Consider the following 55,705-nt stretch of genomic DNA (forward strand, 5'->3'; position numbering starts at 1 on the left):
ATGACCCATGGCGTTATCCCGCCGACTGGGTCGTCGAAGGCTTCGCGCCCGAGGGGCCGAAGATCACGCGGCGCGGCGGCTATTATTATATGATCACCGCTGTCGGCGGCACCGCGGGGCCGCCGACGGGGCATATGGTGATCGCGGCGCGGTCGAAATCGATCCATGGGCCGTGGGAAAATTGCCCCGCGAACCCGCTCGTCCATACCAAAACGGCCGCTGAAAAATGGTGGTCGCGCGGCCATGCGACGCTGGTCGAAGGGCCGGCGGGCGACTGGTGGAGCGTCTATCACGGGTTCGAGAACGGCTATTGGACGTTGGGGCGCCAGGCCTTGCTCGACCCGATCGAATGGACCGACGACGGCTGGTTCCGGATGAAGGGCGGCGATTTGTCGCAGCCGATCGCGAAACCCGCGGGCGGCACGGTCGCTGGGCCGCACGGCATGGCGCTATCGGACGATTTCAGCGCGCTCGCGCTGGGCGCGAAATGGAATTTCTTCAAGCCCGCCGCCGACGAACGCAGCCGCGCGCGGGTTGAAAATGGCGCGCTGGTGCTGGCTGCGCGCGGCAAGGCGCCGGTCGATTCATCGCCGCTGCTGCTCATCGCGGGCGATCAGGCGTACCGCTTCGAATGCGATATCGAGATCGCGCCGGGCGGAACCGCGGGGCTGATCCTCTTCTACGACGAGAAGCTTTACTGCGGGCTGGGTTTCGACGGCGAGCGCTTCGTCACCCACCAATATGGCATCGAACGCGCGCGCCCCGCCAATCCGCACGGGACACGCATGCGGATGCGTGTCACCAACGACCGTCATATCGTCACCTATGACACCAGCGGCGACGGGGGAAAGACGTGGGTGCGCTTCGATCGCGGCATGGAGGTCTCGGGTTACCACCATAATGTCCGCGGCGGCTTCCTCATGCTGCGGCCCGGCCTCTACTCGGCCGGGCAGGGCGAAGCGCGCTTCCGCAACTTCACCTTCCGCGCGCTGGATTAAAGCGTCACGCCCGATTTCCAGATCGCGATATCGCGTTCCTCGTTTTTCTCGGCGCGCGTCGCGGCGCCTGAGGCTGTCGCGGCGATCAGGCCGAGCAGCGCATCCGCCGCGCTGTCGAATCCCGCGTCGAGTACTGTCCCGGCATCGAAGTCGATCCAGCCTGCCTTGCGCTGTGCCAGTGCGCTGTTCGATGCGATCTTCAGCGTCGGCGCTGGAAAGCCGAGCGGCGTGCCGCGGCCGGTGGTGAAGAGGATGATCGTCGCGCCCGCCGCGGTCAGCGCGGTCGACGATACCGCGTCGTTGCCCGGCGCCTCCAGCAGCGTCAGTCCCGGCAGCGTTGCTTCGCCGCCATAACGCCGGACATCGACTACGGGTACCTTGCCGCCCTTCTGCACCGCGCCGAGCGACTTTTCCTCGAGCGTCGTGATCCCGCCCGCGATATTGCCGGGTGAGGGATTCTCGCTCACGGGTTCGCCGTTGCGAATGAAATAGTCCTTGAAATCCCGGACCAGCGCGACCGTCTCGTCAAAGATTTCCTGCGATACCGCGCGGTCCATCAGCAACTGCTCGGCGCCGAAAATCTCGGGGATCTCGGTCAGCACCACCTTGCCGCCCGCCCCGGCCACAGCATCGGCCATGCGCCCGACGAGCGGATTGGCGGTCAGGCCTGAGAGGCCGTCGGAACCGCCGCACTTGACGCCGAGCACCAGCTTCGACAGCGGCACATCGCTACGCGGTGTATCGGCGCAGCCATCGACGAGCGCGTCGATGGATTCGAGGCACGCCTCTTCATCATCCTCGACCGCCTGCGCCGACAGCGTGCGGATATGCGCGCGGCGTTCGGCCGGGATGAGGTCGAGCAGCGCGCCGAGCTGATTGCTCTCGCACCCGAGTCCGACGATCAGCACGCCACCTGCATTGGGATGCTGCGCAAGCGCGGCAAGCAGCGCGCGCGTGTGGCCAAGATCGTCGCCGAGCTGCGAACAGCCAAAGGGATGTTTGAACGCATGGACGCCGTCGACGCGTCCCGCATGGCGCTCGCCCGCGATCCGCGCAACGCGTGCGGCAAGGTTGCCGACGCAGCCGACCGTCGGCAATATCCATATCTCGTTGCGCGTTCCGACGCGTCCGTCGGGACGAACATAGCCGCGGAAGGTCGGCGCTGTCTTGCCGGGCTGTGCCGCTTCGCCGGCATCCGGCGCGTACAGATAATCGCCATCGCCGCTCAGCGCAGTCGCCAGATTGTGGCTGTGGACATGCTCGCCGGGGGCGATGTCGGTGGTCGCGGTGCCGATTGGAAAGCCATATTTGATCACCGCCGCGCCGCGCGCGATCGGCTCGATCGCGACCTTGTGCCCACGTCCCAGGTCGACCGAGGCTCGAACGGGGGAATCGGCGAATAGCCTCTCGCCGGCAGCGATATCGGCGATCGCGGTCGCGACATTGTCCGCATCATGGACGCGGATCGCACGGGTTGCGATGTTACCGGTCATCGCCGCTCAGCACCCGGCACGTTGGGAAATTTGTCATACATATGATATTTGCTTGCCTTTGACACCGGTGTCTCTTACACCGCTTCGCGGAAGAGGGAAATGAGAAAGATGCTGGCGACAAGCGATCAACAGAATGTAGCGCGTGCATTAATCGACGCGCGTGCGGGAAAGACACCGCTTACCGTCTATCCCGGCACGATGCCGCAGACGATGGCCGAGGCTTATGCGATCCAGGATAGCGCGATCGCGATCGATGGGCGCCGCGTCGGTGGATGGAAAGTCGGGCGGATCGCAGCAGAGCTCGTCGACCGCTACGGCCGCAACCGCCTGACCGGACCGATCTTCACCAACGAAATCTTCGATGGCGCCGCCAATCCGGTGATGCCGGTCTATGCCGACGGGTTCGCCGCGGCGGAGGCCGAGGTCCTTCTCTGCTTCGGCGACGTCGGTACGCGCGACTATGACATCGACACCGTGCGCGAATGTATTGCCGACGTCCGCACGGGTATCGAGATCGCGAGCTCGCCCTTTCCCGAAATCAATCGCCACGGCCCCGCGGTCACCGCGTCGGACTATGGCAATAACAAGGGGCTGATCCTCGGCCCGTCGATTGCCGATTGGCGCAACGTCGACCTCATCCGCATGCCGGTCGAAATGGCGATCGACGGCGAAACCGTCGGCGCGGCGACGATGGAGGCCATGCTCGACGGTCCGTTCGGATCGGCGCTGTTCCTGATCGACATATTGCGCACACGCGGCATCGCGATCCCGCCCGGCACCTGGGTGTCGGCGGGCGCGATTACCGGCATTCATGAAATCACGCCCGGCCAACGCGCCGAAGCGCTGTTCGACGGAAAAATCCGCGTCGGCTGCTCGATCAAAAGCTACTAAAGCAACATAACGGGAGAGGTTTATGGCACAGGCATTCGCGGACGGAGGTACGGCGGCGCCGGTGCCAAGGTCCGGCCGCTATCGCTGGCTGATCGTCGCGGTGCTGTTTGCCGCGACCACGGTCAATTATATCGACCGCACCATGCTCGGCCTGCTCGCCCCGACGCTCGGCACCGAGCTTGGGTGGAGCGAGAATGACTATGGCAACATCGTCACCGCATTTCAGGCTGCCTATGCGCTCGGCTTTTTGCTCATGGGCTGGCTGATCGACCGTTTCGGGCCCAAGATCGGGTACAGCATCGCCATTTCAATCTGGACGATCGGTCATATCGCGCATGGTTTTGCGGGGTCGGTCGCCTCTTTCATGGCGGCACGCGTCATTCTCGGCGTGGGCGAGGCGGGTCATTTTCCGTCGGTCGTCCGCGCGTCGAGCGAATGGTTTCCGCAAAAGGAACGCTCCTACGCGATCGGTTGGGTCAACAGCGCGACGACGATCGGCGTCATCCTGACCGCGCCGACAATCTGGCTTTTCATGGTCTGGATGGGCTTCGATTGGCGTCAGACCTTCATCTACACCGGCGCCTTCGGCATCATTCTGCTGCTGCTCTGGCTCTGGCTCTACAGCAACCCACGCGAAAGCGGGAAGGTCAGCGACGCCGAACTCGCGTGGATCGAGCACGATCCCCCCGAAAAGATCGAGCGCCTCGGCTGGGGCGCCATCGTCACCAAGCGCGAAGCCTGGGCCTATGCGACCGGCAAGTTCCTCACCGACCCGGTATGGTTCCTGATGCTCTTCTGGCTGCCCAAATATTTCAGCACCACCTATAATGTCGATCTGAAGGTCGTGCTGCTGCCGATGATCATCATGTATCTGCTCTCCGACGTCGGCAGCATCCTTGGCGGCTGGGTATCGTCGAAATTGATCCAGACGGGGCACAGCGTCAATTTCGCGCGCAAGGCGACGATGCTCGGCGCGGGTTGCTGCGTGCTGCCTTTGCTGTTCGTCTCCGGGCTCGACAATATGTGGCTCGCGGTCGTGCTGATCGGCATCGCGCTCGCGGGGCATCAGGCCTTTTCGTCGACGATCCTCTCGATCCCGCCCGACATGTTCCCGAAACGTGCGGTCGGCTCGGTGATCGGGCTCGGCGGCTTCGCGGGCGGTGTCGGCGGCATGATCATGGCGAAGTCGACCGGGCTCGTGCTCGACGCGACGGGGGGCAATTACACGCTCATCTTCGCGGCTTGTACCGTCGTCTATTTCCTTGCCGTGCTGGCGATCCACATCCTTAGCCCGCGCCTCGCGCCGGTCACCGTAGAAAGCAAAGCCTGATCCATGCCTCGTCCGCTGGTCCTCTCCCCCGACCGCCTCTTCCCGTCCGATCCGGCGCAGCGCGACATCGCGCGCCGACTCTATAGGGAAGTGGCGGGCCTGCCGATCATCAGCCCGCACGGACATACCGACCCAAGCTGGTTCGCGGGCAATGCCCATTTCGGCAACGCGGCGGAGCTTTTGCTCCACCCCGACCATTATGTGTTCCGGATGCTCTATTCGCAGGGCGTTTCGCTCGATGATCTGGGTATCCGGAACCGCGACGCCGACCCGCGCGAAAGCTGGCGGATCTTCGCGCAGAATTACCATCTATTCCGCGGCACCCCGTCGCGGATGTGGATGGACTGGGTGTTTGCCGAAGCGTTCGGCTTCGACGTGCAATTCTCGGCCGAGACTTCGGACCTCTATTACGACCGCATCACCGAAGCGCTCGCGACCGATGCCTTTCGCCCGCGCGCGCTGTTCGACCGTTTCGGGATCGAGGTGATCGCGACGACCGAGAGCCCGATCGATACGCTCGAGCACCACGGCGTGATCCGCGCCGCCAATGCCAGCGGCGAATGGGGCGGCCGCGTCATCACCGCCTACCGCCCCGATCCCGTCGTCGATCCCGAGTTCGAGGGCTTTCGCGATAATCTGAAACGTTTCTCCGATTTGTCGGGCGAGGATGCGTTCAGCTACGCCGGCTATCTCGCCGCGCACCGCAATCGTCGCGCCTTCTTCGCCGAAATGGGCGCGACCTCGACCGACCATGGTCATCCGACCGCCGCAACCGCCGACCTGTCGAATGCCGAGGCTGAAGCACTGTTCGCGCGTGTGACCGCTCCCGACGTCAGCGCCGCCGACGCCGAGTTGTTCCGCGCGCATATGCTGACCGTGATGGCGGGAATGAGCCTCGACGACGGGCTGGTGATGCAGATCCACCCCGGCGCATTCCGCAACCATAATCCCTGGTTGTTCGAGCATTATGGCCGCGACAAGGGCGCCGATATCCCCACGGGCACCGACTATGTCCATGCGCTGCGCCCGTTGCTCGGGCGTTATGGCAATGAAGCCGCGCTGACGATCATCCTCTTCACGTTGGACGAGACGAGCTATGCGCGCGAACTCGCGCCGCTCGCGGGTCACTATCCGGCGCTGAAGCTTGGCCCGGCCTGGTGGTTCCACGACAGCCCGGAGGGGATGCGTCGTTTCCGGAACCAGATGACCGAGACGGCGGGCTTCTACAATACAGTCGGCTTCAACGACGATACGCGTGCCTTCCTGTCGATCCCCGCGCGCCACGATGTCGCGCGGCGAATCGATTGCGGCTTCCTCGCGCAGCTTGTCGCCGAGCATCGGATGGAAGAGTGGGAGGCGGCGGAGCTCGCCACCGACCTCAGCTACAATCTCGCCAAGGCCGCGTACAAGCTGTGAGACTGTCAGCGCAAACGCCGCTCGCGGCGTCGGTCCAGGCGCCGGGCTATGACCGCGGCGCGCAGGCGCCCGGGATCGTCCATATCGGCATCGGCGCGTTCCACCGCGCGCATCAGGCGGTCTACACCGACGATGCGATGGCTGCGGGCGACCGCGACTGGGGCATCGTCGGGGTGTCGCTGCGATCGGGCGACGTCGCGGCGCAGCTTAACCCGCAGGACGGGCTATACACGGTCAGCACGCGCAGCACGGCAGGGGCCAGGTTGCGGCTGATCGGCGCGGTGCAGAAGGTGCTCGTTGCGGCCGACGATCCGCAGGCCGTCATCGACGCCATCGCGGCGCCGACGACGCATATCGTCAGCTTCACCGTGACCGAAAAGGGCTATCTGCGCCGTGCCGACGGGTCGCTCGACCTCGCTGCGGCGGTCGGCGGGGCGAGCCTCTACCGGTTCGTTGCCGCTGGTCTTGCTGCACGCAAGGCGGCCGGCCTCGGCGGCGTTACGTTGCTCAGTTGTGACAACCTCGCCGGCAATGGCGCGGTGCTGCGCCGGTTGATGCGCGAATATCTTGCCGCCTATCACCTCGATTTATCGGCATGGTTCGACGGCGAATGCACTTGTCCTGCGACGATGATCGATCGCATCGTCCCCGCGACGACCGACGCCGATCGCGCGGCGGTCGAAGCCGCGCTCGGCGTGCGCGACGAGGGTGCGGTCGTTACCGAAGGCTTCAGCCAATGGGTGATCGAGGATGACTTTGCCGGCCCGCGTCCGCGCTGGGAAAATGTCGGTGCCGAACTGGTTGCCGATGTCGCGCCCTATGAGACTGCAAAGTTGCGCATGCTCAACGGTGCGCATTCGGCGCTCGCCTATATCGGGATCGGGCAAGGCCATGAGTTCGTGCATCAGGCGATCGCCGATCCCGCGATCCGCCCCGTCATTGAACGGTTGATGCTGGACGAGGCCGCGCCGACGATCGACGCGGCGCCTGGGCAAGATCTGACCGCTTATGCCGGTGCGCTGATCGACCGTTTCGCCAATCCCGCGCTCCACCACCGGCTGATCCAGATCGCGATGGACGGCAGCCAGAAGATCCCGCAGCGCTGGCTCGAAACATTGGCGTGGCATCAGGCGCGCGGGCAGCGCTGCCCGTCGCTCGAAGCCGCGGTTGCGGCTTGGATCGCCTTCCTGCGCAGCGACCATCCGATCGACGATCCACTCGCGGACAAGCTGCGCGACGCGGCGGCGGGCCCCGATGCGATGGAGCGCCTGTTCGGCGACAGCGGCCTGCTCTCCTCCGACTGGCGCCCGATCTAGGTTGGCACCAGCAACCCCCGGCTCTCGCGCACCTCGGCATCGAGCCAGTCGATAAATGCCCGGATGCGCGGCTGCGGCGCAACGTCACGGTGGAGCGCGAGCCAGAAGGCGCGCGCGACCGTCTGCTCGGGCCGAACGCGCACCAATGCGGGATCGCCCGCGGCAAGGAAACAGGGCAGCACCCCGACACCTGCGCCGCCCGCGATCATCCGCCGCTGTGCGAGGATGGACGACGAGCGTACATTGGCGCGCAGCCCCGGTTCGATCTCGCCCAGATAATCGAGTTCGGGCGCGTAAAGTATGTCCGGCATATATCCGATGACAGGAATGCCCGCGCGTGAGAGCGGCGCGGCGACCACCGCCTCCTGCCAGTCGCGCCGGTCGGCGGGGGCATAAAGGCCCAGGCTATAGTCCGACAGCTTGCGCGTGATCAGCGGACCCTTGCGCGGCCGTGCGAGCAGCACCGCCATATCGGCCTCGCGCCGCGATGGATTGAGGAAGCCCGACGAGGCGACAAGGTCGATCTCAAGCTCGGGATGCGCGGCGACGAAGCCCCCGAGGCGCGGTGCGATGAAGCTGTTGCCGAAGCCTTCGGACACGCTCACGCGCAATTGCCCCGACAGCGTCGACCCGCCGTCCGGCGCCATATGGATGCGCGCCGCCGCTGCCGCCATCGCTTCGGCGTGCGGAACGAGCGCCCGGCCCGCCGCGGTCAGGACGAAACCCGTCGGCGCGCGTTCGAACAAAGTCTGTTGAAGCGCCGCTTCGAGCGCGCTGACCTGACGGCTGACCGTCGTCGCATCGACATGCAGCGCCGCGCCGGCCCGCGCGAGCGTGCCGTGGCGCGCGACGAACAGGAAATATTGCAGCTTGTCCCAGTCCATATGCTGCAAATATGCAGGATAATGCTGCAAGTCTATCCCTTGCAATCGTGCCGTAACTGGTCTGTGGCAGCGGCAAGATTTTACGGGAGATTCGAACATGCGACAGATCGACCATCACATCGTCGGCGGCGCCGGCGGCAGCAGCCGCTTCGCCGACGTCCTGGACCCCAACAACGGCGGCGTGCAGGCGCAGGTTGCGCTCGGCGACCGCGCCGTACTCGACCGCGCCGTTGCCGCCGCCAAAGCCGCCCAGCCCGCATGGGCCGCGACCAACCCGCAGCGCCGTGCGCGCGTGATGTTCGAATTCAAACGCCTCGTCGAAGCGAATATGAACCAGCTCGCCGAGATGCTGTCGAACGAACATGGCAAGGTCATCGCCGATTCGAAGGGCGACATTCAGCGTGGGCTTGAAGTCATCGAATTCTGTTGCGGCATACCGCATGTGCTCAAGGGCGAATATACGCAGGGCGCCGGTCCCGGCATCGACGTCTATTCGATGCGTCAGCCGATCGGTATCGGCGCGGGCATCACTCCGTTCAACTTCCCCGCGATGATCCCGCTGTGGATGGGCGGCGTCGCGACTGCGGTCGGCAACGCCTTCATCCTGAAGCCCAGCGAGCGCGATCCGTCAGTCCCCGTCCGCCTGTCGGAACTGTTCCTCGAGGCGGGCATGCCCGAAGGCATTTTCCAGACCGTTCATGGCGACAAGGAAATGGTCGACGCGATCCTCGACCATCCCGACATCGGCGCGGTCAGCTTCGTCGGCTCGTCGGACATCGCGCATTATGTCTACAACCGCGGTGTTTCGAACGGCAAGCGCGTGCAGGCGATGGGCGGCGCGAAGAACCACGGCATCGTCATGCCCGACGCCGACCTCGACCAGGTGGTGAACGACCTGACCGGCGCGGCCTTCGGTTCGGCGGGCGAACGCTGCATGGCGCTGCCCGTCGTGGTTCCCGTGGGCGAGGACACCGCGAACCGTCTGCGTGAGAAGCTGATTCCCGCGATCGAGGCGCTGCGCGTTGGCGTTTCGACCGATGCCGAGGCGCATTACGGCCCCGTGGTGACGCAGGCGCACAAGGAAAAGGTCGAGGGCTGGATCGCGAAATGCGCCGATGAAGGCGCCGAACTGGTCGTCGACGGCCGCGGCTTTACCTTGCAGGGTCACGAAAAGGGCTTCTTCGTCGGGCCGACGCTGTTCGACCATGTCACGACCGATATGGAATCGTACAAGGAAGAGATTTTCGGCCCGGTGCTGCAGATCGTCCGCGCGCCCGATTTCGAAACCGCGCTCGAACTCCCCAGCAAGCACCAGTATGGCAATGGCGTCGCCATCTTTACGCGCAACGGCCATGCCGCGCGCGAATTCGCCGCGCGCGTCAATGTCGGCATGGTTGGGATCAACGTACCGATCCCGGTGCCGGTCGCCTATCATACGTTCGGCGGCTGGAAACGCTCTGCGTTCGGCGACACCAACCAGCACGGCATGGAAGGCGTAAAGTTCTGGACCAAGGTCAAGACCGTAACGGCGCGCTGGCCCGACGGGTCGCCCGACGGCGGCAACGCCTTTGTCATCCCGACGATGGGCTGACGGGCGAACGCATGAAACCCGGCTCGGCCATCGGGCATTCTTCTCCTGACGGCGCCGACATATGGTCGGCGCCGCAAGGAGGTTGACGATGAGGCACCGGGTTATACTTGCTGCGACGCTTTTTCTTGGCGCGTGCAGCGGCGGCAAGGACGAGGAATCGGGCCCCGAGGCGACCGCGACGATCGGCCCGTTGCAAAAGGCCGAACGCTCGGCGCCCGCCGAACCCTCCGGCGCGGTGGTCGACGCGGACCTGCCCAAAGCTGCAGACGAAGCACCTGCCAAACCGGACGTTTCGATCAAGGCCGACGGCAAGACGATTCCGCCCGCGATCCGCGGCCGCTGGGCGCTCAAGGTGGCCGACTGCACGGCAAGAAAGGGCACCGATCTCACGGCGCTGACGATTGATGCGACGAACCTGCGCTTCTACGAATCGCACGGCGAACTGGCGCGTGTTCGCCAGAGCGACGCGGTCCGTATCGTCGCCGATTTTCGGTTCAGCGGCGAAGGTGTCGAATGGGATCGCAGGATGCTGCTCGACCTTGACGACGGCGGCAAGACGCTCGTCCGCCGCGACTCCGGCGAGGGTGCCGTGGCGGGCGCGATGCGCTATACGCGCTGCGCCGGATGACGGCTTTTTAGAAAGGGAGACATACGATGGACATTCGCTTGCTCGCAATTGCCGCCGTTCTGCCGCTTGCGGCTTGTACGCAGGAACGGACACCCGTCGAATCGACCCCACCGCCGCCCGAAGCCGAAATGACGTGCAAGGCCGACGCCGCGCAATCCTATGTCGGTCAGACCGCGACCCCCGATCTCGGCGGCGCGATCCTGAAAGCCGCGGGCGCCCGCACACTGCGCTGGGGCCCACCGCGCTCGGCGATGACGATGGATTATCGTGTCGATCGCGTGAACGTCATGTACGACGACGCCTATAAGATCACGCAGGTCACCTGTGGCTGATTCCAGCCGTCGCAACCATAGCTCGGCATCCCCGTTCGAACCCGTCTATGGCTACAGCCGCGCGGTTCGGGTGGGGAACCGCATCGACGTCGCGGGCTGCGCGCCGATCGAGCCCGATGGCAGCTCGACCCCCGGCGACGCCGGGGCACAGGCGGCGCGCTGCATCGCGATCATCGGCGAAGCGCTGGAAGCGCTCGGCGGCAGCTTCGCCGATGTCGTGCGCACGCGCATGTATATCACCGACGCCGCGGACGCCGACCTTGTCGGGCGCGCGCACGGATCGGCATTCAAAAATGTGCGTCCGGCATCGACGATGCTGGTTGTGCCCGCGCTGATCCGTCCCGAATGGAAAGTCGAAATCGAAGCCGAAGCTATTATCGAGAAGTGACCATGACCGACCAGTTCCAGCTTACCGACGACCAGCTTGCCATCCAGGATATGGCGCGCAAATTCACCGCCGACCGCATCACGCCCTTTGCCGCCGAATGGGACGAGAAAAGCCATTATCCCGTCGAGGTGTGGAAGGCCGCGGGCGAGCTCGGCTTCGGCGCCATTTACGTCGCGGAGGAATCGGGCGGCATCGGCCTTGGCCGGCTCGAGGCGGCGCTGATCATGGAGGCGATGGCCTATGGCTGTCCCGCGACCAGCGCCTATGTCTCGATCCACAATATGGCGACCTGGATGATCGACCGCTTCGGCGGGGCCGAGATCAAGGCGCGCTTCTTGCCCGAACTCGTCAGCATGGAAAAAATCGCGAGCTATTGCCTGACCGAACCGGGCTCGGGCTCGGATGCCGCCGCGCTCAAGACGACCGCCAAGAAGGACGGCGACCATTATGTCCTGAACGGCACCAAACAGTTCATCTCGGGCGCGGGCTATAACGACATTTATGTCTGCATGGTCCGTACCTCGGAAGAAAAGTCGAAGGGCATAAGCTGCCTCGTCATCGAAAAGGACACGCCGGGCCTCAGCTTCGGTGCGCCCGAGAAAAAGCTCGGCTGGAACGCTTCCCCCACGGCGCAGGTGATCTTCGAGGATTGCCGCGTGCCGGTGGAAAATCTGGTCGGTGCCGAGGGCGACGGCTTTCGCTTCGCGATGGCGGGGCTCGACGGAGGCCGCCTCAACATCGGCGCCTGCTCCCTGGGCGGCGCACAGCGCTGCCTCGACGAGGCGATCGCCTATAGCAAGGACCGGCAACAGTTCGGGCAGCCGATCGCCGATTTCCAGAACACGCAATTCACCCTCGCCGATATGGCGACCGATCTCGAAGCGTCGCGCGCCTTGCTGTATCTCGCGGCCGCAAAGGTCACCGCGAATGCGCCCGACAAGTCGCGCTTCTCGGCGATGGCGAAGCGGCTCGCGACCGACAATGGCAGCAAGATCGTCAACGACGCGCTCCAGTTGTTCGGCGGCTATGGCTATCTTCGCGACTATCCGATCGAACGTTTCTGGCGCGACCTGCGCGTCCATTCGATCCTCGAAGGCACCAATCAGGTGATGCGGATGATCGTCGGAAGGGACCTGCTGCGCCAATGACCACCAATATAACTGACGATGTCCTGATCTCGACCGACGTCCGCGTCGGCCGCTTGTCGCTCAATCGTCCGAAGGCGATCCATGCGCTGAACCTGCCGATGTGCGACGCGATGATCGACGCTCTCGTGAAATGGCGGGATGACGACGCGGTCGAGGCGGTGATCATCGACCATAGCGAGGGCCGCGGTTTCTGCGCCGGCGGCGACATCCGCATGCTCGCGGAAAGCGGGGCGAAGGACGGCAAGGAAGCGCGCCTGTTCTTCCACACCGAATATCGCCTCAACCATCTGCTCTTCACTTATCCCAAGCCCGTCGTCGCGTTCATGGACGGCATCACGATGGGCGGCGGAGTCGGCATTTCGCAGCCGGCGAAATATCGTGTCGCGACCGAGCACACACGTTTTGCGATGCCGGAAACGGGGATCGGCCTGTTCCCCGACGTCGGCGGCGGCTGGTATCTGCCGCGGCTGGAAGGGCGCGTCGGCGCCTATCTCGCACTCACCGGTGCGCGGCTCGACGGCGCCGAGTGCCTCGCGCTCGGCCTTGCGACCCATTATCTGCCCTCGGAAAAGCTCGCCGACGCGAAGGCGCGGATCGCGGTCGACCCGACCCGCATCGGCGGCATATTGGGTGAACTGTCGGTTACCGCGCCGCCTGCGGCGATCACCCAGCATATCGAACGGATCAACCGCCTGTTCGCGAGCGACACCTATGAGGATATCCTCGGCGCGCTCGAAGCCGATGGCGGCGAATGGGCGATCAAGGAACTCGCGACGCTGCACGGCAAATCGCCGCAGACGTGCAAGGTCGCGCTGCGCCAGCTCAAGGAAGGCGGCGAAATGCACGACTTCGCAGCGCAGATGACGCAGGAATATGCGATCGGCAGCCGCGTTGTCGCGATGCATGATTTCATCGAGGGCGTACGTGCGCTGATCGTCGACAAGGACAACAGCCCGAAGTGGAATCCCCCGACCGCCGAGGCGGTCACCGACGACTGGATCGATGCGATCTTTGCGCCGCTGCCCGAAGCCGAGAAATGGACGCCGCTTAGCTGACCCTTGCCCCCCAACCTTTGTCACCCCGGACCTGGTCCGGGCCCCCGCTTCTTCGACGTCGCAAAGCGGGATGCCGGATCAAGTCCGGCATGACGAAAATCCGGAGATTGCCGAATGACTTACGAAACCCTCCTCGTCGAAACGCGCGGGGCCGTCACCTTGGTGACGCTCAACCGCCCGCAGGCGCTCAATGCGCTGAACTCGGGCGTGCTTGACGATCTGATCGCAGCCTTTGCGGCGTTTGAAGCCGACCCCGGCCAGCGCTGCGCCGTCCTCACCGGTTCGGGCGACAAGGCCTTCGCGGCGGGCGCCGACATCAAGGAAATGGCCGATAAGCCGGCGTCCGATTTCTACCTCGAAGATTTCTTCTCGAAATGGACGAGCGATTTCGTGAAGAAGGTCCGCAAGCCGTGGATCGCCGCGGTGAACGGTTTCGCGCTGGGCGGCGGCTGCGAGCTGGCGATGATGGCCGACTTCATCATCGCGTCGGACAAGGCGAAGTTCGGCCAGCCCGAAATCAAGCTTGGCGTCGCGCCGGGCATGGGCGGGTCGCAGCGACTGACGCGCGCGATCGGCAAGGCGAAGGCAATGGAGATGTGCCTCACGGGCCGAATGATGGATGCCGCCGAGGCCGAGCGTTCGGGCCTCGTCGCCCGCGTCGTCGAACATGCGGCGCTGGTCGATGAAGCGGTGAAGACCGCGACGACGATTGCCGCAATGCCGCCGATGGCCGCGATGGTGAACAAGGACATGGTCAACGCCGCGTTCGAAACGACGCTTGACCAAGGGCTGATCTACGAACGCCGCCTGTTCCAGATTCTCGCCGCGACCGAAGACAAGGCAGAAGGAATGGCCGCCTTCATCGAAAAGCGCGAAGGCGTGTGGAAGGGTCGCTGACATGAAAATCGCATTTATCGGGCTCGGCAATATGGGCGGCGGCATGGCCGCAAATCTGGCGAAGGCGGGCCATGAGGTGCGCGCCTTCGACCTCAGCGGAGAAGCGCTCGCGCGCGCCGTCGAAGCTGGCTGTTCGCGTGCCGCGTCGACAGCCGAAGCCGTGACCGGCGCCGAGGCCGTGGTGACGATGCTCCCCGCGGGCAAGCATGTCGCGTCGGTCTATGAAAGCGACGTCTTTCCGAATGCCGGGCCGGGCACCTTGCTCCTCGACTGCTCGACGATCGACGTTGCGACCGCGCGCTCGAATATCGAAGCCGCGACTGCCAAGGGCCTGGTCGCGGTCGATGCGCCGGTGTCGGGCGGCATCGCGGCCGCCAATGCGGGCACGCTGACCTTCATGGTCGGCGGCACCGACGAAGGCTTTGCGCGCGCCGAACCGATCCTCGCCAAAATGGGCAAGGCGGTGATTCACGCCGGCGACGCGGGCGCGGGGCAGGGCGCGAAAATCTGCAACAATATGCTGCTCGGCGCATCGATGGTCGCAACGTGCGAGACGCTGGCGCTGGCGCAGAAGCTCGGGCTCGACCCGCAGAAATTCTTCGACATTGCGAGCGTGTCGTCGGGGCAGTGCTGGTCGCTGACCAGCTATGCGCCGCTGCCCGGCGTCGGTCCGACGACCCCCGCCGACAATGGTTACAAGGGTGGGTTCGCCGCGGCCTTGATGCTCAAGGATCTGCGCCTCGCGATGGAAGCGGCGGCGAGCGTCGATGCCGACGTGCCGATGGGGGCGAAAGCGCGCGAACTGTACGAAGCCTTTGTCGAAGCCGACAAGGACGGCCGCGACTTTTCGGCGATCATCCAGACGCTGCAAGCCTAACCGGGCGTAAAATTCCGTTCGAACTCAAGACTGTTCCCCGGCGAAAGCCGGGGCCCAGAAGGCACGGCGCGACCTCGCATGGGCCCCGGCTTTCGCCGGGGAACAGCATATTGCTTCGCAAAGGAATAGATTCCGATGCGAAAGCGGGCGCTTGATCAGTAAAAATCCGCCGTTTCGCCGCCATCGCGGCGTTCGGTGCGATGCACTTGCGTAGGGGCGCCACGCTGACCGGTGCGGACTTCGATCCGTCCATCGACGCGCCGTATCTCAGCAGGCGCCAAAATGCGTGCCCGTGCCACCGCAACAGCGGTGACCTGCGGTGCCACGGGCGCGGCGGCCGGAGCGGTGCCGGCAAGCAGAAGGACGGCGAGGGCGGACATGGCGTTCATGCTCTGCCCTAACGGCAGGTCTTGCCAGCGCTTTAACCCTGAATCGCAAGTTTCCGGTCGCACCTGCGATGGTGCGAAGGCAAAAGAAAGGCCGCCTGCCCCGCGTCGGGACAAGCGGCCATATCTTCGTAAGCGAAATTGGGTTTAGAAACCCGACTTCGCGTCTGCCTTTTCCTTCAGCAGCGGCGCGATGGTAAATCCATGCTTCTCGAGCGCCGCGACGATCTTGTCGGTGCCTTCAAGCCCCGCCCAGAACATCGGGCCGCCGCGATACACCGGCCAGCCATAGCCATAGATCCAGACGACATCGATGTCCGACGCGCGCTGCGCCTTGCCTTCGGCGAGGATCAGAGCGCCTTCGTTGACCATCGGATACAGCGTGCGCTCGATGATCTCCTGATCGGTGATCTCCCGCTTTTCGACTCCCGCCTTCTTGCGGAACTCTTCGATGATCTCGGCGACGCGCGGGCTTTCCGACGGATTGCGCTTGTCGTCATAGTCATAGAAGCCTGCCTGCTTCTTCTGGCCCCAGCGGCCCTCGGCGGCGAGCGCGTCGCGGATGCTTTCGATCCGGTTCGGGTCGCGGTGCCAGCCGATGTCGACCCCGGCAAGGTCGCTCATCTGGAACGGGCCCATCGGCATGCCGAATTCGACATGGACCTTGTCGACCTGTGCCGGCGTCGCGCCTTCGAGCAGCAGCTTCATCGCTTCGAACTGGCGCGGCTTCAGCATGCGGTTGCCGATAAAGCCGTCGCAAACGCCCGCGACCACGGCGACCTTGCCGATCTTCTTGCCGATCGCCATCGCGGTGGCCAGCGCGTCGGGTGCGGTCTTTTCACCGCGCACGACCTCGAGCAGTTTCATCACATTGGCGGGCGAGAAGAAGTGCATGCCGAGCACGTCGCCGGGGCGGCTCGTCGCGGTCGCGATTTCATCGACATCGAGATAGCTGGTGTTCGACGCAAGGATGGCGCCGGGCTTGGCGATCTTGTCGAGCTTGCCGAAGATGTCCTTCTTGACGTCCATATTCTCATAGACCGCCTCGATGATCAGGTCGCAATCGGCCAGATCGTCAAGGCTGAGGCTTGGCGTCAGCAGGCCCATCATCTGGTCGACCTGCTCAGGCTTGAAGCGGCCCTTCGCGGCCGAGGCGTCGTAATTCTTGCGGATCACGCCGACGCCGCGGTCGAGTGCGTCCTGTGCCATCTCGACGATCGTGACGGGGATGCCCTTCTGCAGGAAGTTCATCGAAATACCGCCGCCCATCGTGCCGGCGCCGATCACGCCGACTTTCTTGATGTCGCGCAGCTGCGTGTCCTTGGGCAGGCCGTCGATCTTTGCGGCCTGACGTTCGGCGAAGAAGATGTGGCGTTGGGCGGCCGACTGGCTGCCGAACATCAGCTTCATGAACTGCTCGCGCTCGAACGCCAGCCCTTCTTCGAAGGGCAGGCGCGTCGCGGCTTCGACGCAGGCGAGGTTGGCGTAAGGCGCCTCGAACCCGCGCCAGCGCTTGGCGTTAGCCGTCTTGAGCTGTTCGATCACCGCGACATCGCCGAACACCGGGCGTTCGCGCGTCGGACGCGGACCGTCGGCGATCTTCGCGCGCGCAAAGGCGATGGCGTCGGCGGCAAGGCTGTCTTCGCCCGCCAACTCGTCGACCAGGCCGAGTTCCTTCGCCTTCGCGGCGGGCAGCGGATCGCCGGTCGAGGTCATCGTCGCGGCGGCTTCGACCCCGACGACGCGCGGCAGGCGCTGCGTGCCGCCTGCACCGGGCAACAGGCCGAGCTTCACTTCGGGGACGCCGAGCTTCGCCGAGGGCACCGCGACGCGGTAATGGCAGACAAGAGCCGTCTCCAGCCCGCCGCCCAGTGCGGTGCCGTGAATCGCGGCGACCACCGGCTTCGATGCGGCTTCGATGCTGTTGAGCACGGCGTTGAAATCGGGGCCGCGCGGCGGCTTGCCGAATTCGCTGATGTCGGCGCCCGCGATGAAGGTGCCGCCGGCGCAGCGCAGCACGATCGCCTCGACGCTGTCATCGGCCAGCGCCGCGCCGAAATGATCTTCGAGGCCCTGGCGGACGTGCCAGCTCAGCGCGTTGACGGGCGGATTGTTGACGATGATGACGGCGACATTGCCGTCCTTTTCCAGCGTGACGCTGACGGGGGTTTCTTCGGACATGGGAGACTCCTTCAATCTTGAGCCCGTCCGCGCGCGGCGAACGGAAAACGGTGTTGCAATTTCAATCGTCGATCGCGGCGTGGACCAGGGTCTTGACCTCGCGCCGCACGGGATAGGTGGAGGAGGGCATGAGCTGGGTCATGAAGACCATGCAAATCTCTTCGACCGGATCGACAAAAAAGCCGGTCGAGAACATGCCGCCCCAATAATAATCGCCGGTCGAGCCCGGAATGCCGGCGGCGGCCGGGTCGAGGGTCACTGCGAATCCGAGCCCGAAACCCACTCCGGCATTCTCATCCTCGGAAAAGATGCCGACGCTGTGCTGTGTCAGGTCGCCGCCGCCGGGCAGATGGTTCGATGTCATCAGGTCGAGCGTTTTGCGGCTGATGATCCGCGTATCGCCAAGCTTGCCGCCGCCGAGCAGCATCAGACAGAAGCGGTGATAATCGTGGAGCGTCGAGGCGAGCCCGCCGCCGCCCGAATGAAAGCTGCGATCCTTCGCCCAGCGGCTCTTGGCCCCGCTGTCGAAATCCTGTTTCACCTCTTTGGGATGGAAGGCATAGGCATCGGCCAGTCGGTGTTGCTGGTCGGCGGGCACCTTGAAGCCGGTGTCGACCATGCCGAGCGGGCCAAAGATGCGCTCCTGCAACACCTGCGCGAACGGCTTGCCCTCGATGCGCTCGATCACCGCGCCGAGCACGTCGGTCGCCATCGAATAATTCCAGTGCGCGCCGGGGTCGAACTGCAACGGAATCTTCGCCAGATCGGCAATGAAGCTGTCCATCGTGTAATCGGCGTCGAAATCGTCGATCCGCGCCTTGCGATATGCCGCATCGACCGGGGTGCGTTCCTGAAAGCCATAGGTCAGCCCCGCGGTATGGCGCAGCAGGTCGACCATGCGGATCGGCTGCGTCGGCGGACGCGTCAGAAATGGGACATTGCCGCCGCCCGCGACGAAGACGCCGGTATCGTTGAACTCCGGGCAGAATTTCGCGAGCGGGGTCGACAGCGCGACCTTGCCTTCCTCGACCAGCATCATGAAGGCGACGCTGGTGATCGGCTTGGTCATGCTCGCGATGCGGAAGATCGCATCCTCTTTCAGCGCCTCGCCCGGCCGCGCTTCGCCGATGACCGACTGGTGCGCGATCTCGCCGCGGCGCGACACCAAAGTCGCGGCGTGCGGCAGGCGACCGGGACCCACATATTTGGCCTCGAGGAAGGCGGGGATGCGATCGAGCCGCGCCGTGTTGAACCCATGTGCTACCATATGATGACCTCTTTCAGGATCGCGTCGGCTTCGGCGAGCAAGGCCGGATCGATCGTCAGATCGCCCGCGACGACCGTTTCCTTAAGCTGCGCCGGGTTGCGCGCGCCGATGATCGCGCTGGTGATCCCTGGCTGGGCGAGCACCCACGCGATCGCGAACTGCGCCATGCTGCATCCCGCACGCGCCGCGACGGGTGCCAGCTTCTGCACCGCTTCGAGAACCGGATCGGTCAGGAAATGGCGCATATAATGCGCATCGTCGCTCGTCGCGCGGCTGTCGTTGGGCGGCGCGGCGCCGGGCTTATATTTGCCGCTGAGCACGCCCTGCGCCATCGGCGACCATACGATCTGACCGATGCCGTTTTCGATGCACAGCGGAAAGACGCTCGGTTCGTGCTTGCGATAGAGCATCGAATATTGCGGCTGGCTCGACGTGAATTTGACGTTCGGGGGGACGAGGTCGAGTGCGCCTTGTATCTGTTCGGCGGTCCATTCGGAAAAGCCGATCGCGCGCGCCTTGCCGCTGCGGACCACCTCCGACAACGCTTCCATCGTTTCCTCGATCGGCGTGTCATTGTCATAGCGGTGGCATTGATACAGGTCGACATAATCGGTGCGGAGCCGTTTCAGGCTCGCGTCGATCTGCTTCGCGACCTGCGGTGCCGACAGGCCACGGTCGGTTTCGGTCATCGGAAAGAACAGCTTGGTCGCGAGAACATAGGAATCGCGCGGACGATCCTTCAGCGCCCGTCCCAGAAATTCCTCGGCGGCACCGGTGCCATAGATATTCGCGGTATCGATGAAATTGATGCCCGAATCGAACGCCGCATCGACGCACGCGCGGCCTTCGCTATCATCGACGCCGACGCCATAGGTCAGCCAACTGCCAAGGCAGATCGCCGACACCTTGATTCCGCTGTCTCCGAGTTCCCGATATTGCAAGTTTCGTCTCCGTCAGTGCGATGTCTGCCCCAATAGCTGGCGCGTGACCGGATGCGAACTTGTCAGACCGCCGTCGACGGCAATAGCCTGTCCATTGATATAGCTTGCCTGGTCGCTCGCAAGGAACAGCGCGACATTGGCGAGTTCCTCGGGCTGCGCCGCACGGCGGAGCGGGTTGAGCTGGCCGAGCTTGTGCGTCACCTCTTTCGCCTTGGCATAATCGAAGGTCGGTTTGGTCATCCCGGTTTCGGTGAGGCCGGGGCACACCGCGTTGACGCGCACGCCGCTCGTCGACAATTGCTGTGCCGCGACCTTGGCGAGATTGATAACGCCCGCCTTCGACGCCGAGTAGGCGCCGGGGCCCGCGCCGGAGTTCAGGCCCGCGACGCTCGCGGTCAGCACGATCGCGCCGCCACGACCCTGATCGACCATCGCCTTGCCGGCGTGCTTCACCATCAGCGCGGGGCCGATCAGGTTGACGCGCAGCGTTTCGGCCCAGGCGGCGGGGTCGAAATCGAAGATTCCCCCCATGTCGCCGATGATCCCGGCATTGGCGAACGCAACGTCGAGCCCGCCGAAATTCTCTTTTGCGGCCGCGACGAGCGAAGCTACGTCTGCTTCGATCCCGGCGTCGATCTCCAGCGCTATCACCTCGCCGCCGGCATCCTTCACCAGCTTCGCCGTGTCGTGCACCGCTGCCGTCTTGTCGCCGATGACGAGTTTCGCGCCCTCGGCGGCGAAGCGCAGCGCGCTCGCGCGGCCGATGCCGCTGCCCGCACCGGTAATGATCGCAACCTTGCCGTCCAATGCGCCCATCATGCGCCTCCCGAAATCGTGGCTCCGCCATCGCACACGATGGTCTGGCCGGTGGTGAATGCTCCCGCCTTGCTGGCGAGGAAGACCGCAGCGCCCGCGATCTCGTGCGGTTCGCCGATCCGCTTTAGCGTCGAAGCGGCCGTCGATCGTTTGAGATTCTCCGGATTTTCCCACAATGCGCGCGCCATGTCGGTGCGGATCAGGCCGGGCGCGATGCAATTGACGCGCACCCCGCGCGGTCCGAACTCGACCGAGAAATTTCGCGCGACCTGCATGTCGGCGGCCTTCGAAATCCCATAGGCACCGATGATCGGCGATCCCTTGAGCCCACCGATCGAGCTGATGATAGTGATCGAACCCTCGCCACGTTCGAGCATTTCGGGCGCGACCATCGTGATCAGCCAGTGGTTGGACAGGATATTATTGTCCATGATCTTGCGAAACTGGTCGTCGCTGATCCCAAGGCCGGGGCCATAATAGGGGTTGGACGCGGCGTTGCAGACCAGCGCGGTGATCTTGCCAAAGGTTGCGCGCGCCTCGTCCACCAGATTCTGAAGATCGTCTTTCGAAGAGATGTTCGCGGCAATCGCGATCGCGGTGCCTTCGCCGAACTTCGCATTGATCTCGGCCGCCGCCTGGTCGCACGCATCCTGCTTGCGGCTCGAAATCACGACCTTCGCACCCTGTTCGGCCATGGCCTCGGCCGTCGCCCTGCCGATACCGCGCGACGATCCGGTGATCAAAGCCACCTGGCCGCTCATGTCGAACAGGCTCATGCGCCGGCTTTCTTCGCGAATTCCCACGCTTTCTCGGCGAGCGGACGGACGCGTTCGGACATATCCTTGGCGTGCTGCGACGAGGCGGTTCCCTCGATCACGCGCTTCTTGATGCCCTGGATGATGCCCGCGAGGCGGAAGAAATTATAGGCGAAATACCAGTTCATGTCGGGCACGCCATCGCGGCCGGTGGCGGCGCAATAACGTTCGACCATCTCGTCGAGCTCGGGGATGCCGAGCGCCTTGCGATCAAGGTCGGAAACGCCGGAGCGCCCGCCATTCTCGGTGACCCACGCCATGGCGACATAGGTGAAATCGGCGAGCGGATCGCCCAGCGTCGACAATTCCCAGTCGAGCACCGCGAGCACTTCGGGCCGGTCCTTGGCAAAGATCATATTGTCGATGCGATAATCGCCATGGACGACGCTGGTGCGCGTCTGTTCAGGCAAGGTGGCGGGCAGCCATTCGATCAGCCGCTCCATCTCGTCCATCGTTTCGGTTTCGGCGAGGCGATATTGCTTGGTCCAGCGATCGACTTGACGACCGAAATAATTGCCGGGCTTGCCGAAATCGGACAGCCCCGCCGCTTCGACATCGACCGCATGTAGCGCGGCGAGAGTGTCGATCATCGCCTCATAGGTCGCGCGGCGGTTTTCGGGGGTCGACCCCGGCATCGCGCCGTCCCAGATCGTATGGCCGTCGACCATCCCCATCACATAGAACCAGCTGCCGGTGACGCTGTCATCGGTGCAAAGCCCATATTGGCGCGCGACGGGGAAGCCCGCCTTATACAGTCCCGCCTGCACCTTATATTCGCGGTCGACCGCATGCGCCGAGGGAAGCAACTGGCCATAGGGTTTGCGCCGCAGGACATAATTGCCCGACGGCGCGCTGATCTTGTACGTCGGGTTCGACTGGCCGCCGGCGAATTTATGCTGGGTCAGCGGACCTTCGAAACCTTCTACATTGGCTTCCATCCACGCGGTCAGCTTCGCCTCGTCGAGCACATCGGCGCCCTCGGGCGCGACGGTGCCGCTGAACGCCTTTTGCGCGTCGAGCGTCATTGGTCGAATACGATCACCGACCGTGCGGCGTCGCCCTTCCTCATCTTGTCGAACCCTTCGTTGACCTTCGCGAGCGGGATCGTCTCGGCGACGATCGAGTCGAGGTCGAGCAGGCCGCGGAGATAAAAATCGACGAGGCGCGGAATGTCGACCGGGAAGCGGTTGCCCCCCATGATCGCGCCCTGCAATTTCTTGCCCGACAGCAGGTCCATCGCGCTCAGCCCGACCTTCTCGGACAGGGGCATCATGCCAAGGATCGTCGCGGTGCCGCCGCGGCGCAGCGAAGCGACCGCTAGGCTTGCCGACGCAGGCCGCCCGACGGCTTCGATCGCATGGTCGACGCCGCCCTTGGTCAGCTCCAGAATTTGCTTCGCGGCATCGTCGGCGAGTGCGTCGACGACGTCGGTCGCGCCGAGCTTGACCGCCAGCGCCCGCTTTTCGGGAACCGGGTCGGCGGCGATGATGCGCCCCGCGCCCGCGATCTTCGCGGCGTTGATCGTCGCGAGCCCCACGCCGCCGCAACCGACGACGGCGACGGTTTCACCCGGCGTCACCTTGCACGCGTTGAAGATCGTGCCCGCGCCCGTCGTCACTGCGCAGCCGATGACGGCGGCGCGGTCGAGCGGCATTTCGGGGTCGATCGCGACGCAGGCATGTTCGTGGACGAGCATCGTCTCCGAAAAGGCCGAAAGGTTGAGCATCTGGTTCACCGGCGACCCGTCGGGACGCGTGATCCGCGGTGCCGATCCGGCGGCCCGGCGCGTGTCGCCGCCCATGCACAATGACATCCGCCCGCTGACGCAAAACTCGCAATGCCCGCAGAATGCCGACAGGCAGGTGACGACCGCGTCGCCGACCTTGACCGTGCGAACTTCGCTGCCGACCGCCTCGACGATGCCCGCGGCTTCATGGCCGGGGATGGCGGGGAGGGGGTGCGGATAGGCGCCGTCGATGAAATGCAGGTCCGAATGGCAGAGCCCGCATGCGGCGGTGCGGATGCGCACCTCATGCGGACCGCAGTCGGCGACGACGACATCCTCGATCGACAGCGGCTTGCCCGGCTCGATCAGAATCGCGGCTTTGGTCACAATATCTCTCCGGTTCTGGTTTTAACGCGAAACGCCGATGTCGCCCGACGAGAAGCCGGGCTGGCTCGCTTCGCTATGCTTGGCGAATTCGATCCGGGCGATCGCGCGTTCATGCACTTCGTCGGGACCGTCGGCGAGCCGCAGCGTGCGCTGATGCGCATAGGCCTTGGCGAGCCCGAAATCTTCCGACACGCCCGCGCCGCCATGCGCCTGGATCGCATCGTCGATGATCTTCAGCGCCATGTTCGGCGCCTGCACCTTAATCATCGCAATCTCGGCGGCGGCGGTCTTGTTGCCGACCTTGTCCATCATGTCGGCGGCCTTCAGGCACAGCAACCGCGTCATCTCAATGTCGATGCGCGCGCGGGCCAGGCGATGTTCCCAGATGCTATATTCGGCGACCTTCTTGCCAAAGGCGACGCGCGACTGCAGCCGCTTCGCCATCTTCGCAATCGCTTCTTCCGCCACACCGATCGTGCGCATGCAATGGTGGATGCGGCCCGGCCCAAGGCGCCCCTGCGCGATCTCGAAGCCGCGGCCTTCGCCGAGCAGCATCGCTTCCTCGGCGTTGACGCGGACATCCTTCAGCTCGATTTCCATATGGCCGTGCGGCGCATCGTCATAACCGAATACGGGCAGGTGGCGCAGGATGTTCACGCCCGGCGCGTTGAGCGGCATCAGCACCATCGACTGCTGCGCGTGGCGCTTGGCGGCAAAGTCGGTCTTGCCCATCACGATCGCGATTTCGCAGCGCGGATCGCCGGCGCCCGACGACCACCATTTGGTGCCGTTGATCACATAATCGTCACCGTCGCGCTCGATGCGTGTTTCGATATTGGTCGCGTCGGACGATGCGACGCGCGGCTCGGTCATCAGAAAGGCCGAACGGATCTCGCCATTCATCAACCGGCCGAGATATTTTTCCTTCTGCGCGCGCGTTCCGTAGCGATGGAAGACTTCCATATTGCCGGTGTCGGGCGCCGAGCAGTTGAACACCTCGCTCGCAAAGCCAACGCGACCCATTTCCTCGGCGCACAGCGCATATTCGAGGTTGGAGAGGCCGGGCCCCTCGAACTCGAACGTCTCGTCGACATGATGGTGCGCAGCGGATTTGGGCGGCATGAACAGGTTCCAGATGCCGGCTTCTTTCGCCTCGGCCTTCAGATCCTCGACCACCTGAATGACTTTCCAGCGATCGCCAGCCTTGTCCTGCTCGTAATAGGTCGGGACCGCAGGGCGAACCTTGCGCTCGATGAAGTCGCGGACCCGGTCGCGCCAATAGACCTGCCGGTCGGTGAGATCGAAGTCCATCTGCGCTTCCTTTCCCTTTACGTTTACGTAAACCCTTGGACCGATTCGCCGGCCTTGCCAAGTCCTGCGGTCCGAAAATTACCTCATTTGGTCACAGCGCGCATTTTTCGCTTACGGGTGCGCTCCGCTCGCGTCGGGCTCTGCGCGCGCGGCATCGCCCAGCAGCGCGAGTCGCGCCTCGTGATCGGCGCGCGAGATCGGGAATTTGCGCATCACGATCAGCCCCAGCGTGCCGATGACGAGCACCGAGAGCGCATAGCCGAGCGCGAGATTGCCGAGCACGTCGCTGCCGACCTCGCCCGGCTTCGCATTCGCCGGAAAGGCCGCGAAGGACAGGATCAGCCCCGCGGCAAAAATGCCGATGCCGGTCGCGCATTTCTGCATGAAGAAAAAGCCGGCGAAGAACAGCCCCTCCGACCGGCGCCCCGTCTCGCTCTGCGACGCTTCGACCACATCGGCCATCATCGACGAGGACAGGATCATCAGCATGATCGAGAAGGTGTTGGATATGAACACGAGTGCGAACATCGCCGCGACGCTCGGCTTGCCGGGCAGGCCGGGGAAGACACCCTGGATCCACGCGAAATAGATGCCGCTGTTGACGAGCAGCGCGACCGCGCCCGCAAGGATCGCGCCGTCGCGCTTCCCGAGCTTTGCCGAGAGCGGCGCGACCAGCAAAAAGGCCGCGACCATCGTCCCGAAAAGCAGGAAGACATAGGCGATCATCTCACCCTGCGTGAACTGCCAGAAAAAGCCGAGCAGATAATTGTTCATCGAGAAGGTGATGCCTTGATTCACATATCCGAACAGCGCCGCGAAGACGAGCCAAAGGAAGGCGCGGTTCGACAGCGTGTCGCGCATGTCGCGCACGATATGACGCAGCGTCGTCGGCGGTTTCACATCGGCGAGGTTCGACACGGCGATCCTTTTGTGCTGCCCGGCGGCGGAGATCAGCACCGCGCCCGACATCATCAGCGCGCCGGCGAGCGCATAGGGGAAATAGCCGTCGGGATCGACGAGCCCCTTCGCGCCACCGAAAAAGACGCCATAGGCGAGCAGCAGGATGACGAGCCCGCCGCCCCAGCCGAACAGGAAGCGAAAGCGCATCACCGCGGTTCGCTCGTCATAGTCGGCGGTGAGTTCGGGCACGATCGCGACCGAGGGGACTTCGCACATCGACACCAGCGAGCGGACGACGATCGCAAGGCCGATCAGCCAGGCGACGGTCATCGTGTCGCTCATCTCGGGCGGGCTCCACAGCAGCATCCACGCGATCGCGAGCGGGATCGGCGCGCCGTAAAGCCAGGGCAGGCGGCGGCCCCAGCGGCTGCGCGTCCGGTCGGTGAGCTCGCCGATCACGGGATCGACGAAAGCGTCGGCGATCAGCGCGACCATGATCGCGGCGCCGACGATACCGGCGTCGAGCCCGATCACCTGATTGTAGAAGAGCAGCAGAAAGGTCGAAAAGCCGTTGTCCTTGACGCCGTAAGCGATGCTGCCGAGCCCGTGGGTGACCTTCAGCCAGACGGGCAGGCGCTCGGCTTTCGGCGCCGCGACGCTTGCAGCGCTCACGCGGCGGCCCCGGCCTTTGCCGCTTCCTCCATCGCGAGCAGAGCGTCGAACATGCCCGGCGTTTCCTTGTCCCAAGCATGGCGCTGGCCGATCGTGAGCCCGCCGTCGACGAGAAGATGCGTGCCGGTCATGAAGCTCGATTCCTCGCTCGCCAGATAGGCGACGGCGTTGGCGATATCCTCGGGCTGACCGCCGCGCGCGACGGGCTGCGCATTCGCGCTCATCTGCGCGATCACTTCATTCGCCTGCGTCTTGAGTTCGCCCGGCACTTCGAGCGAGGCGGTGAAGATGTTCGTATTGATGAATCCGGGGCAGATGGCGTTCACGCGGATACCATATTGCGCCAGATCAGTCGCCGCGACCTTGCTGAGATGCAGCACGCCCGCCTTGGCGACCGCATAGGCGATCGGCGAATAGCCCGCGCCGAGCGCCGCGACACTCGCCGTATTAACAATGCTCGCGCCCTTGCGGCCCTTCATATGCGGCGCGGCATAACGGATGCCCATCGCGACCGACTTCAGCACCAGGTCCATCGTCCGGTCCCAGCCTTCGGGGCTGATCTCGTCGATCGGCGCGCGGTCGCCGCCCGCGGCGGCATTGTTGAAGACGATATCGATGCCGCCGGCTTTCGCCGCCGCTTCGTTCATCAACGCCTCGATATCGCCGGGCTTGGTAACGTCGCAGCGGACGAAATCGATCTTGCCGTTCGACTGCTCGGCGAGTGCGCGACCGCCCGCTTCATCGATGTCGGCGGCAAAGACATGCGCGCCCTCGCTGGCCAGTTTCAAGACCGATGCTTTGCCGATGCCCGACGCTGCGCCGGTGACGACGGCTACCTTGCCTGCGAATCGCATGACCCATTCTCCCGTTTTCTTTTGCCACTTAGCTTAGGGGCCAAAGGACCCGCGTCAACGCTGGTCGAACCGACGCTACGGCGCCGTAACGGCAGGTGGGTCGACCCAAGTTGACGCTTGCGTAAAGCAGGCGACTGCTCCTAGATTTGGGTCAGGAAGAGGAGCCTGAAACATGAGCGATCTGGACGCTTTTCGCGCCGAAGTGCGCAGCTGGCTGGAGGCGAACTGCCCTGCCGAAATGCGCGAGCCCATCCGCGAAGAAGGCGATGTCTGCTGGGGCGGACGCAATTGGACCTTCAAGAATCAGGCCCAGAAGCAATGGCTCGAGGCCTGTGTGGCAAAGGGTTATACCGTGCCCGATTGGCCGAAGCCCTATGGCGGCGCCGGGCTGACTCCCGAGCAGACCAAGGTCCTCAAACAGGAAATGAAGCGCATCAACGCGCGCTCGCCGCTTGATAGCTTCGGCATCTGGATGCTCGGCCCCGCGCTGCTGCAATTCGGCACCGAGGAGCAGAAGGTTCAATATCTGAACCCGATCGCGCGCGGCGAAATCCGCTGGTGCCAGGGATATTCGGAGCCCGGATCGGGCAGCGATCTCGTCAGCTTGCAGACCTTCGGTGAGGACAAGGGCGATCATTGGGTCGTCAACGGGTCGAAGATCTGGACGAGCTATGCCGACAAGGCCGACTGGATTTTCTGCCTCGTCCGCACCGACAAGGCGAACAAATATCAGGGCATCACCTTCATGCTCTTCGACATGGCGAGCAAGGGCGTCACGACCAAGCCGATCCTGCTGATCAGCGGTAACAGCCCGTTCTGCGAAACCTTCTTCGACGATGTCGAAGTGCCGAAGACGCAATATATCGGCGAGATCAACCGCGGCTGGGACGTCGCCAAATATCTGCTGGGCCACGAACGCGAGATGATCTCGGGCGGCGGCGCTGGCGGCGACATGGTCAGCATCGGCGGCGCATTCGCCAAGGCGATCGGCAAGAATGCGGCGGGCGAACTCGACGATCCGATCCTGCGCGCAGAAATGGCGGCGTTCGACGTCGACGTATTTGCCTATCGCGCGATGGGCGAGCGTTTCATGGACATGTGGAAGACCGGCCGCGCGCATCCCGCCAGCTCGAACATGATGAAATATGTCGGCACCGAACTCAACAAGCGCCGCCATGAACTGGTGATGTCGGGCGGCGGCAGCGAGGCGCTCGAATGGGATAGCGAAGAGACGAAGGGCGGGGCGCGGGCGCGCGGCTGGCTGCGCACCAAGGCCAATTCGATCGAAGGCGGGACGAGCGAAGTCATGCTCAACGTTATCGCCAAGCGTATTCTCGACCTGCCCGGAGCCTGACCCATGCCTCTCTATCACAATGACGATCAGGCGATGCTCAAGGACAGCGTCGCACCCTTCGTGGCCGAACAGGCGCCGGTGTCGCACCTGCGTGGGCTCCGCGACAGCGCCGATGCCACAGGCTTTTCGCGCGACCTTTGGGCGCAGTTCACCGAAATGGGCCTGCCGGGCATGCTCGTTCCCGAGGAACATGGCGGGCTCGGCATGGGGCATATGGAGGCGGGCATCGTGCTCGAGGAAATTGGCCGCAACCTGACTCCGTCACCCTTCCTGTCGACCAGCGTCGGTGCGGTTGCGGCGCTTGCCAAGGCGGGTGGCACGCAGGCGGGCCGGTGGCTCCCCGCCATTGCCAGCGGAGAAGCGATTGTCGCGCTCGCGATCGATGAAGGCGCCAAGCATCGCCCTGACCGTATCGCGACGACCGCGACGCGTGCGGGCAACGGATTCCGGTTGGACGGCAAGAAAAGCTTCGTTCTCCACGGCCATGTTGCCGACGTCAGCATCGTCGCGGCAAAGACCGACGGCGGCATCACGCTGTTCGCGGTGCCGAAGGACGCGAAGGGCGTGACCGCCGATCCGCGGCGGCTCGTCGATTCGAGCCTCGCCAGCCATGTCACGCTCGATGGCGTCGAAGTCGATGCCGATGCAGTGATCGGCGAAGTCGATGCGGGTCAGCAGATCCTCGACGCGCTGCTCGCTGCAACGCGAACCGGTTCGGCCGCCGAGTTGGTCGGCGTCGGGCAGGGCGCGATGGACATGACGGTCAATTACCTCAAGGAACGCAAGCAGTTCGGCAAGCTGATCGGCGAGTTCCAGGGGCTCCAGCACCGCGCCGCGCATCTTTACGGCGAAATGGAAGTCGCGCGCGCCACGGTGATGAAGGCGCAGCAACTGCTCGATGAAGGCAGCGAAGGCGCGAAGCTGATGGTCTCGGTCGCGAAAGCCAAAGCCGGTCGCGCCGCCAACCTCGCGGTGCGCGAAGGCGTGCAGATGCACGGCGGCATCGGCATGACCGACGAATATGACATCGGCCTCTATATGAAACGCGACCGCGCGCTCGCCGAATTTATGGGCGATGTGCATTATCACATCGACCAGGTCGCGCGGATGAACGGCTATTGAGCCGGGGAGAAAGACAATGAATCTTCAGGACATGTTCGGCCTCGACGGCCGCATCGCACTCGTCACCGGCGGCTCGCGCGGGATCGGCAAGATGATCGTCGAGGGCTATCTCGCCGCGGGCGCTGCGCGCGTCTATATCTCGGCGCGCAAGACCGCGCAGATCGAGGAAGCCGTCGCCGATTTCGAAACGCGCTATCCGGGCAAGGTCATCGGCCTGCCGGTCGACCTGTCGACCGTCGAGGGATGCCGCGCGCTCGCCAAGGAGCTCGAAGCGCGCGAGGAACGGCTCGACATTCTCGTCAACAATGCGGGCGCGGCGTGGGGCGAACCGTTCGAGGGCTTCCCCGAGGCGGGCTGGGACAAGGTGATGGACATCAACGTCAAATCGCCCTTCTTCCTGACGCAGGCGCTGCACGGATTGTTGAAAGCGGGTGGCACCGCCGACCGTCCGGCAAAGGTCATCAACATCGGCTCGATCGACGGCCAGCGGCTGAACCCGTGGGAAACCTACAGCTATCACGCGTCGAAGGCGGCGATCCTCTATCTCACCAAGCGCCTCGCCGCGCGGCTCGTCACCGATCACATCCTCGTTACCGCGATCGCCCCCGGCGCCTTCCAGTCGGACATGAACAAGGCGGCGCGCGACCATGGCGATGCGGTCGCCAAGAGCATCCCGGTCAAGCGCATCGGCGTGCCCGAAGATATGGCGGGCGCCGCGATCTTCCTCGCATCGAAGGCGGGCGACTATGTCGTCGGTGACACGATCACCGTCGACGGCGGTCTGGTCCACGGCGATTTGCGCACCAGCATCGACGCGTAAATCTATTTCCTCGTCACCCCGGACTTGATCCGGGGTCCCGCTGTGAAACGTCGAAAAAGCGGGATGCCGGATCAAGTCCGGCATGACGAAAGCGGATAGATTGACTCGCTAATTCCCAAGGTGTATTATATAACTAACGCACCAAGGAGATAGTTCATGCGTCTCGCCTTCCTCATTCCGCCGATGATGCTCCTCGCCGCCTGCGGCTCGGAGGAGAAAAATTCCGAGAGCGGCACCCAGGTCTCGATCAACGCCGGCGACGAGCATGGCGGAGTCCAGATCAAGACCGGCAAGGACGGCGGCAATATCAAGATCGGGGGCGATGGCGCCGCGATCGACATCGATATTCCCGATTTCGTCGACCTCGATATCGAGAGCGATTTCGACATCGACGGCGTGAAACTCTATCCGGGCAGCAAGGTCACGACGGTCAACGTCGACGCCAACGACAAGAATGGCACCGACAAGGCGGTCGTCAAACTGGGCTTCACCTCGCCCGCCGCACCGACGAAGGCGGCCGACTGGATGGCGGGCGAGTTCGCCAAAAAGGACGTCAAGGTCACGCGCAGCGGCGACACGCTCGCGGGCAAGGACAAGGACGGCGCCGACTTCACGATCAAATTCGGCCCCGATGGCGCGAACGCCAAGGGCGAGGTTGTGATCACCAAGAGCTGAGGCGCCCCTCAAACCCCATCGTCATTGCGAGCGAAGCGAAGCAATCCAGAGCGGTTTACGCACACTCTGGATTGCTTCGCTTCGCTCGCAATGACGGGTTGAGTTGGTCTAGCCGCTATTCCGCAGCGCCGTCGCGATCGCGTTGATCGTCAGCTGGATACCCTCGGCGATGCGCGGATCGGTTTCCCCGGCGCGGTGGCGCTTCATCAGCTCGATCTGGAGCAGGTTCAGCGGCTCGATATAGGGCAGGCGCAGCCGGATCGACGCTTCGAGCGCGGGATTCTTGTCGAGCAGCCGCGTCTGGCCGGTGATGTCGAGCAAGCCGTCATGCGCGCGATTCCACCCGTCGCGGATGCGGCCGAAAATCGCATCATGCCCGTCGATATGCCCGGCAAGTTCGGCATAGCGCGCCGCAATCCCCATGTCGGATTTCGCGAGCACCATCTCCATATTGCCGAGCAGCGCGGCAAAGAAGGGCCAGCCCGCCGCCATGTCGGCGAGCAGCGCCTTGTCCTCGAACGCCGCAAAGCCTTCGCCGGTGCCGTACCAGCCCGGCAGCATCGCGCGCGACTGCGCCCAGCTGAACACCCAGGGAATGGCGCGCAGATCCTCGATCGCGCTCGATTTGGTGCGGCTCGACGGCCGCGACCCGATTTTCAGCGTCGCAATTTCCGCGATCGGCGTCATCGCGCGGAAGAAATCCTTGAAGGTCGGCGTGTCATAGACCAGCCCGCGATAGGCAGCGAAGGCGCCGTCCGACAGCTGGTCCATCGCCGCGGTAAAGCGGACCGCATCGGTATCGCTCAGCGCCTCGGGCTCGAGGCTCGCGAGCAGGCTGGCCGACACCATCGCCTCAAGGTTCGTCGCCGCGCTCGCCGCCGTGCCATATTTCGCCGCGATCACTTCGCCCTGTTCGGTGATGCGGATGCGTCCCTGCACCGTCCCCGCGGGCTGCGCGCGGATCGCGGCAAAGGCGCTGCCCCCGCCGCGCCCGACCGCGCCGCCGCGGCCATGGAACAATTGCATCGCGGTGTCGGCATCCTCGAACACCGGGGTCAGCGCCTGCGACGCTTGGTGCAATCCCCAGGTCGAGGTCAGATACCCGCCATCCTTGTTCGAATCCGAATAGCCGATCATCACTTCCTGATGCCCGCGCTGGCCGATCTGCGGGCCGATTTCGGGCATCGCGAAATAACGCGCCATGATTGCGGGCGCGCGATCGAGGTCGGCGATCGTCTCGAACAAGGGCACGACCATCAGGTTCGATTGTCCTGCCGCGTCGCCGCTCCGCCACAGCCCCGCTTCACGCGCGAGGATATGGACTTCGAGCAGGTCGGACAATTCCTGCGCCATGCTGATGATCCACTGGCAGATCGCGTCCTGCCCCAGCCGCGCGCGGACATCGGCGGCGGCGTGGACGATCGCGAGTTCGCCGGCAGTCTCGTCGCTCCACTGATGCCACGGCGCCGCGAGCGGCCGGTCGCTTTGCAGCTCCGCCGTCAGCAACGCGACGCGCTCTTCTTCGCCTAGCGCCAGATAATCGGCGCACACGCCCGATACCGACAGCAATTCGGCGAGGACGCGTTCGTGCACGGCGCTATTCTGCCGCATGTCAAGCGTCGCGAGATGGAATCCGAACACTTCGACCGCGCGGATCAGCCGCCCCAATGCCCCGATGCCGCCGAACTGGCCCTGGCTGTTCGCCGACAGGCCGTTGGCGATCGTGACGAGGTCGCGGCGGAAGTCGGCGGGGGTGGCGTAGGGCGCGCCGGTCAGCGCCGAGGGCCGCGGCGGTGCGCGGCCGACGATCTGCGCATAAGTCGCACAAAGCCGGGCATAAATACCTGACAAGGCGCGGCGATAGGGCTCGTCGCGGCGGCTCGGCGCGGCATCGCCGCTCGCTTCGGCCAGCGCTTCGACCGCTTCTGGAACCGCGGCGAGGCTTGCCGACACCGACAGCTCGGCGCCCAGCCCATGAACCGCGTCGATATAATGGCCGAGAACCGCAGCGGCGTTGCGCCCCGTCGCCATGTGCATCGTCTCGGCCGTGACGAAGGGATTGCCGTCGCGGTCGCCGCCGATCCAGCTGCCGACGCGCAGAAAGCTCGCGGGGCGCTGGCCCAGTTCGGCTTCCCAGCGCGCATAAAGCTTCGGCACGACGGGCAGGAAGACGTCGCGCAAATAGGTCAGCGCATTGTCGATTTCGTCGGCAACGAACAATTTCTCGGTGCGCAGCGGGCGCGTCTGCCACAGCAGCACGATCTGCCGCCGGATCGCATCCTCGACGACATCGCCCTCGGGCGTCTCTTCGGCGCCGGCATCGCGCAGCAGCATCAGTTCGGCGATGCGGTTCTTGTGATCGAGCACCGACTTGCGCCGCACCTCGGTCGGGTGCGCGGTCAGCACCGGCGCGACGAGCGAGGCGCTGAGAAGCGCCGTGATCGCATTGCCGTCGATCCCGTCCGCGCGCAGCTTTTCGATCGCCGCGGCGACCGTGGCCTCGGGCTCGGCGGCAACCCCCTGCCGGTCTTCGGCAAGGTTCGCGAGCATCGAGAAGAGCATGAACCCGCGCACGAACGCGATCGTGTCGTCGAGGCTCAGCGCATCGAGCCCCGGATCGATCGCCTCGGCACCCGCGATCCCGCGATGGCGGTCGACGCTCGACGAGCGGATATATTCGGTCTGGCGGAACAATTTGTCGCCGCCATAGGTGCGGATGACGTCGCCGAGGATCCGCCCCAAATAGCGGATGTCGGGATTTTGCGAGATCTGGATAGGCGGGCCCATGCGGCGGATTGCTGCACCTGCGAAGGCACAGCGTCAAGGCGCGCATAGCTATGCTTCTATAAGATCAGTTCGTCTCGACGACGTGGAGTGACCCCAAATCGATTGTCCGATGTACGTCGAACGTAACAGAGTTGCGCATGTTCCTTCACGCCAACTTTCGGCAATCACCCACTTCGCTCGGTTCGATGTCAGCGCGTCTCGACCAGCATCAACGTTCCCAGATCGATTGCGCGGCGGCCATCGAACGTAACGCTATTGCGCGTGTCGGTGATGAACATCAGCCTGCCCGACGCGTCGGTGATGCGCGCCGACACCGCATAGCTGTGGCGCGGATCGAGCTGGCGCTGGTCGACCGTCAGCGTGAAGGCGAAGGGCACCTGCCGTCCGTCGGCAGTGAATGACTGCTGCGCGATCGTCTTTGACGGTGCGTCCATCAGGCTGACGTCGGCGAGTGTCACTTCGACCTGCGCGGTCGGCGGCAGCGCCATGCGCTCGCGATAGGTGATGCTGCCGGTGACCGACACGGGTTGTTCGGCGGGCGGAATCGTCGCGCAAGCGGCGAGCAGCGGTGCGGCAACGATGCCGACGGCCAGCATACGGGTAATGCGAACCATGATGTTTCTCCTTTTTTCGATGGTTGGCGGGCGCCTAGTCCCATCGAGGTGAACCCATGCTGTCGTCGCCGTTGTGCGCCCTTCAGCCCTCCAGTTCAACATCCCAATAAAGCCAGTCGATCCAGCTCGTGTGCAGATAATTCGGCGGAAAGGCTCGGCCATTGTCCTGTAGCTGCCAACTCGTCGGGCGCCAGGGCTGGCGATAGAGCGGCATATGCGCCTGTTGCGGCGTCCGGCCGCCCTTCTTGAGGTTGCACGGGGCACAGGCGGTCGCGACATTCTCCCACGTCGTGCGCCCGCCCAGCCGGCGCGGGACGACATGATCGAAGGTCAGCTCCTTGCCCGACCCGCAATATTGGCACGCAAAGCGGTCGCGCAGGAACAGGTTGAAACGCGTAAAGGCCGGATGCTCCGACGGCTTCACATATTGGCGCAGCGCGATCACGCTCGGGATCGGCATCGTCCGCGTCGGCGAATGGATTTCGCGTTCGTAATTTTCGACGATGGTAACGCGGTCGAGGAACACCGCCTTCACTGCGGTCTGCCATGGCCAGAGGCTCAGTGGATAATAGCTCAGCGGCGTATAATCGGCGTTGAGAACGAGTGCCGGACAGCTATCGGGATGCCGGGCAAGATCGGGATGGAACATGGCTAGATAACGCTGCCCCCATTGCTTCACGGGATAGCGCGCCACTGCCTCCCGCGCGTGACACCATCATTACATGCCCTATCAGATTCTGACGTCAAGGGGGCTTCTGCCCGCAAGATATGGAATGATTCACTTTGACTCGGCACAGCATATGGATTCAGGAGGGCGCCAATGCTGACACGTTTTGCCCCGAGTCCGACCGGCGAGCTTCACCTTGGCCACGCGTACAGCGCAGTGCTTGCATACACGGCTGCGCGCGGCGCCGCTGGCCGCTTCCTGATCCGCATCGACGATATCGACGGCAGCCGCTCGCGGGAGGAATATGTCGCGGCCTCGCTCGCCGATCTCGACTGGCTCGGGGTCGGCCGGGACGGTGATCCGGTGCGCCAGTCGGCGCGGCTTGACGATTATGCCGCCACGCTTGCCGAACTCCGGTCGCGTGCGTTGGTCTATCCCTGCTTCTGCACCCGAGCCGATATCGCCGCGAGTCTGTCGGCGCCGCACGGACCATCCGGGGCGGTCTATCCCGGGACCTGCCGCAATCTGTCCGAAACCGAGCGGGCACGCCGCCTCGCCGATGAACCGCATTGCTGGCGCCTCGACATGGCGCGCGCGCTGGCCGAAACCGGTGCGCTTATATGGGAAGAGGTGGGGCAGGGGCTCCGCACCGCCGATCCTGCGGCCCACGGCGATATCGTCCTCGCGCGCAAGGATGCACCGGTGAGCTATCATCTCGCGAGCACGCTCGACGATGCCGATATGGGCGTGACGCACATCATCCGCGGCGCCGACCTCATCGCCTCGACCGACGTCCACCGGCTGCTCCAGGCGCTGCTCGGCCTGCCGACGCCGCTCTATCGTCACCACGCACTCGTTTGCAGCCCCGATGGCAAAAGGCTGGCGAAACGCGATGCCGCGGCCTCGCTCGCCTCGCTCCGCGCGGGGGGTATCGATGGACGGGCGCTCGCCGCCGATTTGGCGGCCGACCGGCTTCCCGCTGGCTATTCGCTGCAAAATCCCTAGAGTGGAAGCATGGAAATCCTGCTCATCATTGGCGTCGTAATTGCCGCCGGCTTCGTCCTCTTCTCGCTAGCGCGGGGGCTCTTCTATTTCTCGCAAGGCCACCGCGCCCAGGTGGACGGCACGGCGCACGAGAATCAGGTGATGCAGAACAAGATGATGATGTCGCGCGTGAAGTGGCAGGCGATCACGATCATCCTGCTCGTGCTGATCGGCCTCTTCGCCGCCGGGAAATAAGCGCATTGCGTATGCGGCACCGGTAGGCAGGCAATATGGTCAAGCTCAACAAGATCTACACGCGTACCGGCGACGACGGCACCACCGGGCTTGTCGACGGTTCGCGCGTTGCCAAATCGGACGCGCTGATGGCGGCGATTGGCGACGTCGATGAAGCGAACAGCGCGATCGGCATTGCCGTTGCGGCGCTCGACCCGGCAAGCGACGAAGCCGCGATGCTCGCGCGCATCCAGAACGAAATGTTCGACCTCGGCGCCGACCTTGCGACTCCGCCCGACATCCAGTTCGGTTTCGGCCCGCACGAAATGGCGCTGCGCATCGTGCCGAGCCAGATCGCGCGGCTCGAGGACGAGATCGACGGTATGAACGATGCGCTGGATGCGCTCAAAAGCTTCATTCTGCCCGGCGGCACCGAAGCCGCGGCGCGGCTGCACCTCGCCCGCGCGGTGACGCGCCGCGCCGAGCGTGCCGCGGTCGCCGCGGGTACGGCGCGCGACCTCAACCCGATCGCGCTCAATTATCTCAATCGCCTGTCGGATCATCTCTTCGTGCTTACGCGGCACCTCAACGCCGCGGCGGGCGGCGACATATTGTGGAAACCCGGCGCGACGCGCTGATCCCGTTCGACGGCCCGGACTTGATCCGGTTCACGACATCGGCGCCGCAGGGACGATGCGACCGGATCATATGGCGCCCCCTATACTTTGGTGTTCCCTTAATGTTCTAGACTTTCCATCGCGGCGTAACCATAATCGGGCAACCAGCGAAACCGAATCATACCCTGGGGGATTGTCTCACCATGGCCAGCCGAACCGATGCTTCGCCGACGACCGATATGCTGGATAGCCTGACGCAGCGCTTCGCCGCGACGCGGCGGCTGTCGCTCGATCTGACCGCGACACTCTCCGACGCCGACGCGAGCGCGCAGTCGATGCCCGACGCGTCGCCTGCCAAATGGCATCTTGCGCATACGACCTGGTTCTTCGAAACCTTCGTCCTGCGCGATCATGTTCCGGGCTACCGCCTCTTCGACGAGCGCTATCCTTTCCTCTTCAACAGCTATTATGAGTCAGAGGGGCCGCGCCACGCGCGCCCGCATCGCGGCCTGCTGACGCGCCCGTCGCTCGATGAGGTCTGCATCTGGCGCGCGCATGTCGATGCCGCCGTCCAGACCGCGTTGCCTGATCTTCCGGCCAGCGTATCGGCGCTCGTCGAACTCGGGATCCATCATGAGCAACAGCATCAGGAACTGCTGCTCACCGATCTCAAGCACCTCTTCGCGCAAAACCCGCTCGGACCCGCCGTATGGGAAACGCGAATCGCGAGTGAAGTTACGCAGTTTTCCGCGATGAAGTGGATCAGGGGCGGCGATGGCGTGGCCGCGCTCGGGCATGGCGGCGCCGGTTTCGCCTTCGACTGCGAAGGCCCTCGCCATGATGCGCTGCTGACCCCGCACGCGCTCGCCAACCGTCCGGTGAGCAATGGGGAGTGGCAGGAATTCATCGCCGACGGCGGCTATCACACCCCGTCGCTCTGGCTTAGCGACGGTTGGGCGTGGGTACAGGCCGGCGATATCGAGGCGCCCGCCTATTGGCAGGATGGGCAAAACTTCACCCTGTCGGGCTGGCAGGATATCGACCCCGTCGCGCCCGTCACGCACATCAGCTTTTTCGAGGCCGACGCCTTTGCGAGTTGGGCCGGCGCGCGCCTCCCGACCGAGCAGGAATGGGAAGCCGCGGCGGCCCTCTTCGATCCGCATGGCGGGCAGCAACTCGACGTCGCGGGGCCGGTTCAGCCAGCGGCGTCGGCCGATGACACCGGCTTGCAACAGATGTTCGGCAGCGTGTGGGAATGGACCGGCAGCGCTTATCGCCCCTATCCCGGCTTCCGCGCCGCGCCCGGCGCGGTCGGCGAATATAATGGCAAGTTCATGAGCGGTCAGTTCGTGCTGCGCGGCGGCAGTTGCGCGACCCCGCGCGGCCATCTGCGTCCCTCCTACCGCAATTTCTTCTACCCCCACCAGCGCTGGCAGTTCACCGGCGTGCGGCTCGCAAAGGATCTTTGACATGGGCGTTGTGCGCAACCTTCGTCAGGTTTCGGCCGATGACGCCGGCGTCGACATCGCCTTCCGCGCTGACGTCCACGCGGGCCTCGCGCAAAGGCAAAAAGCGATTCCGGCGCGCTGGTTTTACGACGCGACGGGCTCGGCATTGTTCGAGGATATCACCGCGCTCCCCGAATATTATCCGACGCGTAGCGAGACCGACCTGCTCACTCGCCACGCCGCCGACATCGCCGGGGCCATCGGTCCCGGCCGCGCGGTCGTCGAGCTCGGTTCGGGCAGCTCGACCAAGACGCCCTTGCTTCTCGATGCGATCGAACCCGCGGCCTATGTGCCGGTCGATATTTCGGGTGACTTCCTGCGCGACAGCGCAGAGGCTCTTGCGGCACGTTTTCCAGGCCTCGCAATCTATCCGGTAGAGGCCGATTTCACCCAGCGCGTGACCATGCCCGACGAAATCGCTGATCTGCCTAAGCTCGGCTTTTTTCCGGGCAGCACGATCGGCAACATGGTCGCGCGCACTGCGGTCGACCTGCTGCGTAACTGGCGCTGTGCGCTCGGCGAAGAATCGCTCCTCCTGATTGGGATCGACCGGATCAAGGATGTGGCGACTCTCGAACTCGCCTATGATGACCCCGCCGGCGTGACCGCGGCGTTCAACCTCAATCTGCTCGAACGGATCAATCGCGAGCTTGGCGGCGATATCCCGGTCGCGAATTTCAGCCATCGCGCGATATGGGATGACATCCATGCCCGCATCGAGATGCATCTCGTCGCGGCGTGCGACATGGAATTCACGATCGACGGCCGCCTTTATGCGATGGCGAAAGGCGAGACGATCCATAGCGAGAACAGCCACAAATACGGCCCGCGCGACGCCAATCTTCTCCTGCGTGCATCGGGCTGGACCCCGCTCGCGACATGGGACGATGCCGATCCCGCCTTCGCCCTGATCCTCGCCGAAGCGACGGAGTTCCGCTCCGCCCCCTGACGCGCGCTCTTGACGCACAAACCCCAAGCCGTAGGGGCACGGGCAGGTTTTCAGCGAAAGGGCAGCATATGATCGTCGGCGTTATCGGTGCGGGACAGATGGGCGCAGGTATCGCGCAGGTGTCGGCGGGCGCAGGGCATGACGTACTTCTCTCGGATATCGACCTCGCCCGCGCCGAAGCGGGCAAGGCGGGCATCGCCAAAGCGCTCGACCGGCTCGTCGCCAAGGAAAAGATAACGCAGGCCGACGCCGACGCGCTGCTTGGCCGCATCACCCCGGTCGGTGATCACAGCGCCTTCGCCCCCGCCGACCTGGTTATCGAGGCGGCGACCGAGCGCGAGGAGATCAAGCGCGCGATCTTCGCGAGCGTCGGCCAGCATCTGTCGCCGACCGCGATCCTCGCCAGCAACACCAGCTCGATCCCGATCACGCGCCTTGCACAGGCGACGCCCGATCCCGCGCGCTTCATCGGCGTCCATTTCTTTAACCCCGTCCCGGTGATGGGCCTGATCGAATTGATCCGCGGCCTTGCGACGAGCGACGACACGCTGACGAAGGTCGAGGCCTTTGGCCGCGGGTTAGGCAAGGAAATCGTCCATGCCAACGACGCGCCAGGCTTTATCGTCAATCGCGTGCTGATGCCGATGATCAACGAAGCGGTGTTCGCTTTGGGCGAAGGCGTTGCGACGATGCAGGACATCGATACGGGTTGCCGCCTCGGCCTCAACCACCCGATGGGCCCGATCACGCTCGCCGATTTCATCGGGCTCGACACCTGCCTGGAAATCATCCGTGTGCTCTACAGCGGCACCGGCGATCCGAAATTCCGTCCCGCGCCGTTGCTTGTTCAATATGTCGATGCCGGGTGGGTCGGAAAGAAGGCCGGCCGTGGTTTCTACGACTGGACTGGACCGGAGCCTGTTCCGACCCGGTGAGCCGAGCGCAGCGGCTGAAGGGGCAGACCGCCTTGCCTCATCCGCTATAAGGGTGGCGGATGGAGCCGAAAGGTGTCCTGTGCGTTGGGTATATGGAATGCAGGGGATGATATGATCATGCGTAACAAGACCTTATTCGCACTTGCCGCCTCGCTTCTTGCCGGAGCGATGCCCGTCCAGGCACAACAGGGCGCGCCCGAAGAATCGACGATCAAGGATACCGCCAATACGGTTGCCGAGCCATTCGACGGCAAGGAGGTTCCGCCCAAGCTCCTCGCAATTCAGGGTGCGCCCTATTCGCTCGCGGGGCTCGGAAAATGTGCGGCGATCATCAACGAACTGAACGAACTCAACGAAGTGCTGGGTCCCGACGTCAATGAACAGGTCGACAAGGATCGCGCGAAGAAGCGCGAGGAAACCGCCGGCCGCGTCGCCGGAACGGTGGCAGGAGGAATTATTCCTTTTCGGGGCCTGATTGGCGAAGTTACTGGCGCCAATGCCGAACGGCGGCGTTATGCGTTGGCGGTTTACGCCGGAACGGTGCGGCGCGGCTTCCTGAAGGGTGTCGGGCTCGAGCGCGGCTGCAAGGCGCCAGCGCGGCCCTGATATTATCGGCTTGAGAGGGGTGGGCAGATGCAGGTCGACAATATCCGGGCTTTCGCCGTCGAGGTGCCGCAAGCGGCGATTGACGATCTGAAGGATCGGCTGGCGCGAACGCGCTGGCCCGAGCGCGAAACGGTGGATGACTGGGATCAGGGCATCCCGCTTGCCTATGCACAGGAACTTGCGGCCTATTGGCGTGATAAATACGACTGGCGCGTGGCCGAAGCGCGGCTAGGCGCGCTCCCCAATTATCTCGCGACGATCGACGGGCTCGACATTCATTTCCTGCATGTCCGGTCGGCCAATCCCGATGCGCGCCCGCTTGTCCTGACGCACGGTTGGCCGGGGTCGGTGCTCGAATTCCTCGACGTGATCGAACCGCTGGCGGCCGATTATCACCTCGTGATCCCGTCACTTCCGGGTTACGGCTTTTCGGGCAAGCCAACCGAGGCAAAATGGAGCGTGGAGCATATCGGTGCGGCGTGGGACGCGCTGATGCGAGCGCTCGACTATGACCGCTATTTTGCGCAGGGCGGCGACTGGGGCAGCGCGGTCACCTGCGCGATCGGAATGAACCATGCCGATCATTGCGCGGGCATCCACGTCAACATGGTGGTCGGCGCACCGCCGCCCGACTTGATGACCGACCTCACCGACAGCGAAAAGCTCTATCTCGCACGCTTCGGCTGGTATCAGGCGAAGGACAGCGGTTATTCGACGCAGCAGGCAACGCGGCCACAAACGATCGGCTATGCGCTTACCGATTCACCGGTCGGGCAAATGGCGTGGATCGTTGAGAAATTTCACGGCTGGACCGATTGCGGGCATCAGCCAGGCGGTCAGTCGATCGGCGGCCATCCCGAAAAGATACTGTCGCGCGATGCGATGCTCGACACCGTTAGCCTCTATTGGCTAACGGCGAGCGCCGCTTCGTCCGCGCGGCTCTATTGGCACAGCTTCCGCAATTTCTCCGCCGGAGAGATTTCGGTGCCGACCGGATGCAGTCTGTTCCCGAACGAGATCATGCGCCTGTCACGGCGCTGGGCCGAGCGGCGCTACCGGAATATCGTCTATTGGAACGAACCCGAGAAAGGCGGACATTTCGCCGCCTGGGAACAACCAGACCTATTCGTCGCCGAAGTCCGCACAGCGCTGGCCCAAATGACGTTGTAGCGGGCTTTCGACTCCAGCCTACATCGGCTTATAGACGACACGGCAGCTTTCGGGCGCCGAGCGCAGCGCGGTGTTCCACGTCACCTCATTGCCGTTGCGCTGAAGCCGCGCGCCGCTCTTGTTCTCGTAGACCGAGCCGCCGGTCGACGGCGTCTGCTTCAGCACCAGCGAGCGCATGCCGTTGACGCGGACTATCGCGGTGCTGCCGACATAATCGACCTTTAGCTTTGTGCCGCCGCTGCAATCATAGCTCGTGCCGGTATTGCGCGGCACCGACGAACAGGCGGCCAACGCGAGGGTCGCGGTGCCGATCGCGACAAGAATTGTCGTCTTTTTCATATCATCTCTCCCCCTCAATAGCCCGAACGCACGCACAACACGTCGGCGAGGTAGACCCGCCCGCTGATCGTTTCCATATGCTCGCGCGCCGACCCGTTCCAACCGATCGAACGACACCAGGTGTCTGCGGACTGCGCTGCGCAGGCGGCCGTTGCCGAACCGCGGGTGCAGGCGAGGACGCGATAGTTCCGTTCCGCGGGTTGGGTGTGGAATTCGGCGAAATTGCCGCGCGCGACCTGATCGTTGGCGGGTGGGGCCGGGTTCCAGCCACCGCCGCCACCGCCGCCGACCGGGCGGATCGACTGGATGGTGAGGCCGCGCAGAACATTATTCAGCATCGGTGTGTCGCGATCGACGGTGCGGCAATTGCCGCGATAACGCGTCTTTTCGCACAGCTCCCAGCGGCCGTTCGGGACGCGGATCGAATTGACCGGCCAGGCAAGGCCGAGGTTCGGCTTTTCCTCGCCGACGAACACCGCGGGTCCGCGATAACCGGCGTCGCGATAGATCGTCGCTTCTGGCGGGCGATCAGGGCGGTAGCGTTCGGTCTCGACGGTCTGGGCATATGAAGTGGCGAGGAAACCCGCCCCTATCGACGCTGCGGCCGCAGCTAGGATCGACAAACGATATGCGGTTTTCATGACAGCCTCCCATTTTGCGAACGCGACCCGGGATTTGTTATATCCCGAAGTTTACGTCATTCGCAGGCGGCTTGCAAATTCTCCCAATCGCCCGTTGAGCTTAGGCCGGACAAGATCATCAATCAGGGCGCCTTGGCGGGTTCCGCCGTCGGTGCGGTTGCGGGTGCGGGTGCGGGCGCTGCGACGGCTGGAGCGGCCGGCGGCGGTGCGGCGAGCGGCGGTGCGACGCCGAGCATCAGGCCGGCGAGCGCCGCCGACATCAGGTTCGAGAGGCTGCCCGCGAGAAGCGCCTTCAGGCCGAGCTTCGCGATCATCGGGCGTTGGTTCGGGGCAAGCCCACCGGTCACCGCCATCTGGATCGCGATCGAGCTGAAATTGGCGAAACCACAGAGTGCGAAGGTCGCGATCGCGACCGCTGCCGCCGACATGTCGCCCTGTGCCCGGCCAAGATCGATGAAGGCGACGAATTCGTTGAGCACCACCTTGCTGCCGAACAGCCCGCCGACCGTCGCGCTTTCTTCCCAAGGCACGCCCATCAGCCACATGACCGGACGGAAGATCGTGCCGATGATCGCCTGGAACGACAGGCCCTCGAACCCGAACCAGCCGCCGATCCCTGCGAGGATGCCGTTGGCGAGCGCGACGAGCGCGACGAACGCCATCACCATCGCACCGACCGCGACCGCCAGCTTGACCCCGGTCTGCGCGCCCTGCGCCGCGGCCATGATGATGTTTGCAGGCTTTTCCTCGTCGTGGCTTGCCTCCGGCATCACGATCGGTTCGATGCCGATATCCTTCGGATCGTCGGGCATCATGATCTTGGCCATAAGGATGCCGCCGGGCGCCGACATGAAGCTGGCGGCGAGAAGATAGGGAAGGAGGTGCGGGCCGATCATCCCCGCATAGGCGCCGAGGATCGTTCCCGCGACACCCGCCATGCCGACAGTCATTACGGTAAAGAGCTGCGGCGGGGTCAGGCCCGCGAGATAGGGTCGGATGACAAGCGGCGATTCGGACTGGCCGACGAAGATGTTCGCCGCCGCGCCGAGGCTTTCGACCTTTGTAATTCCAGTAACCTTCTGGATCGCGCCGCCGACCCATTTGATGATCAACTGCATGACCCCGAGATAATAGAGGACCGAAATCAGCGACGCGAAGAAGATGATCACGGGCAGCGCGCCGATTGCGAAAACGGCCTTGCCATAGGGGGCCTGCGTCAACACTTCGCCGAACAGGAACTTCGTGCCCTCGTCCGCATAGCTCAGAAGGTTTGACACACCGTTCGACATCGCCTGGATCACCGCGCGCCCCCACGGCGTACCGATGACGAGCACTGCAAAGCCCGCCTGCAACAGAAAGGCGGGGATGACGATACGCGGGCGAATCCAGCGACGGTTAGACGAAAAAAGCACGGCAATCGCGAGCAATGCGACAATGCCGAGCAGACCGATCAGGCGTTCCATAATTTCTGTGCGTCCCCCGCAAATTGATACCCGTGTCTAGCGGGCTTTGGCGGTGGAGCAAGTCTGTGCCGATGCGGTACCTTTCCACCCGCCGCAAAAGCGATTAAGCGGCCTCGATGGAAAATAGCCCTTCGCGCGTGATCGCGCCTTCGTTGCTGCTGTTCGCAATCCTCTACGGCGGCATGGTTCCGCTTGGCGGTTTCCTGGGTGCGAAACAGGTCGCGCTTGGTCCGCTAGCGGTCGAGGCTGGTATTTTCCCTTTCCTGACACTGATTGCGATCTCTAGCGGCATCGCCGAACTTCACGGGCGCGTCGTTGCCGACAAGCTTGTGCGGCTGGGATTCATTCCGCTTATCCTGGCGATCATCCTGACCATATTCGTGCTGCAACTGCCGACCGACGAGGGGATGTATGAGCCCGCCAAGGAAGCTTTCCCGATCATCGTGGGACAGGGGTGGCGCATGATGGCGGCGGGAATCCTGGCATATGGCGTGTCCGTCAGCCTTAACGTCTGGCTTTTTTCGCGGATGACCGCGAACAACGGCCGGCTGCTGCCGGTGCGCGGTTTTGTCGCCGCGGCGCTCAGCCAGATCATCGATACGTTGATCTTCATCACCGTCAGCTTCTATGGGGTCCGCCCGATCGGCGACCTGATGCTTGGCCAGATGATCGCCAAGGTCGTTTTGTCGGCGGTGATGGTGCCGCTGCTGGTGATGGCGGTGGTCGCGCTCGGCCGCCACCTGGATGCGAAGAACGCCGGATGATGTCGATGACCGATCCTTCGAAAATGCCCGATCTGCTTGCCAAGGCCGAAACGCTTGTCGAGGCGCTACCCTATCTGCAGCGCTACGCTGGCGAGACCTTCGTGATCAAATATGGCGGTCACGCGATGGGTGACCCAGAGGCGCAGCGCGATTTCGCCGAAGATGTCGTGCTGTTGAAGGCGGTCGGGATCAACCCCGTCGTGGTCCATGGCGGCGGGCCGCAGATCGGCGCCATGCTGAAGCAGCTTGGCATCGAATCGACCTTTGTCGGAGGGCTGCGCGTCACCGATGCCGCGACCGCCGAGGTCGCCGAAATGGTATTGGCGGGCAAGATCAACAAGGAGATCGTAAGCTGGATCGCGGCGCTTGGTGGCCGCGCGGTCGGCATTTCGGGCAAGGACGCCAATCTCGTCCTCGCCGAGAAGGTCAGTCGTACCGAGCCCGACCCCAATTCGGGGATCGAGCGCCACGTCGACTTGGGCTTCGTTGGCGAACCCGTCGCGGTCGACCCGACGATCCTCGTCAATCTGACCAACGACAATTTTATCCCGATCGTCGCCCCCGTGGCCCTGGGCGCCGATGGCGCTACCTATAACATCAACGCCGACACGATGGCGGGCGCGATTGCGGGTGCGCTAGGCGCCAAGCGCTTCTTCCTGCTCACCGACGTTGCCGGGGTGCTCGACAAATCGGGGGCATTGCTCACCGATCTCGACCGCCCGGCGATCGATGAACTGAAGCGCGACGGGACGATCACCGGCGGCATGATCCCCAAGGTCGAAACCTGCGTCGCCGCGGTCGATGCCGGGGTCGAGGCGGCGGTCATCCTCGACGGGCGTATCCCGCACGCGATGCTGCTTGAAATTTTCACCGCGAGGGGTGCGGGGACGCTCATTCACCGCTAAGAGACGCGGCAATACCCTTTTTCGGAGAAATCGCCTTGCTTCTCATGCTCCTCCAGATCGTGCATATCATCCTGACGGTCCTGTGGTGGTTCATCATCGCGCAGGCGGTGATGTCGTGGCTGATCGCGTTCAACGTCATCAACACGCACAACCAGTTCGTCGGCCAACTCTGGACCGTTCTCGACCGGATTACCGAGCCACTCTACCGCCCGTTTCGCCGCATCATGCCCGATTTCGGCGGGCTCGACCTGACCCCGATGCTGGTACTGATTCTGATCATCATCATCGACGGGCCGGTACTGAGCTATCTCGCACGGCTTGCCTACGCCAACGGAATGGCGTGATGACCGCCGCGCAGGTCATCGACGGCAAGGCTTTCGCCGCCGGCCTGCGGGCGCGGATTGCCGATGCCGTTCCGGCTTTCAAGGCTGCGGCCGGCCGCGCGCCCGGTCTTGCGGTCGTGCTCGTCGGCGATGATCCGGCGAGCGCGGTCTATGTCGGGTCGAAAGGCAAGGCGACAGTCGCGGCAGGGATGGAAAGCTTTGAGCATCATCTGCCCGCAACGGCGACGCAGGCCGAGGTAGAGGCGTTGCTGGCGCGGCTTAACGCCGACGAGGCGGTTGACGGCATCCTGCTGCAATTACCGCTCCCCGGCCACCTCGACGAGCAGGCGGCGGTTGCGACGATCGATCCCGACAAGGATGTCGATGGGCTGACCCCTGTCAGTGCCGGGCGCCTTGCGCTGGGCATCGCGGGCATGGTGCCTTGCACGCCCTATGGCTGCCTGTTGCTATTGCAGGACCGGCTTGGCGATCTGTCGGGCAAGGACGCGATCGTCCTCGGACGCTCGATCCTGGTCGGTAAGCCGATGGCGGCGCTGCTGCTCGGCGCGAATGCCACCGTCACCATGGCGCACAGCCGGACGAAGGATCTGCCCGATCTGGTACGCCGTGCCGATATCGTCGTCGCTGCGGTCGGACGGCCCGAAATGGTGAAGGGCGATTGGATCAAGCCCGGCGCGATCGTGATCGACGTCGGCATCAACCGCCTGCCGCCGGCCGAGGGCGCGGCGAAGGGGCGGCTGGTCGGTGACGTCGACTATGGCGAGGCGGCCGAGGTTGCCGAGGCGATCACGCCCGTGCCCGGCGGCGTCGGCCCGATGACGATCGCCTGCCTGCTCCGCAACACGCTCGTGGCCGCGCACCGCCGCGCCGGGCTCGCCGATCCGGAGGGTTTTTGATGCGCCGTCTGGCCGTCGCGGCTATTTCCCTTGCGGTGATCGCAGGCGGCGCTGCGGCGGCACGCCAGCGCGATCCGCTCGCAGCGAACCCCAGCGCCTTCATCGCTGCCGAGATCGGTTTTTCGCGGCTTGCTCAGGAAAAGGGCCAATGGACGGCGTTTCGCGAAACCGCGGCGCCCGAAGCGGTGATGTTCGTGCCGCAGCGCGTCAAGGCGCGCGACTGGCTGAAATCGCAAAAAGACCCCGCCGAGGCGGTGAAGTGGCAGCCGCATGCGGTCTATACCAGTTGCGACGGCAATGTAGGGGTCACCACTGGTGCCTGGCAGAAGGGGCCGGCGAACGGATATTTTACGACGGTCTGGCTGCGCGATCCCAAGAAGGGCAAGCTCACCTGGACCCTCGACCATGGCGATGCGCTGGCGACGCCGCGCGAAGCTCCCGATTTCATTGCGTCGAAGCAGGCGGTGTGCGGCTCGCGTCCTGCGGTGCCGATTACGGCGGGCGGCGAGGGTGACGATATGGCGGTCGGCCTGTCGCCCGACCAGACGCTGAGCTGGACGTCCACCGTCCGCGCCGACAAGTCGCGCCGGGTGACGATCCGCCTGTGGGACGGCAAGGAGATGACGACCGTCATCGACGATCAGGTCGCGGCGCCGAAGCAGCCATGATCGATCTTTTCATTTCCGCCTTTGTCACGCTGTTCGTGGTCATCGATCCGCCAGGCTGCGCACCGATCTATGCGAGCCTGACGACGGGAGCGAGTGCCGCGCAGCGCCGCTCGATGGCGATCCGAGCGACGGTGATCGCGGGGCTGATCCTCGTTTTCTTTGCGATGTTCGGCGAGGCTTTGCTAAGCTTCCTCCACATCGACCTCGACAGTTTCCGCATTGCGGGCGGGATCATGCTGTTCATCATCGCGATCGATATGGTGTTTGAAAAACGCACCGAACGGCGCGAACAGCGCGCCGAAAAGGTGATGGCGACCCCCGAGATCGAAGATGTGTCGGTGTTCCCGATGGCGATGCCGATGCTTGCGGGGCCGGGGTCGATCGCATCGGTGATGCTGCTCGTGTCGCAGAACAATGGGCTCGACCGCGCCTTTGTGATCTTTGGCGCGCTGCTGCTCGTGCTGCTGTTGACGCTCGCTGCGCTGCTTTCGGCTGGACCGTTGATGCGGCTGATCGGAAACAAAGGCGAGGCCGTTATCACGCGGCTGCTGGGCGTGCTGCTCGCGGCGCTCGCGGCGCAGTTCGTTATCGACGGGCTGAAGGCGAGCTTCCCGAGCCTGGGATAAAAAGGGGCGCCGCCTTTCGGCGACGCCCTCTCTTTTCCATGGGAATGGAACCTCTTAGCGCGCCGCGTTGACGTCGGCCTGCGTGACCGGCGCGATACGGATTTCGACGCGGCGGTTGCACTGATAGTCGGCCTCGCTGCGTTCGGGCGAGCATTTGAGCTGCGATTCGCCATAGCCGAGCGTCGCCATGCGCGCGCGCTGGATGCCGCGGCCGGCGAGATAGTCGGCGACCGACGCGGCGCGGCGTTCGGACAGGCCCTGGTTATAGGTGTCGCTGCCCGTCGAATCGGTGTGGCCGTACACGTCGATATAGGTGCTCGGATATTCGGCGAGCGTCGAGGCGACATTGTCGAGCGCGCTGCGGAACTGCGATTTCACCATCGCGCTGTTGAGGTCGAAGGTCACGTCGCCGGGCATGTTGAGCACAAGCTGATCGCCCTGTCGCTCGACGTCGATGCCGGTGCCTGCGGTGCGTTCGCGAAGCTTCTTTTCCTGCTGATCCATATAATAGCCGACGCCCGCGCCCGCGACCGCGCCGATGCCCGCGCCGACGATTTCCTCGGTGCGGCTGTTACGCCCGCCGATGAGGTCGCCGAGCAGATAACCGCCGAGGGCGCCGCCGACGCCGCCGATCGCGGCCTTCGAAATCTTGCGTTCGCCGGTCACCGGGTCGGTAACGCAGCCCGTCAGCGCGATGGCGCCGATGCTGGTCAAAATGGTGAGCTTGATCGTCTTGCTGTTCATCTTTTTCGCTCCCTTTATCCGGCGGATGCGTCTGATCCTCGCACGCCGCCCTTCCTTGCCGATAACATATGGCCGGCGATCTGGTTCCAAAAATCGCCTGAACGCCGACTGAGCAGAGCATTCAGGTGAGTGCCATTGTGCAATGCCGCGCCTTTCGCTTATAGGGTGGACATGACCGACACTGACAGGGGCCGGGCGCCGATGCGCCGTACGACCGCCCAATGACCCCTTTTCCCTGGTCGGATGTTGTGATCATCCTGATCCTCATCCTGCTCAACGGCGTTTTCGCCATGTCCGAACTCGCCATTGTCTCGTCGCGCGACCCGCGGCTGCAGGCGGCCGAGAAGCGCGGGAGCCGTGGCGCCAAGATTGCGCGCCTGCTCGCCTCCGACCCCGGGCGCTTCCTGTCGACTGTGCAGGTCGGCATCACGCTGATCGGCGTGCTGACTGGCGCTTATTCGGGCGCGAGCCTGGGCCAGCCGGTCGCTGACCGGCTTTCGGCCTGGCTTGGTCTCGATCCCGAAACCGCCGAGGCAGCGGGCTTTGCGACGGTCATCGCGCTCACCACCTATGCCTCGTTGATCGCGGGCGAGCTTGTGCCGAAACAATTCGCGCTGCGCGCGCCCGAGCGGATCGCGATTATCGTCGCGCCGATGATGTATTGGCTGTCGCGCATCGCCGCGCCGCTTGTCTGGCTGCTCGACAATAGTTCCGCGCTCGTCTTTCGCCTGCTCGGCCTCAACCGCGAATCGGAGGACCGGGTCACCGCCGAGGAATTGCACCTGATCGTCGCCGAAGCGTCGAAGTCGGGGGTGATCGAGGAAAGCGAACGCGCGATCATCTCGGGCGTCGTGCGTCTGGCCGACCGGCCGGTGCGCGAGGTGATGACGCCGCGTAAGGATGTCGACTGGGTCGATGTCTCGCTCGACACGCGCGGTGTGCGCGACAAATTGCTTGAAACGCCGCACAGCCGTTTGCCGGTCGCGCGCGGTTCGGTCGACGACATCGTCGGGGTTGTGCAGGCGCGCGATATCGCCGCGGCGCTGTTTCAGGGCGAGGTACTCGACCTGGAGCAATTGATGCGCCCGGCAAAGGTCATCCACGACCAGATCGACGCGATGGACGCACTCGAAGCGCTGCGCGCCGCCGATGTGCCGATGCTGTTCGTTCACGACGAATATGGCCATTTCGAAGGGCTGGTGACTCCTGCCGACCTGCTCGCAGCAATCGCCGGCGAATTCGCGTCGGATCAGGATATCGGCAGCGAGCCGTTCGTTGTCGAGCGCGAAGACGGCAGCCTGCTGATCGCGGGCTCGATGCCCGCCGACCAGATGGCCGAACGGCTGGGGATCGAACTCGGCGACGACCGTGACTATGCCACCGCGGCCGGCCATGCGCTCGCGATCCTGAAGCATCTGCCCAAGGAAGGCGAACGTTTCACCGACAAGGGTTGGCGTTTCGAGATTGTCGACATGGACGGGCGCAAGATCGACAAGCTGCTCGTCACCGAGCTGTCGAAGCCGAAAGACGACGAGGGCGAGTGACGCCCGGCCGTTTCCGGTCTTGAGGCGACAAAAGATACGGACGTTCGCCGTCATTCTGTCTCCTTTGCCGCGTTAAGCCGGTGCGGTGGCATGGCGTCGTCGCGCAGCGCGGCATGGACGACCGCCATGTCGGGGCCGCCGCTGACATCGATGGCGCCGCCCTTCAGGACGCGGACGATTGTCACCCCGTTGAGCGCGCGGTCCATCGCGACGCTATATTGGTGAATGCGCCCCGCCGAAATCGCGCGGTCCCACGCCGCGGCAAAGCTCGACGCCCCGGCCCGTTCGCGCAGCCGGTACGCGGACGCGCGGCCCATTCCGACGGCGCGTGCCGCCTTGCCGACCGAACCCATCGCTTCGAGCGCGCGGATGAAATTCGCCTGTGTTTCGGGCGTCCACCCGTCGGCGCGGAGACGCTGCTGTTCGACAGCGGTGAAGGCGAGGCAGGTGTCGGCGAGGAGGCGGGTGGGGGCGGTGCTATGTTCCATCCGCCAGTGTGGAGCATGGCGCGATAATGTAGGAAAGCATTATTCGAACGGCGTTCTTTTTGGGTGGGGCTGCCGTTCAGCCGCCCACTTCCGTCATCCCGGGCTTGACCCGGGATCCCGCTTTTCGAATTTACCCGCCCGCTTCACAAGATAGCGGGACCCCGGATCAAGTCCGGGGTGACGAGGTCAGAAGCGGGGCAGCAACCGGTCGCTTTGGAGTTCCCTCAGAGCTCCCCGCCGAGTGCTCCATATTTCGCTTCGAAACCGGCCTTGTCGCCGCGGGCGAGATAGCCCGCCTGATCGACGATATTGTCGCGTGCGATACGGCCCTGGAAGGTACCGAGCTGCGGGTCGATCCGCGCGATGTCGGCGTCGGTCCAATCGGCGATCTGTTGGAAGCTGGTTACGCCAAGGCCTCCCAACAGGACGGCAAGCTTGGGCCCCACGCCTTTCAGCAATTGCAGATTGTCGGCCTTCGCCGCTGCCGGTTTGGCGGCGGGCTTTGCCGCGGGCGGCGGAGGAACGGTCGGTTCCGCGGGGATGGCCACCTTTTCGACCGGTGCCGGCTTGGCGGGGGCCTTTTTCGCCGCGGGTTTGGCTGCCGCCTTCGGTGCAGCCTTTGTGGCGGGCTTTGTCGCGGCTTTCGCCACCGGTTCCTTGGCCACGGTCTTTTTCGCGGCAGGCTTTGCGGCGGCTTTGGGCTTTGACGCGGGCTTCGGCGCCGCGGGTTTGGGGGCCGGGGTCTTGGCAGCCGCTTCGACCACGGGTGCCGGTTCCGGGGCGGGGGTGGGTGCGGGCGGCGGCGCCTTGGCGGCCGGTTCGGGCGGCGGTGCTGCGGGCGTGACGGGCGCGGCGACCGGGGCTTTTGGTTCCAGCGGTTTGAAGCGTGCCGGTTCAGCCGCAATGATTTCGGGCTTTGCCGGTTCGAGCGGCTTGGCGGGTTTCGCCGGTTCGACGGTCGGCTCTGCGATGTCCGCGGGCTTCGAGCGACCGAACAGCCACCAGAGCAGCACGACGGCCACGACGAGTCCGACAACCGCGATAATCCAGTTTTCCTGAAGCCAGGTCATGATCTTCTCCGCTTGTGATTTTCGGCCAGCCTATGCGGGCTTGTTTGTCGGGTCTACCTTAACGAACGGGCCACCATTAATTTCCTTGCGGCGGAATTTTTACTCCGCCTCTCGCGCGACTTCGCGCCACCCGATGTCGCGGCGGCAGAAACCGCTCGGGAAATCGAGCTTGTCGACCGCGGCATAGGCGCGTGCCTGTGCTTCGGTCACGCTCTTGCCCGTCGCGGTGACGTTGAGCACGCGGCCGCCGGCGGCGACGATCACACGATCCTCGCGTGCGGTGCCGGCGTGGAAAACGCGCACGCCTCCCGCCTCGGCATCGGCGATGCGGTGGATTGCGCCGCCCTTTTCAGGTGTGCCCGGATAGCCCTTTGCGGCCATCACGACGGTGAGCGCATAGTCGTGCGAAAAGGCCGGCGCCTCGGCCGCGGCGATGGTTTCGCTCGCGGCGGCGTATAGGAGCGCGGCAAAATCGCCCCTGAAGCGCATCATCAGCACCTGGCATTCGGGATCGCCGAAGCGGCAATTATATTCGATCAGCTTCGGCCCCTCGTCGGTGAGCATCAGTCCCGCGAACAGCACGCCCACATATGGCGTGCCCTCCGCGGCGAGCGTCGCCACCGTCGGGCGGATGATACGGTCCATCACCGCGGCTTCGAGATCGGCGGTGAGCACGGGGGCGGGGCTATAGGCGCCCATGCCGCCGGTGTTCGGGCCGACATCGCCGTCGCCAACGCGCTTGTGGTCCTGCGCGCTGCCGAAGGCGATCACATCAGTGCCGTCGGAAAGCGCAAAGAAGCTCGCTTCCTCGCCGGTCATGAATTCCTCGATCACCACTTCGGCGCCCGCGCTGCCGAAGGCGCCATCGAACATGTCGTCGATCGCGGCCTCTGCCTCTTCGCGCGTTTCGGCGATAATCACGCCCTTGCCTGCGGCGAGGCCGTCGGCCTTGATCACGACGGGGATCGAAAAGCCTTCGAGAACCGCAAGCGCTTCCTCTGCCGACGTGCAGCGGACATAGGCGGCGGTCGGGATCGATGCGCGCGCGCAGAGATCCTTGGTAAAGCCCTTCGAACCTTCGAGCCGCGCGGCGGCGGCCGACGGGCCGAAGGCGGGAATGCCGATTTCGCGGAGGCGGTCGGCAAGGCCGGCGACCAGCGGGGCTTCGGGTCCGACGACGACGAAATCGATCGCGTGCGCCTTTACGAAGGCGATCAGGCCATCGATGTCATCGGCGGCGATCGCGACACATTCGGCGTGCGCCTCGATCCCCGGGTTGCCCGGAGCGGCATAGAGCTTGGCGCAGCTTGGCGATTGTGCCAACTGCCAGCTGAGCGCATGTTCGCGGCCCCCCGATCCGACCAGCAGGATATTCATGTCAGTCCCTTTTCCCGATACGGCGTCCGACGATGGCACCGAAGCGCGGCTGTTAGCCGAGGCTTCGCCGGGGGACAATGCACCAGCCCTGTCGGTCAGCCAATTATCGGCGGCGATCAAGCGGACGGTCGAGGATGGCTTTGCGCGCGTGCGCGTGCGGGGTGAGTTGTCGGGGACCAAGCGTGCGGCATCGGGGCATTTCTACGCGGCGCTGAAAGACGATAATGCGCTGATCGACATGGTGATGTGGAAGGGGCAGGCGGGTCGCCTCGCCTTTCGGCCCGAGGACGGGATCGAGGTGATCGCCACAGGCAAGCTCACGACCTATCCGGGCCGCTCCAAATATCAGCTTGTCGTCGATACGCTCGAGGTTGCGGGCGAAGGCGCGCTGATGCTGCTCTTCGAGAAATTGAAGGCGCGGCTTGGCGCCGAGGGGCTGTTCGACCGCGAGCGAAAATATGATCGGCTGCCCTATCTGCCGCGAACGATCGGGGTCGTGACCTCACCGACCGGGGCGGTGATCCGCGATATCCTTCACCGGCTCGCCGACCGTTGCCCCACGCATGTCATCGTCTGGCCGGTGTTGGTGCAGGGCGACGGCGCGGCGGCCCAGGTCGCAAATGCGATCCGCGGCTTCGATGCGATTGACCCGGGCGGGCGAGTGCCGCGCCCCGACCTCGTCATCGTTGCGCGCGGCGGCGGGTCGATCGAGGATCTGTGGGCGTTCAATGAAGAGGTCGTCGTGCGCGCGATCGCCGATTGCCGCATTCCGACGATCAGCGCGGTGGGGCACGAGACCGACGTGACGCTCGCCGACTATGCCGCCGACGTCCGCGCGCCGACCCCGACCGCGGCGGCCGAGATGGCGGTCCCGGTGCGCGCCGAACTCATCTCGCAGCTCGCGACCTGGAACGGGCGGATTATCGGCGCGGCGAACCGGCATCAGGCGCTGGCGGGCGAGCGGCTCACGGCGCTGGCGCGGCATTTGCCGAAGCGCGACGCGCTTTATGCGCCGCAGCGCCAGCGGCTCGACGATGCGGGCGACCGGCTCGACCGCAGCCAGCGCCACCGGCTGACGGTGATTTCGGAACGGCTCGCGACGCGCGGTGCCGCGATGCGGCCCGCGCTGCTGGCGCGGCGTTGGGATCGTGACCGGGCGCTGCTCGAAGGGCTGGGGCGGCTGCTCGACAGCCTTGACCCCCGCGCGTTGCTGTCGCGCGGCTATGCGATGGTGCGCGATGCGGGCGGTGCGATCGTGACCACCGCGGCCAAGGCGCGCGGCGCCGGGCATTTG

55 protein-coding genes and 1 pseudogene (2 of these 56 running past the window's edge) are annotated in these 55,705 nt (G+C 64.4%); 33 read left to right on the forward strand and 23 right to left on the reverse strand.

From position 1 onward, the window contains the following. Positions 1–998 carry the 3' portion of a family 43 glycosylhydrolase gene (locus KEC45_RS19845; RefSeq protein ID WP_238586785.1) on the forward strand. It extends 616 nt beyond the left edge of the window, so only the last 998 of its 1,614 coding nucleotides appear in the window; its start codon lies beyond the left edge, outside the window; it ends in the stop codon at positions 996–998. Here the strand turns inward: KEC45_RS19845 and KEC45_RS19850 are convergent. Further along, complete coding sequence (locus KEC45_RS19850) at positions 995–2,491, reverse strand: UxaA family hydrolase (protein ID WP_062186044.1); 1,497 nt, start codon at positions 2,489–2,491, stop codon at positions 995–997. The genes KEC45_RS19845 and KEC45_RS19850 overlap by 4 nt on opposite strands. Before the next feature lie 99 nt (positions 2,492–2,590). On the opposite strand from KEC45_RS19850, the gene KEC45_RS19855 reads away from it, so the two are divergent. Genes KEC45_RS19855 through KEC45_RS19870 form a run of 4 tightly spaced genes read left to right on the forward strand, consistent with a single transcriptional unit; the run spans position 2,591 to position 7,444 of the window. After that, positions 2,591–3,382 (forward strand): 2-keto-4-pentenoate hydratase, encoded by a 792-nt coding sequence (locus KEC45_RS19855; RefSeq protein ID WP_238586784.1) that lies wholly within the window; start codon positions 2,591–2,593, stop codon positions 3,380–3,382. Between the two features lie 22 nt (positions 3,383–3,404). Then, the gene (locus KEC45_RS19860; RefSeq protein WP_062186040.1) at positions 3,405–4,712 is read left to right on the forward strand and encodes an MFS transporter; all 1,308 of its coding nucleotides are present in this window, start codon (positions 3,405–3,407) and stop codon (positions 4,710–4,712) included. Between the two features lie 3 nt (positions 4,713–4,715). Next, positions 4,716–6,128, forward strand: a complete 1,413-nt coding sequence (gene uxaC, locus KEC45_RS19865; RefSeq protein ID WP_062186038.1) for a glucuronate isomerase — start codon at positions 4,716–4,718, stop codon at positions 6,126–6,128. Then, complete coding sequence (locus KEC45_RS19870; protein WP_062186036.1) at positions 6,125–7,444, forward strand: mannitol dehydrogenase family protein; 1,320 nt, start codon at positions 6,125–6,127, stop codon at positions 7,442–7,444. Before uxaC ends, KEC45_RS19870 begins: the two co-directional genes overlap by 4 nt. On the opposite strand, the gene KEC45_RS19875 is transcribed toward KEC45_RS19870, so the two are convergent. Further along, positions 7,441–8,328 (reverse strand): LysR family transcriptional regulator, encoded by an 888-nt coding sequence (locus KEC45_RS19875; RefSeq protein ID WP_062186034.1) that lies wholly within the window; start codon positions 8,326–8,328, stop codon positions 7,441–7,443. The genes KEC45_RS19870 and KEC45_RS19875 overlap by 4 nt on opposite strands. A gap of 97 nt (positions 8,329–8,425) precedes the next feature. On the opposite strand from KEC45_RS19875, the gene KEC45_RS19880 reads away from it, so the two are divergent. The 8 genes and pseudogenes from KEC45_RS19880 to mmsB form a co-directional block, all read left to right on the forward strand. Then, complete coding sequence (locus KEC45_RS19880) at positions 8,426–9,919, forward strand: CoA-acylating methylmalonate-semialdehyde dehydrogenase (RefSeq protein WP_062186032.1); 1,494 nt, start codon at positions 8,426–8,428, stop codon at positions 9,917–9,919. A gap of 88 nt (positions 9,920–10,007) precedes the next feature. After that, on the forward strand, positions 10,008–10,547 hold the full coding sequence (locus KEC45_RS19885) for a hypothetical protein (protein WP_062186030.1): 540 nt from the start codon (positions 10,008–10,010) through the stop codon (positions 10,545–10,547). Between the two features lie 26 nt (positions 10,548–10,573). Beyond that, a complete protein-coding gene (locus tag KEC45_RS19890; RefSeq protein WP_062186028.1) occupies positions 10,574–10,879 on the forward strand; it encodes an I78 family peptidase inhibitor in 306 nt (101 codons plus the stop codon). Next, a complete protein-coding gene (locus KEC45_RS19895; RefSeq protein WP_062186026.1) occupies positions 10,872–11,267 on the forward strand; it encodes a RidA family protein in 396 nt (131 codons plus the stop codon). Before KEC45_RS19890 ends, KEC45_RS19895 begins: the two co-directional genes overlap by 8 nt. A 2-nt stretch (positions 11,268–11,269) precedes the next feature. Then, positions 11,270–12,415, forward strand: coding sequence for an acyl-CoA dehydrogenase family protein (locus tag KEC45_RS19900; protein WP_062186023.1), 1,146 nt, complete (start codon positions 11,270–11,272; stop codon positions 12,413–12,415). Continuing rightward, a complete protein-coding gene (locus tag KEC45_RS19905) occupies positions 12,412–13,470 on the forward strand; it encodes an enoyl-CoA hydratase/isomerase family protein (RefSeq protein WP_062186021.1) in 1,059 nt (352 codons plus the stop codon). Before KEC45_RS19900 ends, KEC45_RS19905 begins: the two co-directional genes overlap by 4 nt. Before the next feature lie 114 nt (positions 13,471–13,584). Then, a complete protein-coding gene (locus KEC45_RS19910) occupies positions 13,585–14,367 on the forward strand; it encodes an enoyl-CoA hydratase-related protein (RefSeq protein ID WP_062186019.1) in 783 nt (260 codons plus the stop codon). Next, positions 14,363–15,244: pseudogene (mmsB, locus tag KEC45_RS19915) on the forward strand (3-hydroxyisobutyrate dehydrogenase); the annotation flags it as partial. The gene KEC45_RS19910 and the pseudogene mmsB, both read left to right, overlap by 5 nt. 155 nt (positions 15,245–15,399) lie before the next feature. Here mmsB and KEC45_RS19920 read toward each other — a convergent pair. From KEC45_RS19920 to KEC45_RS19970, 11 genes are all read right to left on the reverse strand, one after another. Beyond that, a complete protein-coding gene (locus tag KEC45_RS19920; protein WP_238586783.1) occupies positions 15,400–15,624 on the reverse strand; it encodes a hypothetical protein in 225 nt (74 codons plus the stop codon). A 153-nt stretch (positions 15,625–15,777) separates the two neighbouring features. Beyond that, positions 15,778–17,811, reverse strand: coding sequence for a 3-hydroxyacyl-CoA dehydrogenase NAD-binding domain-containing protein (locus KEC45_RS19925; protein ID WP_062186013.1), 2,034 nt, complete (start codon positions 17,809–17,811; stop codon positions 15,778–15,780). Between the two features lie 61 nt (positions 17,812–17,872). Then, complete coding sequence (locus tag KEC45_RS19930) at positions 17,873–19,078, reverse strand: serine hydrolase (RefSeq protein ID WP_252171259.1); 1,206 nt, start codon at positions 19,076–19,078, stop codon at positions 17,873–17,875. Further along, positions 19,072–20,019 (reverse strand): aldo/keto reductase family protein, encoded by a 948-nt coding sequence (locus KEC45_RS19935; RefSeq protein WP_062186009.1) that lies wholly within the window; start codon positions 20,017–20,019, stop codon positions 19,072–19,074. The genes KEC45_RS19930 and KEC45_RS19935 overlap by 7 nt, the downstream gene beginning before the upstream one ends. Positions 20,020–20,031: 12 nt before the next feature. After that, positions 20,032–20,835: an SDR family NAD(P)-dependent oxidoreductase gene (locus KEC45_RS19940; RefSeq protein WP_062187004.1), complete on the reverse strand. Its 804-nt coding sequence runs from the start codon at positions 20,833–20,835 to the stop codon at positions 20,032–20,034. Continuing rightward, a complete protein-coding gene (locus tag KEC45_RS19945; RefSeq protein WP_062186006.1) occupies positions 20,835–21,611 on the reverse strand; it encodes an SDR family NAD(P)-dependent oxidoreductase in 777 nt (258 codons plus the stop codon). Before KEC45_RS19945 ends, KEC45_RS19940 begins: the two co-directional genes overlap by 1 nt. Beyond that, a complete protein-coding gene (locus KEC45_RS19950; RefSeq protein WP_062186004.1) occupies positions 21,608–22,675 on the reverse strand; it encodes a phosphotransferase family protein in 1,068 nt (355 codons plus the stop codon). Before KEC45_RS19950 ends, KEC45_RS19945 begins: the two co-directional genes overlap by 4 nt. Next, complete coding sequence (locus tag KEC45_RS19955) at positions 22,672–23,763, reverse strand: Zn-dependent alcohol dehydrogenase (RefSeq protein ID WP_062186002.1); 1,092 nt, start codon at positions 23,761–23,763, stop codon at positions 22,672–22,674. The genes KEC45_RS19950 and KEC45_RS19955 overlap by 4 nt, the downstream gene beginning before the upstream one ends. Before the next feature lie 21 nt (positions 23,764–23,784). After that, a complete protein-coding gene (locus KEC45_RS19960; protein ID WP_062185999.1) occupies positions 23,785–25,074 on the reverse strand; it encodes an acyl-CoA dehydrogenase family protein in 1,290 nt (429 codons plus the stop codon). A 111-nt stretch (positions 25,075–25,185) separates the two neighbouring features. After that, positions 25,186–26,646 carry an MFS transporter gene (locus KEC45_RS19965; protein ID WP_062185997.1) on the reverse strand — a complete coding sequence of 487 codons (1,461 nt, stop codon included), beginning with the start codon at positions 26,644–26,646 and terminating at the stop codon, positions 25,186–25,188. Beyond that, positions 26,643–27,500, reverse strand: coding sequence for an SDR family NAD(P)-dependent oxidoreductase (locus KEC45_RS19970; protein ID WP_062185995.1), 858 nt, complete (start codon positions 27,498–27,500; stop codon positions 26,643–26,645). The genes KEC45_RS19965 and KEC45_RS19970 overlap by 4 nt, the downstream gene beginning before the upstream one ends. 172 nt (positions 27,501–27,672) lie before the next feature. Between KEC45_RS19970 and KEC45_RS19975 the strand changes: the two genes are divergently transcribed. The 4 genes from KEC45_RS19975 to KEC45_RS19990 all read left to right on the forward strand — a co-directional run bounded on the left by KEC45_RS19975 (position 27,673) and on the right by KEC45_RS19990 (position 31,471). Further along, positions 27,673–28,854: an acyl-CoA dehydrogenase family protein gene (locus KEC45_RS19975; protein ID WP_062185993.1), complete on the forward strand. Its 1,182-nt coding sequence runs from the start codon at positions 27,673–27,675 to the stop codon at positions 28,852–28,854. Positions 28,855–28,857: 3 nt separating this feature from the next. After that, positions 28,858–29,976 (forward strand): acyl-CoA dehydrogenase family protein, encoded by a 1,119-nt coding sequence (locus KEC45_RS19980; RefSeq protein WP_062185991.1) that lies wholly within the window; start codon positions 28,858–28,860, stop codon positions 29,974–29,976. Between the two features lie 16 nt (positions 29,977–29,992). Continuing rightward, positions 29,993–30,796 carry an SDR family oxidoreductase gene (locus KEC45_RS19985; RefSeq protein ID WP_062185989.1) on the forward strand — a complete coding sequence of 268 codons (804 nt, stop codon included), beginning with the start codon at positions 29,993–29,995 and terminating at the stop codon, positions 30,794–30,796. Between the two features lie 156 nt (positions 30,797–30,952). Further along, positions 30,953–31,471, forward strand: coding sequence for a hypothetical protein (locus tag KEC45_RS19990; protein WP_062185987.1), 519 nt, complete (start codon positions 30,953–30,955; stop codon positions 31,469–31,471). 108 nt (positions 31,472–31,579) lie between these two features. Here the strand turns inward: KEC45_RS19990 and ppc are convergent, their stop codons facing one another. The 3 genes from ppc to KEC45_RS20005 form a co-directional block, all read right to left on the reverse strand. Next, positions 31,580–34,258 (reverse strand): phosphoenolpyruvate carboxylase, encoded by a 2,679-nt coding sequence (ppc, locus tag KEC45_RS19995; protein ID WP_062185985.1) that lies wholly within the window; start codon positions 34,256–34,258, stop codon positions 31,580–31,582. Between the two features lie 188 nt (positions 34,259–34,446). Then, entirely contained in the window at positions 34,447–34,872 is a 426-nt protein-coding gene (locus KEC45_RS20000; protein ID WP_062185983.1) for a YbaY family lipoprotein, read from the reverse strand. A gap of 82 nt (positions 34,873–34,954) precedes the next feature. After that, positions 34,955–35,521: an HNH endonuclease gene (locus KEC45_RS20005; protein WP_062185982.1), complete on the reverse strand. Its 567-nt coding sequence runs from the start codon at positions 35,519–35,521 to the stop codon at positions 34,955–34,957. A gap of 171 nt (positions 35,522–35,692) precedes the next feature. Between KEC45_RS20005 and gluQRS the strand changes: the two genes are divergently transcribed. The 8 genes from gluQRS to KEC45_RS20045 all read left to right on the forward strand — a co-directional run bounded on the left by gluQRS (position 35,693) and on the right by KEC45_RS20045 (position 42,542). Beyond that, positions 35,693–36,544 carry a tRNA glutamyl-Q(34) synthetase GluQRS gene (gluQRS, locus tag KEC45_RS20010; protein WP_252171260.1) on the forward strand — a complete coding sequence of 284 codons (852 nt, stop codon included), beginning with the start codon at positions 35,693–35,695 and terminating at the stop codon, positions 36,542–36,544. 9 nt (positions 36,545–36,553) lie between these two features. Continuing rightward, a complete protein-coding gene (locus KEC45_RS20015; RefSeq protein ID WP_062185978.1) occupies positions 36,554–36,778 on the forward strand; it encodes an HIG1 domain-containing protein in 225 nt (74 codons plus the stop codon). Between the two features lie 35 nt (positions 36,779–36,813). Further along, on the forward strand, positions 36,814–37,395 hold the full coding sequence (locus KEC45_RS20020) for a cob(I)yrinic acid a,c-diamide adenosyltransferase (protein ID WP_062185976.1): 582 nt from the start codon (positions 36,814–36,816) through the stop codon (positions 37,393–37,395). 182 nt (positions 37,396–37,577) lie between these two features. Beyond that, the gene (gene egtB, locus KEC45_RS20025; protein WP_083436001.1) at positions 37,578–38,843 is read left to right on the forward strand and encodes an ergothioneine biosynthesis protein EgtB; all 1,266 of its coding nucleotides are present in this window, start codon (positions 37,578–37,580) and stop codon (positions 38,841–38,843) included. 1 nt (position 38,844) lies between these two features. Further along, positions 38,845–39,831 (forward strand): L-histidine N(alpha)-methyltransferase, encoded by a 987-nt coding sequence (egtD, locus tag KEC45_RS20030; protein WP_062185974.1) that lies wholly within the window; start codon positions 38,845–38,847, stop codon positions 39,829–39,831. A gap of 68 nt (positions 39,832–39,899) precedes the next feature. Beyond that, positions 39,900–40,766, forward strand: a complete 867-nt coding sequence (locus KEC45_RS20035) for a 3-hydroxyacyl-CoA dehydrogenase NAD-binding domain-containing protein (RefSeq protein ID WP_062185972.1) — start codon at positions 39,900–39,902, stop codon at positions 40,764–40,766. A 117-nt stretch (positions 40,767–40,883) separates the two neighbouring features. Continuing rightward, entirely contained in the window at positions 40,884–41,372 is a 489-nt protein-coding gene (locus tag KEC45_RS20040; protein ID WP_238586782.1) for a hypothetical protein, read from the forward strand. Positions 41,373–41,399: 27 nt separating this feature from the next. Continuing rightward, complete coding sequence (locus KEC45_RS20045) at positions 41,400–42,542, forward strand: epoxide hydrolase family protein (RefSeq protein WP_062185968.1); 1,143 nt, start codon at positions 41,400–41,402, stop codon at positions 42,540–42,542. Between the two features lie 18 nt (positions 42,543–42,560). Here the strand turns inward: KEC45_RS20045 and KEC45_RS20050 are convergent, their stop codons facing one another. The 3 genes from KEC45_RS20050 to KEC45_RS20060 all read right to left on the reverse strand — a co-directional run bounded on the left by KEC45_RS20050 (position 42,561) and on the right by KEC45_RS20060 (position 44,985). After that, a complete protein-coding gene (locus tag KEC45_RS20050; RefSeq protein WP_062185966.1) occupies positions 42,561–42,881 on the reverse strand; it encodes an MliC family protein in 321 nt (106 codons plus the stop codon). A gap of 14 nt (positions 42,882–42,895) precedes the next feature. Continuing rightward, a complete protein-coding gene (locus tag KEC45_RS20055; RefSeq protein ID WP_062185964.1) occupies positions 42,896–43,522 on the reverse strand; it encodes a beta/gamma crystallin-related protein in 627 nt (208 codons plus the stop codon). 122 nt (positions 43,523–43,644) lie between these two features. Next, positions 43,645–44,985, reverse strand: coding sequence for a NupC/NupG family nucleoside CNT transporter (locus KEC45_RS20060; protein ID WP_062185962.1), 1,341 nt, complete (start codon positions 44,983–44,985; stop codon positions 43,645–43,647). Positions 44,986–45,101: 116 nt separating this feature from the next. On the opposite strand from KEC45_RS20060, the gene KEC45_RS20065 reads away from it, so the two are divergent. Genes KEC45_RS20065 through KEC45_RS20090 form a run of 6 tightly spaced genes read left to right on the forward strand, consistent with a single transcriptional unit; the run spans position 45,102 to position 49,188 of the window. After that, on the forward strand, positions 45,102–45,749 hold the full coding sequence (locus KEC45_RS20065; RefSeq protein ID WP_062185960.1) for a queuosine precursor transporter: 648 nt from the start codon (positions 45,102–45,104) through the stop codon (positions 45,747–45,749). A 5-nt stretch (positions 45,750–45,754) separates the two neighbouring features. Beyond that, positions 45,755–46,654 carry an acetylglutamate kinase gene (argB, locus tag KEC45_RS20070; RefSeq protein ID WP_062187000.1) on the forward strand — a complete coding sequence of 300 codons (900 nt, stop codon included), beginning with the start codon at positions 45,755–45,757 and terminating at the stop codon, positions 46,652–46,654. Between the two features lie 44 nt (positions 46,655–46,698). Further along, positions 46,699–46,998, forward strand: a complete 300-nt coding sequence (locus KEC45_RS20075) for a YggT family protein (protein WP_062185958.1) — start codon at positions 46,699–46,701, stop codon at positions 46,996–46,998. Continuing rightward, on the forward strand, positions 46,998–47,894 hold the full coding sequence (gene folD, locus KEC45_RS20080) for a bifunctional methylenetetrahydrofolate dehydrogenase/methenyltetrahydrofolate cyclohydrolase FolD (RefSeq protein WP_062185957.1): 897 nt from the start codon (positions 46,998–47,000) through the stop codon (positions 47,892–47,894). Before KEC45_RS20075 ends, folD begins: the two co-directional genes overlap by 1 nt. Next, complete coding sequence (locus tag KEC45_RS20085) at positions 47,894–48,562, forward strand: hypothetical protein (RefSeq protein WP_252171261.1); 669 nt, start codon at positions 47,894–47,896, stop codon at positions 48,560–48,562. The genes folD and KEC45_RS20085 overlap by 1 nt, the downstream gene beginning before the upstream one ends. Next, positions 48,559–49,188: a MarC family protein gene (locus KEC45_RS20090; RefSeq protein ID WP_056367581.1), complete on the forward strand. Its 630-nt coding sequence runs from the start codon at positions 48,559–48,561 to the stop codon at positions 49,186–49,188. Before KEC45_RS20085 ends, KEC45_RS20090 begins: the two co-directional genes overlap by 4 nt. A 54-nt stretch (positions 49,189–49,242) precedes the next feature. Here KEC45_RS20090 and KEC45_RS20095 read toward each other — a convergent pair whose 3' ends face one another. Next, positions 49,243–49,932, reverse strand: a complete 690-nt coding sequence (locus KEC45_RS20095) for an OmpA family protein (RefSeq protein ID WP_062185953.1) — start codon at positions 49,930–49,932, stop codon at positions 49,243–49,245. Positions 49,933–50,153: 221 nt separating this feature from the next. Here KEC45_RS20095 and KEC45_RS20100 point away from each other — a divergent pair, with 221 nt between their 5' ends. Beyond that, positions 50,154–51,476: a hemolysin family protein gene (locus KEC45_RS20100; RefSeq protein WP_062185951.1), complete on the forward strand. Its 1,323-nt coding sequence runs from the start codon at positions 50,154–50,156 to the stop codon at positions 51,474–51,476. A gap of 50 nt (positions 51,477–51,526) precedes the next feature. Here KEC45_RS20100 and KEC45_RS20105 read toward each other — a convergent pair whose 3' ends face one another. The 3 genes from KEC45_RS20105 to purD form a co-directional block, all read right to left on the reverse strand. Continuing rightward, positions 51,527–51,964: a hypothetical protein gene (locus tag KEC45_RS20105; RefSeq protein WP_062185950.1), complete on the reverse strand. Its 438-nt coding sequence runs from the start codon at positions 51,962–51,964 to the stop codon at positions 51,527–51,529. A 224-nt stretch (positions 51,965–52,188) separates the two neighbouring features. Next, positions 52,189–53,034: a hypothetical protein gene (locus tag KEC45_RS20110; RefSeq protein WP_062185948.1), complete on the reverse strand. Its 846-nt coding sequence runs from the start codon at positions 53,032–53,034 to the stop codon at positions 52,189–52,191. Between the two features lie 99 nt (positions 53,035–53,133). After that, positions 53,134–54,411: a phosphoribosylamine--glycine ligase gene (purD, locus tag KEC45_RS20115; RefSeq protein WP_062185946.1), complete on the reverse strand. Its 1,278-nt coding sequence runs from the start codon at positions 54,409–54,411 to the stop codon at positions 53,134–53,136. On the opposite strand from purD, the gene xseA reads away from it, so the two are divergent. Further along, positions 54,410–55,705, forward strand: the 5' portion of a protein-coding gene (gene xseA / locus KEC45_RS20120; RefSeq protein WP_062185944.1) for an exodeoxyribonuclease VII large subunit. Its footprint extends 138 nt past the window's final position; only the first 1,296 of its 1,434 coding nucleotides appear in the window; its start codon is at positions 54,410–54,412; the stop codon falls past the right edge of the window. The two genes, purD and xseA, sit on opposite strands and share 2 nt — an antisense overlap.

It is taken from the genome of Sphingopyxis sp. USTB-05 (assembly GCF_023822045.1).
Classification (GTDB): Bacteria; Pseudomonadota; Alphaproteobacteria; order Sphingomonadales; family Sphingomonadaceae; genus Sphingopyxis.

Bases quoted from the DNA above. Each gene is read 5' to 3' on its own strand.
- KEC45_RS19850 (WP_062186044.1), bottom strand. From the start codon at position 2,491: ATGACCGGTAACATCGCAACCCGTGCGATCCGCGTCCATGATGCGGAC.
- KEC45_RS19855 (WP_238586784.1), top strand. From the start codon at position 2,591: ATGAGAAAGATGCTGGCGACAAGCGATCAACAGAATGTAGCGCGTGCA.
- KEC45_RS19860 (WP_062186040.1), top strand. From the start codon at position 3,405: ATGGCACAGGCATTCGCGGACGGAGGTACGGCGGCGCCGGTGCCAAGG.
- uxaC (WP_062186038.1), top strand. From the start codon at position 4,716: ATGCCTCGTCCGCTGGTCCTCTCCCCCGACCGCCTCTTCCCGTCCGAT.
- KEC45_RS19875 (WP_062186034.1), bottom strand. From the start codon at position 8,328: ATGGACTGGGACAAGCTGCAATATTTCCTGTTCGTCGCGCGCCACGGC.
- KEC45_RS19880 (WP_062186032.1), top strand. From the start codon at position 8,426: ATGCGACAGATCGACCATCACATCGTCGGCGGCGCCGGCGGCAGCAGC.
- KEC45_RS19885 (WP_062186030.1), top strand. From the start codon at position 10,008: ATGAGGCACCGGGTTATACTTGCTGCGACGCTTTTTCTTGGCGCGTGC.
- KEC45_RS19890 (WP_062186028.1), top strand. From the start codon at position 10,574: ATGGACATTCGCTTGCTCGCAATTGCCGCCGTTCTGCCGCTTGCGGCT.
- KEC45_RS19900 (WP_062186023.1), top strand. From the start codon at position 11,270: ATGACCGACCAGTTCCAGCTTACCGACGACCAGCTTGCCATCCAGGAT.
- KEC45_RS19905 (WP_062186021.1), top strand. From the start codon at position 12,412: ATGACCACCAATATAACTGACGATGTCCTGATCTCGACCGACGTCCGC.
- KEC45_RS19910 (WP_062186019.1), top strand. From the start codon at position 13,585: ATGACTTACGAAACCCTCCTCGTCGAAACGCGCGGGGCCGTCACCTTG.
- KEC45_RS19920 (WP_238586783.1), bottom strand. From the start codon at position 15,624: ATGTCCGCCCTCGCCGTCCTTCTGCTTGCCGGCACCGCTCCGGCCGCC.
- KEC45_RS19925 (WP_062186013.1), bottom strand. From the start codon at position 17,811: ATGTCCGAAGAAACCCCCGTCAGCGTCACGCTGGAAAAGGACGGCAAT.
- KEC45_RS19930 (WP_252171259.1), bottom strand. From the start codon at position 19,078: ATGGTAGCACATGGGTTCAACACGGCGCGGCTCGATCGCATCCCCGCC.
- KEC45_RS19940 (WP_062187004.1), bottom strand. From the start codon at position 20,835: ATGGGCGCATTGGACGGCAAGGTTGCGATCATTACCGGTGCGGGCAGC.
- KEC45_RS19945 (WP_062186006.1), bottom strand. From the start codon at position 21,611: ATGAGCCTGTTCGACATGAGCGGCCAGGTGGCTTTGATCACCGGATCG.
- KEC45_RS19950 (WP_062186004.1), bottom strand. From the start codon at position 22,675: ATGACGCTCGACGCGCAAAAGGCGTTCAGCGGCACCGTCGCGCCCGAG.
- KEC45_RS19960 (WP_062185999.1), bottom strand. From the start codon at position 25,074: ATGGACTTCGATCTCACCGACCGGCAGGTCTATTGGCGCGACCGGGTC.
- KEC45_RS19970 (WP_062185995.1), bottom strand. From the start codon at position 27,500: ATGCGATTCGCAGGCAAGGTAGCCGTCGTCACCGGCGCAGCGTCGGGC.
- KEC45_RS19975 (WP_062185993.1), top strand. From the start codon at position 27,673: ATGAGCGATCTGGACGCTTTTCGCGCCGAAGTGCGCAGCTGGCTGGAG.
- KEC45_RS19980 (WP_062185991.1), top strand. From the start codon at position 28,858: ATGCCTCTCTATCACAATGACGATCAGGCGATGCTCAAGGACAGCGTC.
- KEC45_RS19985 (WP_062185989.1), top strand. From the start codon at position 29,993: ATGAATCTTCAGGACATGTTCGGCCTCGACGGCCGCATCGCACTCGTC.
- KEC45_RS19990 (WP_062185987.1), top strand. From the start codon at position 30,953: ATGCGTCTCGCCTTCCTCATTCCGCCGATGATGCTCCTCGCCGCCTGC.
- ppc (WP_062185985.1), bottom strand. From the start codon at position 34,258: ATGGGCCCGCCTATCCAGATCTCGCAAAATCCCGACATCCGCTATTTG.
- KEC45_RS20000 (WP_062185983.1), bottom strand. From the start codon at position 34,872: ATGGTTCGCATTACCCGTATGCTGGCCGTCGGCATCGTTGCCGCACCG.
- KEC45_RS20005 (WP_062185982.1), bottom strand. From the start codon at position 35,521: ATGTTCCATCCCGATCTTGCCCGGCATCCCGATAGCTGTCCGGCACTC.
- gluQRS (WP_252171260.1), top strand. From the start codon at position 35,693: ATGCTGACACGTTTTGCCCCGAGTCCGACCGGCGAGCTTCACCTTGGC.
- KEC45_RS20015 (WP_062185978.1), top strand. From the start codon at position 36,554: ATGGAAATCCTGCTCATCATTGGCGTCGTAATTGCCGCCGGCTTCGTC.
- KEC45_RS20020 (WP_062185976.1), top strand. From the start codon at position 36,814: ATGGTCAAGCTCAACAAGATCTACACGCGTACCGGCGACGACGGCACC.
- egtB (WP_083436001.1), top strand. From the start codon at position 37,578: ATGGCCAGCCGAACCGATGCTTCGCCGACGACCGATATGCTGGATAGC.
- egtD (WP_062185974.1), top strand. From the start codon at position 38,845: ATGGGCGTTGTGCGCAACCTTCGTCAGGTTTCGGCCGATGACGCCGGC.
- KEC45_RS20035 (WP_062185972.1), top strand. From the start codon at position 39,900: ATGATCGTCGGCGTTATCGGTGCGGGACAGATGGGCGCAGGTATCGCG.
- KEC45_RS20040 (WP_238586782.1), top strand. From the start codon at position 40,884: ATGCGTAACAAGACCTTATTCGCACTTGCCGCCTCGCTTCTTGCCGGA.
- KEC45_RS20045 (WP_062185968.1), top strand. From the start codon at position 41,400: ATGCAGGTCGACAATATCCGGGCTTTCGCCGTCGAGGTGCCGCAAGCG.
- KEC45_RS20050 (WP_062185966.1), bottom strand. From the start codon at position 42,881: ATGAAAAAGACGACAATTCTTGTCGCGATCGGCACCGCGACCCTCGCG.
- KEC45_RS20055 (WP_062185964.1), bottom strand. From the start codon at position 43,522: ATGAAAACCGCATATCGTTTGTCGATCCTAGCTGCGGCCGCAGCGTCG.
- KEC45_RS20060 (WP_062185962.1), bottom strand. From the start codon at position 44,985: ATGGAACGCCTGATCGGTCTGCTCGGCATTGTCGCATTGCTCGCGATT.
- KEC45_RS20065 (WP_062185960.1), top strand. From the start codon at position 45,102: ATGGAAAATAGCCCTTCGCGCGTGATCGCGCCTTCGTTGCTGCTGTTC.
- argB (WP_062187000.1), top strand. From the start codon at position 45,755: ATGACCGATCCTTCGAAAATGCCCGATCTGCTTGCCAAGGCCGAAACG.
- KEC45_RS20075 (WP_062185958.1), top strand. From the start codon at position 46,699: ATGCTCCTCCAGATCGTGCATATCATCCTGACGGTCCTGTGGTGGTTC.
- folD (WP_062185957.1), top strand. From the start codon at position 46,998: ATGACCGCCGCGCAGGTCATCGACGGCAAGGCTTTCGCCGCCGGCCTG.
- KEC45_RS20085 (WP_252171261.1), top strand. From the start codon at position 47,894: ATGCGCCGTCTGGCCGTCGCGGCTATTTCCCTTGCGGTGATCGCAGGC.
- KEC45_RS20090 (WP_056367581.1), top strand. From the start codon at position 48,559: ATGATCGATCTTTTCATTTCCGCCTTTGTCACGCTGTTCGTGGTCATC.
- KEC45_RS20095 (WP_062185953.1), bottom strand. From the start codon at position 49,932: ATGAACAGCAAGACGATCAAGCTCACCATTTTGACCAGCATCGGCGCC.
- KEC45_RS20100 (WP_062185951.1), top strand. From the start codon at position 50,154: ATGACCCCTTTTCCCTGGTCGGATGTTGTGATCATCCTGATCCTCATC.
- KEC45_RS20105 (WP_062185950.1), bottom strand. From the start codon at position 51,964: ATGGAACATAGCACCGCCCCCACCCGCCTCCTCGCCGACACCTGCCTC.
- KEC45_RS20110 (WP_062185948.1), bottom strand. From the start codon at position 53,034: ATGACCTGGCTTCAGGAAAACTGGATTATCGCGGTTGTCGGACTCGTC.
- purD (WP_062185946.1), bottom strand. From the start codon at position 54,411: ATGAATATCCTGCTGGTCGGATCGGGGGGCCGCGAACATGCGCTCAGC.